Raw genomic sequence first — 54,405 nt, forward strand, 5'->3', positions numbered from 1 at the left:
GGCCGAGGCCAGCATGTTGCGCATGTCGTGGTTGATCTTGGAGACGGCCAGTCCCAGATCGGCCAGCCGCTTCTGTTCGCCCAGCGTTTTCTGAAGCGCCGACTGCATGCGCGCCAGCTCGCGTTCTGCAACGCCGATCTCGTCGCCGCGTTCTTCCGGCGAGATGACGCGACGCGGATCGTCCGGCGTTGCGGCGAAGGAGAGCATGGACTGCGTCATCGCGCGGATCGGGCGGATCATGATCCGGTTGATGGCGTAGAAGACCAGCGTTGCCGTGAAGAGCGAGATGATCAGCGAGAGGAACGCCACATTGCGCGCATAGGTGAGCATGGCGTCGCGCAAGCCCGCATCGGGTATGAGGATCTCGAAGATTTTGCCTGTGTCGCCCACGGTTCCGTAGATGCGGAACACACGGTCACCGCCGAAGAAAAGGGTGGAGAAGGTCTGTGCGATGGCGGCCGTCGGCGTGATGGCGTCAAGGTCGATATGTTCGTCCACCATGGGCGGCATGTCGGTCACGACGAGAATGCGCGAGACATCCGCATCACGCACGGCGATGGCTTTCACGCCGGTGGCCATCAACAGCTCGTCGCGGATGGGCGGGGCGAGTTTTTCATCTTCGCCTTCCATCAGGATGATGCTCACGGAGGCCGCGTTCTCGAGCCGTTGCATCATCCACTGCATTCCGAAATTGGCGACCGAAGGGATGAAGATCAGCACTTCGGCGATCATCACGAAAAGGATGGTGAGAACCAGAAGCTTGGTGGAGAGGCCGCGCGTCAGCGGCACCGTGTCGGTCTCGCGCGGCTTTTCGCCGGTATCGCCCGCCATTTTCTCTGCCATCGCTCAGCGTCTCTCCGGGCCGGATGCGGCTTTGTTGGTCGTGGGCGCTCTCAAGGCTGATCAGCCGAACCGACGCAGAAACCGCACCAGAGCGCGCACCAGAGGCTTGCGTGTCGTCTCCGTGAAATACGTGATCGCCGCGCGTTTGCCAATCTCGGTCATGGTCGGGTAGGGGGCGATGTAGCCTGCCACATCGCGCACGCCGAGCTTTTGCGAGATGGCGAGCGCCCAGAAACTGATCATCTCGCTCGCATTGGCCCCGGCAATCGACGCGCCGAGAATGCGGCCCTTGCGGTCGGTGACAAGCTTGATCAGGCCTTCGGTCTTGCGCTCCGTCTGGGCGCGGTCGTTTTCCGAATAGGGCCAGCGCAAAATGCTGATCCTGCGGTGGTGCTTGCGCGCTTCCTCTTCGCTCAGCCCCACATGGGCGATCTCGGGGTCCGTATAGGTCGCCCAGGGGATGATGGTCCGGTTCTCGCGCGCAGTGAGGCGAAACAGCAGGGCGCGCACCACCAGACCCGCGTGATAGCCGGCCACATGGGTGAATTGCAGCCCGCCCGCCACATCGCCAATGGCGTAGACCCGGCGGTTCTTCGTGCGCAGCTTGTCGGAAACCGTGATGCCGCGCCGGTCATGCGTGATGCCGGCCCTGTCGAGGTCGAGCGCCTCGATGTTGGGCGTGCGTCCGGCGGCGATCAGCAGGTGCGAGCCATCGATGGTGCGCGCGCCATCGGCGTCTTCGATGTGAACGCGTACGCCCGTGCGGCCGCGCTTGCTCACCTGCGTGACCTTCGTGTGTTCCAGCACGGTCACGCCTTCTTCGCGTATCCTGGCGAGCGCGAAGGCCGTGAGCTCCGGGTCGTCCTTGCCGAGGGCGGAAAGCGCTTCCACCACCGTCACCTTGCAGCCCAGACGCCTGTGCGCCTGCGCCAGCTCCATGCCGATGGGGCCGCCGCCAATGATGATCAGGTGCGATGGTTTGCGGGTTTGCGAGAAGATCGTCTCATTGGTGAGGAAGGGCACATCCTCCAGACCGGGGATTGGCGGGACGAGCGGCGACGAGCCCGTCGCGATCACGAAGCGCCGGGCGCGGATCTCGTAATCGCCAGCGGTGACCGTGCGGGCATCCTTGAAGCGCGCCTCTTCCTGGATCACCTGAACGCCAAGCGCGGTGAAGCGCTCGACGGAATCGTTTGGCGCAATGGCGGCGATGGTCGCCTCCACATGCTTCATCACCTGACGGAAATTCACCTCCGCCTCGGCCGGCGCGATGCCAAAGGCAGCGCCATTGCCCATCAGATGGGCCTGCTTTCCCGCGGCGATCAGCGCCTTGGAGGGCACGCAGCCATAGTTGAGACAGTCGCCGCCCATCTTGCCGCGCTCGATCAGCACGACCGGCACGCCGAAGGCGGCAGCGGCTGCCGCAACGCTCAGGCCGCCGGAGCCGGCGCCAATGACGCAGATATCGGGAGTGAGAAGGGTCATTCAGGCAGTCTCTTGCTTGTTCAGGGCAGTCAGGCGTCGGGCGAGCGGCGCAGTTTCTTCACCACGACCGGGATCGCGGCGACCAGCGCCAGTGCGCCAAAGGCGAGGGTTAGCTGCGGCGTTACCAGATCGCCGAGCGTCACTTCCCGCCCGGCCTCAGCTGCGGCGACCAGAACGCTGTCCAGTCCGTGGCCCAGATAGGCATAGGCGAAGGTGCCCGGCAGAATGCCCAGAAACGTTGCCGTTGCATAGGTGCGCAACGAGACGTTGAACAACGCGGGCGCGATATTCACCACCCAGAAGGGAAAAATCGGCGCGAGCCGCAGCACCAGAAGATAATTGAAGGCGTCGTCCTCAAACCCCCTGGCCATGCGCGAGACGCGGCCACCGATCTTTTGTGCAAGAACGCCAGAGAGTGCGCCGCGCGCGGCGAGGAACACGGCGGACGCGCCAATCGTGGCGGCAACCGCAACCAGCGCCCCGCCCAGAAGCCAGCCAAAGAGAAAACCCGCAAAGAGGGTCAGAATGGACGCGGCGGGAAAGGAGAAGGCGACGGCGAGCGCATAGAGAACGGCAAAGCCGAGCGGGGCCAGAACCGGGTTCTGCGCCACGAAACCGCGCAGAACCTCACGGCTCTCCGAAAGGAAGGTGAGCGAGAGATATTCGTGCAGTCCCAGCGCATAGCCGGCCAGAAGACCGCCGGCCACGACAAACAGCGGAGCCAGACGCTTCAGCAGGGAGCGCTTTGGTTTCTCGTTCCTGTCATTCGCTGTCGTCTGCATCACCGTCATCTTTCGATCTCCGCGGGGCTTACGCATTTTGTGCGGCGTATGGCCGTACATGCGTGTTGAGACCGGTCTGTGCAACGCAAGATACACAGTCTCACTGCCTTTTGAGATGATCTCGCGCCGGTCTCACCGAACCGTGAAGAGACCGGGATAACGGCAAAAACAAAAGAGCCCGCTCGAAAGCGGGCTCCCTGAGATGCGGATTGTAGCCGGTTCAGGCCCTGGCGCGTTCCAGCGACAGAGCGCCGGAGCCAAAAGCGGTCAGAAGAAGCAGGCCGCCGGCCATGGAGAGGTTCTTCATGAACATGATGGTCTGCATCTGGTCGGAGAAGTCGAAATGCGCGACCAGGCCGGAAGCAATGGAGAAGACCGCCAGAAGGAGGGCTGCGATGCGGGCCTGAAAGCCGACCAGAATGGCAAGGCCGCCAACGAGTTCGAGAAGGGCGACGAGCCAGGCGGTGACGACGGGCAGCGGCAGGCCTACCGCGCCGAAATAACCGGCAGTGCCGCCGATATCGGTGATCTTGCCGAAGCCGGACATGATGAAGATGACCGAAATCAGGATACGGCCGATGAGGATGATTGCGTTCTGGGACATTGCTGGGGTTCCATGTTTTTCAAACGATGCGTTGACGCTGATATACGCGACGCGATTGTGTAGAAAAACTGCCCCAGTGGTGACGCTGTGTTCTCAAAATAGACGACAATGAGCGCAAGCGCCGTGATCTCATTGCGGATCACCGGCCCGAAAATGCTTTGTTTTCAGGCCGGTGAGAGAGCTTAAGCGATCGGCGGCGATCAGGCCGGCGCGATCATCAGTTCCGGGCGCACGAGACGCTCATAGTCGTCCTCGGAAACGAGGCCACTCTTGAGCGCTTCCTCGCGCAGCGTGGTGCCGTGCTTGTGGGCCGACTTGGCGATGGCCGCCGCATTGTCATAACCGATGGCCGGAGCCAGCGCGGTCACCAGCATGAGCGAACGCTGCATCAGGTCGTCAATGCGGGTCTCGTCGGCCTCGATGCCCTTCACGCAATTGTCTGCGAAGGACTGCATGGCGTCGGTGAGAATGCGGATCGACTGCAGAACGGCGTTGGCCACGACCGGCTTGAACACGTTGAGCTCGAAATGGCCCTGGCTTGCGGCGATGCTGACGGTGGTCTGGTTGCCCATCACCTGCGTGGCGACCATGGTCAGCGCCTCGGCCTGGGTCGGGTTCACCTTACCGGGCATGATGGAGGAGCCCGGTTCGTTTTCCGGCAGCTTCAGTTCGCCAAGGCCCGAACGCGGGCCGGAGCCCAGGAAGCGGATGTCGTTGGCGATCTTGAAGAGATCGGCCGCCAGCGCGTTCAGCATGCCGTGGAAGGCATTCAGTGCGCCATGGCTTGCCAGCGCCTCGAACTTGTTCCCGGCGGTGCGGAAGGGCAGGCCGGTGATCTTGGCAACCTTCTCGGCAAACGCCTTGTCAAAGCCGACGGGCGCGTTGAGGCCGGTGCCGACGGCAGTGCCGCCCTGCGCCAGCGCGTAGACGTCGGCGAGGCTCTCCTCGATCCGGCGTGCGCCGTATTTCAGCGCCGCCACATAGCCCGAGAACTCCTGGCCCAGCGTCAGCGGGGTGGCGTCCTGGGTGTGTGTGCGGCCGATCTTGACGATGCCGTCAAAGGCCTTCGCCTTCTCGTCGAGCGCTTCGGTCAGATACTGCAGCGCCGGCAGAAGCTTCTCCGCTGCCTCGCGTCCCGCAGCAATGTGCATGGCGGTGGGGAAGGTGTCGTTGGAGGACTGACCCATATTGACGTGATCATTGGGGTGGACAGGCTTCTTGGAGCCCATCTCGCCGCCCAGGATCTCGATGGCGCGGTTGGAGATCACCTCATTGGTGTTCATGTTCGACTGGGTGCCGGAACCGGTCTGCCAGACGGACAGCGGGAAATGATCGTCGAGCTTGCCCTCGACCACTTCGCGGGCTGCCTGAACCATGGCTTCGCCCAGCTTGGGGTCGAGCTTGCCGTTTTCGATGTTGGCTTCGGCGGCTGCCTGCTTGACGATGCCGAGCGCATGCACGAGCGGCACCGGCATTTTCTCGGTGCCGATCTTGAAGTTGCCCAGCGACCGCTGCGTCTGCGCGCCCCAATAGCGGTCGGCGGCGACCTCAAGCGGGCCGAATGTATCTGTCTCGGTACGGGTCTTGGACATGCGATCGTGCTCCATTGTCAATTCGCGCGTCGGGAAGGGGGCAGCGGTGCTGATCCGGCTCTGCCCGAAAAGTGCTGCCGTTTAATGGCGCGGGCGAGGGGATTTGGCAATGGGCTGGCGGTCAGGCCGTGCGCTATCGACCGCCATTTTGACAAACTGTCCATTGCTCTTCTTTCCGGCGATGAATTATCACGCGCCATAAGGTCTCGCCCCGCGAGGCGGAATTTCGTTTTGTTTCATAATGAGTTGCTTGGGGACGACGTTTTGAAAGACCAGCATCATTCCCGGTTCTGGCGAACCGCCGGACCTCCCGTGGCTGCCGCCCTTCTGGCGGCTGCGGCACATTTTCACCTGATCGGCGAGAGCGGCTTTTACTTCATCCTTCCGGCAGCCGTTCTGCTGATCGCGACCGTTTTCTCATCCGTCCATTTCGCAGAGATCCTGTCGCTGCGTCTCGGTCAGCCCTTCGGCTCCGTCGTTCTGGCCGTGGCGGTCACGGTCATCGAGGCGTCGCTCATCATTTCGATGATGCTTTCGCCCTCGGAGGGTGACAGCACGGTGGCGCGCGACACGGTGTTCGCCACGGTGATAACCGTGCTCAACGGCGTGGTGGGGCTGTGCCTGCTCATCGGCGGGCTGCGCCATCACGAGCAGTCCTTCCAGAGCCAGGGCGCGGTTGCCGCGTTCAGCGTCGTTGGCACGCTGGCCACGCTGACGCTGATCCTGCCCGATTTCACGCTGGCGGTGAAGGGGCCGTATTACTCGACCGTGCAGCTCGCCTTCGTCACGGTCGTCTCTCTGGTGCTTTACGGCGTCTTCCTGTTCGTGCAGACGGTCCGGCACCGGGGCGACTTTGTCGACATTGCCGTGGTGGACGAGGTGATGCACAGCCGTCCCACGGGGCGGCAGACAGCCGCCGCCGGCATCATGCTCGCGCTTTCCCTGCTGATGGTGATCGTGCTTGCAGAGGCGCTGGCGCACCCGCTGGAGCAGGGCGTGCGGGGGCTCGGTCTGGCAGAGGCGTTTGTCGGCCTGATCATCGCCGTTCTGGTGCTGCTGCCCGAAGGGGTGACGGCGCTGCGCGCGGCAGCCTCAAACCGTCTTCAGACCAGTCTCAATGTCGCCACCGGTTCGGCCATCGCCAGTGTGGGCCTGTCGATCCCCACCATCGCCGTCATGTCGATGTTTCTGGGCAAGCCGATCACGCTGGGGCTTGAGCCCGAGCACATCGTGCTTCTGGTTCTGACGCTGTTCGTCGGAACACTGACGCTCGCCACGGGCCGCACGACGATCATGCAGGGGGCGGTGCATCTGGTGATTTTCGCCTGTTTCGTGCTTCTGGCGGCGGTGCCCTGAGCGCCCCCCCAAAAGACTGTCCCAAACAAAGAAGGGCGCCCCGAAAGGAGCGCCCTCTTTTATCGTAGCGATGTGCGACTGGCTTAGAAGCCCATGCCGCCCATACCGCCCATGCCGCCCATGTCGCCGCCGGGCATTGCCGGAGCGTCCTTCTTGGGCAGCTCGGCAACCATGGCCTCGGTGGTGACGAGCAGGCCGGCAACCGAAGCGGCGTCCTGCAGCGCGGTGCGGACAACCTTCATCGGGTCGACGATGCCCATGGCGATCATGTCGCCATACTCACCGGTCTGGGCGTTGTAGCCGAAGGTAACACCCTCGTTCTCGAGGATCTTGCCGGCAACGATGGAGGACTCGGCACCTGCGTTGGCAGCAATCTGGCGAACCGGAGCCTGAATGGCGCGGCGCACGATGTTGATGCCAGCGTCCTGGTCCGGGTTGTCACCCTTCGCCTTGATCTGAGCGGATGCACGCAGAAGCGCGGTGCCGCCACCGGGGACGATGCCTTCCTCGACTGCAGCGCGGGTCGCGTTGAGCGCGTCGTCGACGCGGTCCTTGCGCTCCTTCACCTCGACCTCGGTCGAGCCGCCGACGCGGATCACGGCAACGCCGCCTGCGAGCTTCGCAAGACGTTCCTGCAGCTTCTCGCGGTCGTAATCGGAAGAGGTCTCTTCGATCTGTGCCTTGATCTGGGCAACGCGGCCTTCGATCTCGGCCTTCTGACCTGCACCGTCAACGATGGTCGTGTTCTCCTTGGAGATCGCAACCTTCTTCGCGCGGCCGAGCATGTCGAGCGTGACGTTCTCAAGCTTGATGCCGAGGTCTTCGGAGATGACCTGGCCGCCGGTGAGGATCGCGATGTCCTCGAGCATGGCCTTGCGGCGGTCGCCGAAGCCCGGAGCCTTCACAGCAGCGATCTTCAGGCCGCCGCGCAGCTTGTTGACGACGAGCGTGGCCAGAGCCTCGCCTTCCACGTCTTCAGCAATGATGATGAGCGGCTTGGACGACTGAACGACCGATTCCAGAACCGGCAGCATGGCCTGCAGGTTGGAGAGCTTCTTCTCGTGGAGCAGGATGTATGCATCCTCGAGCTCGGCAATCATCTTCTCCGGGTTCGTAACGAAGTACGGGGAGAGGTAGCCGCGGTCGAACTGCATGCCCTCGACCACTTCAAGCTCGGTCTCGGCGGTCTTGGCTTCTTCGACGGTGATGACACCCTCGTTGCCGACCTTCTGCATGGCCTCGGCGATCATCTCGCCGATCTCTGCTTCACCGTTTGCGGAGATGGTGCCGACCTGAGCAACTTCACCGGAGGTGTTGATCTTCTTCGTGGAGGAAGAGAGGTACTCGACGACTTCGGCAACGGCCTTGTCGATACCGCGCTTCAGGTCCATCGGGTTCATGCCGGCGGCAACTGCCTTGGCGCCTTCCTGAACGATTGCCTGAGCGAGAACCGTAGCGGTCGTCGTGCCGTCACCAGCGATGTCGTTGGTCTTGGAAGCGACTTCACGCACCATCTGTGCGCCCATGTTCTCGAACTTGTCCTCAAGCTCGATTTCCTTGGCAACCGTCACGCCGTCCTTGGTGATGCGCGGTGCGCCGAAGGACTTGTCGATGACAACGTTGCGGCCTTTCGGGCCGAGGGTCACCTTCACAGCGTCGGCGAGGATGTTCACGCCCTTGAGCATGCGCTCACGCGCGTCGCGGGCGAACTTTACTTCTTTTGCAGCCATATTTCTCTAGCTCCTGAGCTTCTGGAGAAACTCTGTTACCGTTTCGATCTGGTGGCGTGGGTTAGCCGATGATGCCCATGATGTCGGATTCCTTCATGATCAGGAGATCCTCGCCATTGAGCTTCACTTCGGTGCCGGACCACTTGCCGAACAGGACGCGGTCGCCTGCCTTGACGTCCAGCGCGACCAGCTTGCCAGCCTCGTCACGCGCACCGGAACCGACAGCGACGATCTCGCCTTCCTGCGGCTTTTCCTTGGCGGTGTCCGGGATGATGATGCCACCTGCGGTCTTTTCTTCAGACTCTACCCGGCGGACGACCACACGGTCATGAAGCGGGCGAAAGTTCGTGTTGGCCATGTTCTCTGAACCCTTGATTCGGATGATGAATTAGGCTTTTCCTCCGTCCGGCGGGTGCCGGACACGTCATTAGCACTCCCTTTTGGAGAGTGCTAACGCGGATTTGAGATAGTAAGCGCCTGCTGGTGAGTCAAGATTTTCGATCAGGCTCAGCGACACATTTTTTGCGTTCGCCCGTCTTTATCGCAGGCTGGCAGGCAGGGATCACGCTTCAGACGGGCCTGCGGAAAGCCTGCCGCTCCTTTTCCACCTCTGCGCGGCAGGCGCAGCCCTCTATGTGATCGTTGACGAGCCCCATCGCCTGCATGAAGGCGTAGACCGTGGTCGGGCCGACAAAGGACCAGCCTCTTTTCTTCAGATCCTTGGAAATCCGCGTCGAGATCTCTGTTTTGGGATTGGCGATGAGCGTCTTGTAGTCGACGAGGTCGGGGCGTTCATCCGGCTGCGGCTCAAAGCTCCAGAAATAACGGGCGAGCGATCCTTCCTTCTCGCACACTTCAATGGCGCGCTGCGCATTGTTGATGGTGGAGCGGATCTTGCCGCCGTGGCGCACAATGCCGGCATTGCCCAGAAGCCGCTCGACATCCTTTTCCGTAAAACGGGCAACGCGCTCGAAGTCGAACCCGTCGAAGGCTTCACGAAAGTTCTCGCGTTTGCGCAGGATGGTCAGCCAGGACAGGCCGGACTGGAAACCTTCGAGGCAGATCTTTTCGAACAGGCGGTGGTCGTCGCTCACGGGCCGGCCCCATTCGCGGTCGTGATACTCCAGATAGTCGGGCAGTTCGCCTGGCCAGAAGCAGCGGGTCTTGCCGTCGGCGCTCTGGATCAATCCCGTCTTCTCTTCGCTCATCTGCCTCGAAATCCTTTGGTTAATGTGAAATCAGCCCGGTTTAACGCAAAGTTCACCAGAATTCTGAACGCGCCGGTAACCACGCCAAATGGTTTTCACGAAACATGGCATTTTACGGACCTGGATTCACCATTCGGTTGCTGCTTGGAGTCAGCATCCTGACACGAACAAGCGCCTAGGTTGTGCTTGCTCATCGCCGCCACCCGTTTCCTGCAAACGATGTGGATACGTTAGTCAAAGACGAATGGTAGAGAGAAACTTGTCATGAAGTCGATGATGTCTGCGGCAGGCATTGCTGTCGCGCTGCTGTTTTCCTGGGGGGCGCATGCCCAGGACCGTTATGTGGAGCCGCCGCCGGTTCTCGTCAGTCCTGATCTTTCCGCGCCCTGGGTCATGCAGTTGCGTCGCGCACCTGTTCAGACCGCCCAGCGCTCACATCAGGCACAGGAGTATCGGACCTATCAGCGTGCGCGCAACACGCCGCGCCGCTCCAATGCCCGCCGCGATTATCAGGCGAACCGGCAGCGTGTCGTCGTGCCCGCGCCCAGCGTACAGGCGGCTCCCGGGCAGCAGGTCGCCTACACGCCGCGGGCCAGCGAGCGCGCCTGGCGCATGAGCGATCCGAAATGGCTGCCCCAGATCGTCGACTATCGCACCAGTCAGGCGCCGGGCACGATCGTGGTCGATACCAAGCAGCGCTTTCTCTATCTCGTCATGAAGGGCGGGAAGGCGAAGCGCTATGGCGTCGGCGTGGGCAAGGAAGGCTTTGGCTGGACGGGAACGGAAACCGTTTCCCAGAAGCGCCAGTGGCCGGACTGGCGGCCGCCTGCCGAAATGATCGCCCGTGAGCGGGCGAAGGGGCGCATCCTGCCGGCGCATATGAAGGGCGGACCGGCCAACCCGCTGGGCGCGCGCGCGCTCTATCTCGGATCGACGCTTTACCGCATTCACGGCACCAACGCGCCGTGGACCATCGGGCGCGCCGTTTCATCCGGCTGCATCCGCATGCGCAATGAGGATGTGATCGAGCTTTACGAGAGCATTCCGGTCGGTGCCAAAGTGGTGGTTATCTGACCGGCAGAGCATCGGATTGCTCCGATGCTCCAGTAAAAATGTAGATCGTCCTTAGTGCGTCCAGATGGACGCACGGCGATCTAGAGCATCGGACCGAAAAGTGGAAACCGGTTTTCGGGTTAATCCGATGCCCAAGTAAAAGTGTAGATCGTCCTTAGTGCGTCCAGATGGACGCACGGCGATCTAGAGCATCGGACCGAAAAGTGGAAACCGGTTTTCGGGTTAATCCGATGCCCAAGTAAAAGTGTAGATCGTCCTTGGTGCGTCCAGATGGACGCACGGCGATCTAGAACATCGGATTGCTCCGATGCTCCTCAGGAATGGGGGACGCCTGGCAAGGGGACTGCCGGGCTCATGGAGAAGGGCGGTGCTTGGGGGAGCATCGCCCTTTTCTCATTCTGCGGCAGTCATTGCCCCAGTCATTGCCCCAGTCATTGCCCCAGTCTCTGCCGATGTCTCTGTCGCCGGCGCGCTGACATCGCGAATGCCGGCCGGTTTCGGGCCGCCATAGGCCCAGTCCAGAAGCTCCACCGTATGCGTGATGGGCGTGTCGGTGCCGGAGCCGATCTGGGTCATGCAGCCGATATTGCCGGTGGCGATCACGGACGCGCCGGTGGCCTCGATGTTCGAGACCTTGCGGTCGCGCAGTTTCGCGGCGATCTCCGGCTGGAGAATGTTGTAGGTGCCCGCCGAGCCGCAGCACAGATGCCCCTCGCGCGGCTCGCGCACCACAAAGCCGGCATTGCGCAGGAGTTCGCGCGGCTGGCGGGTGATCTTCTGCCCGTGCTGCATGGAGCAGGCGGAATGATAGGCGACCGTGATGCCGGGCGCGATCACCGGCTCCGGCAGGTCGAGCGTTGCAAGATATTCGGTGATGTCCATGGCAAGTGCGGCCACGCGGGCTGCCTTGTCAGCATAGTCCGGATCAAGCCGCAGCATATGGCCGTAATCCTTGACGGTGGTGCCGCAGCCGGACGCGGTGATGACGATCGCATCAAGCCCGCCGCCTTCGATCTCGCGCATCCAGGCATCGACATTGCGCCGCGCTGCTTCAAGCGCTGCGTCTTCCTTGCCCATATGGTGCACCAGCGCGCCGCAGCAGCCTTCGCCTTCGGGGTTCTGCACCGTCTCCACGCCGAGGCGTGCGAGCAGCCGGGCCGTTGCCGCATTGATGCCCGGATCAAGCACGGATTGCGCGCAGCCGGTCAGAAGCGCGATGCGGCCACGCTTCTCTCCCGAAACGGTCACGCGTTCATCTTTTGCCTGCGGCAGGCTTCCCGGAGCCAGGTCGAGCATGGCCGCGACAGGCTTCATGCCCGGAACCCTGCGAAAGAGACCCGCAAAGGGACGCCCGACGCGGGCGAGTTTCAGCGCCGCGCGGAAGCGTGCGGGATAGGGCAGGATCTGCGCCAGAAGGGAGCGGGTCAGCCGGTCGAGCAAAGGCCGGCGATAGGTCTTTTCGATATGCGTCCGGGCGTGATCCACCAGATGCATGTAGTTCACGCCCGAAGGGCAGGTGGTCATGCAGGCAAGGCACGAAAGGCAGCGGTCGACATGGGTGACGATTTCCCGGTCGGCCGCCCGGCCATTTTCCAGCATGTCCTTGATCAGGTAGATGCGCCCGCGCGGACTGTCGAGCTCATTGCCGAGCGTGACATAGGTTGGGCAGGTCGCCGTGCAGAAGCCGCAGTGCACGCATTTGCGCAGGATCGATTCCGCCTCCGCGACATGCGGATCGGAAAGCTGCTCAGGGGTGAAATTGGTCTGCACGGCGTACCTTCTGGAGCATCGGACCGAAAAGCGGAAACCGGTTTTCGGATATTCCGATGCTCTCTCCATGGTTTGGATCGTCCTTTATGCGCCCGGATGGACGCCCGGCGATCTAGTATGCGTCCGGATGGACGCAAGGCGATCTAGATCAGCCAGCTTTGCGGGTTCTTGATCGGTTCGTTGCGGCCCACCGCCTGCAGGCCGATGACGCAGCGCACCACGGCCCAGATTGCGACCGCGATCATCAGCAGGAAGCCGATGCCGATCACCATCAGCAGCGCGGAAACGAAGCCGAAGAGCAGACCGATCCAGAAGGTGCGGATGGCCCAGGTGTAGTGGGTTTCCACCCAGCCGGTTGCCTTGCCGCGGTTCAGATAGGCAAGCACGATGCCCACCAGGGTGGAGATGCCGATCACGAAGCCGACAAGATAGAGAATGTAGATAACCTGCACATTGGTTGGCCCCGGCTCGAGCCAGCCATCTGATTTGCGGCCTTCATTCTGTTGTGGTTGCATATCGCTCATGTTTTTCGCCCTCGTTGCGTTTCGGCGGCAATCTATCACGGGTTCAGGTGAAATCCATGCGACCGGGGTTGAGGATTTTCTGAGGATCGAACTGTTCTTTCAGGCGCGCTGAAAGGGCGGCAAGCGGGGCCGGCTGAGGCTCGAAAACCGGCGTCGCAGCGCGCATCGCAAACGGCGCGCGCACCAGCGTTGCATGGCCCCCACCCAGATGAGCGATCATCTTGCGCAGGATCTCCGCTTCGGGGTCCGCTTCCATGCGCATCCAGATCAGGCCGCCCTGCCAGTCATAATAGACGTTGGCGCCGGCAGCGCGCCGGAAGGCGTCTACCAGTTCATGCCCGCGCGACGGCGTGACCGAAACGCGCCAGACCGGGGCCGGCGAGCCGTCGGCAAAGGGATGGCCGTCGCGGATTTCGCGCCACAGCCTGCGCGAAGCAGCTTCATCGAGCGTCTCGGCGCTTCCATGGTTGCCCAGAAGCCGCGACAGAAGGTCGATGCGATAGGCAACCGAAGGGCCGAACCCTTCCACCCGCAGCACGGTCTGCCCGCCTCCGGAAAACCCGCCATCAATGAAGCGGCCCACCACGCCTTCTGGCAGATGGGCAGCGCCCGAAACCTCGGCGCTCGACCCCATGGCGATGGCCATGGCCTGCGTCGCCGCCGCATCGTCCAGCCCGGCGATGCAGAAGGTCGTTTCCGTTTCGGCAGCCGGCAGAACTTTCATGGTGATGTCGGTAGCCACCGCCAGCGTGCCCCAGGAGCCGGCGAGCCCCTTGGAGAGGTCGTAGCCGGTCACGTTCTTCACCACGCGCCCGCCCGATTTGAAGCCCTCGCCACGGCCCGAAACCGCATGAACGCCAAGCACGTGGTCGCGCGCGGCGCCCGCCTTGAGGCGGCGCGGGCCGGCAAGATTGGCCGCAAGCAGTCCGCCCAGCGTGCCGCGTCCCGGTTCTCCGCCAAAAAGCGGGCCGTAATCCATGGGCTCGAAGGCGAGTTCCTGATTATGCTCGCGAAGCAGCGCCTCGATCTCGGCAACGGGCGTGCCGGCGCGCGCCGAGAGCACCAGCTCTTCCGGCTCGTAAAGCGTGACGCCTGTCAGCTTCGACAGGTCGAGCGTGTGCGCCGTCTGCACCGGCTGGCCGATGCCGCGCTTCGATCCATGGCCGACCACCTCAAGCGGCGCTTCTTCCGAAACGGCCCAGCGCACCGTCTCCAGAACCTCTTCGGCAGTGTTGGGCAGAAAAACGGTCACGGCGACACACTCCCGAAAAGGGCCGGGCAGGGCCGGATGCCGGCGCCTGCGTCAAACAATTCCATGAAGGCCATGCTCAGAACCGCTCCAGTTCCGGAAACGGCATCTGGCCGCGATGAATGTGCATGCGACCAAGCTCGGCGCAGCGATGCAATTGCGGAAACACCTTGCCCGGGTTCAGAAGGTGGCCCGGATCGAACGCGCATTTCACGCGGATCTGCTGGTTCAGATCATCTTCGGTGAACATTTCCGGCATCAGGTCGCGCTTCTCCACGCCGACGCCGTGCTCTCCGGTCAGAACCCCGCCCACCTCGACGCAGAGGCGCAGAATGTCCGCGCCGAAATCCTCGGCCTTCTCTAGTTCGCCCGGCCTGTTGGCGTCATAGAGAATGAGCGGATGAAGATTGCCGTCGCCGGCATGGAACACATTGGCGACGCGCAGCCCGTATTTTTCAGACAGCGCGCGCATGCCTGCCAGAACCCGTGGCAATTGCTTGCGGGGGATCGTGCCGTCCATGCAGTAATAATCAGGCGAGATGCGGCCCACCGCCGGGAAGGCGGCCTTGCGCCCGGCCCAGAACACGGCGCGCTCCTCGTCGGACGTGGAGGCGCGGCTGGTGGTCGCGCCGTTCTGGCGGGCAATCGTTTCCACCCGGTCGATCAGGTGGTCGACTTCTGCCTGCGGTCCATCAAGCTCGACAATCAGAAGCGCTTCAACATCGAGCGGATAACCCGCATGAACAAAGTCCTCGGCGGCGCGGATGGCCGGGCCGTCCATCATTTCCATCCCGCCTGGAATGATGCCCGCGCCGATGATCTCGGCCACGCACTGGCCCGCTTCCTCGCTTGAGGGAAAGCCGATCAGAAGCGCGCGTGCCGTTTCCGGCTTCTGGAGGATGCGCACGGTAACCTCTGTCACCACACCGAGCAGGCCTTCCGAGCCGGTCATCAGGCCGAGCAGGTCATAGCCCTCGGCATCCAGATGCTTGCCGCCGAGCCGGATCACGTCGCCATTCATCAGCACCATCTCGATGCCGAGAACATTGTTGGCGGTCAAACCGTATTTCAGGCAGTGCACGCCGCCGGAATTCTCCGCCACATTGCCGCCGATGGAACAGGCGATCTGCGAGGAGGGGTCCGGCGCATAATAAAAGCCCGCCTGCTCGACCGCGTGGGTGATGCCCAGATTGGTGACGCCCGGCTGCGCAACCACGGCGCGGTTGGCGTAATCGATGTCGAGAATGCGGTTGAAGCGGCTCATCACCAGAAGCACCGCGTCTTCAAGCGGCAGCGCGCCGCCGGAAAGCGAGGTGCCCGAGCCGCGCGGCACGACGCGGATATCGCGCTCATGGCAATATTTCAGGATACGCGACACCTGCGCCGTCGTTTCAGGCAGGACAACGACAAGCGGCATCTGGCGATAGGCGGTCAGCCCGTCGCTCTCGAAGGCGCGCATTTCGTTCTGCGCATCCACCACGCCCTCGCCAGGCACGATGATGCGCATGTCGGCAATGATTTCCGCACGCTTCTTCAGGGTTGCCGCATTCGCCTGCGGCATTTTCAGGCCGGACATCAGAACTCCCTCACTGGTTCATTCAATTTACCAGTGTGTTGGTGGTTCTGTAAATGCTGCTTGGAAAGCGTGCCTGCGTCAATCCGCCTCGGTGCCGATGCTGGCGTCCTCGCGGGCGTGGTGGCGGCGGATGCGCCGCACCAGAAGCCAGATGCACAAAACGGCCACGGGAACGGCGGCGGCGGTGATAACCTCGCTCGAAATGCCGGGGAGTGCGGGCTTTGCGCCCTTGGCCACATAGCCGACCAGCCCCACCACATAATAGGAGATGGCAGCCACGGAGAGGCCTTCCACCGTCTGTTGCAGGCGAAGCTGCAATTGCGCACGGCGGTTCATGGAGGCGAGCAGATCGCGGTTCTGGCGCTCCACTTCCACGTCCACCCAGCTTCTGAGCAGGTTTGCGGCGCGCGTCAGCTTGCGCGAAAGATTGGCCTGGCGCTCTTCCACCGAGCGGCAGGTGCGCATGGCGGGCGCAACGCGGCGCTGCAGAAAGGCGGCCCAGGTTTCGTAGCCGGCCATGGGGGCTTCGCTCAGCGTTTCGAGCCGCTCCTCGACAATGCCGTGATAGGCGCGGCTTGCGCCAAAGCGATAGAGGCTGGCCGCGGCGTCCGCTTCCAGCTCGGCTGCAAGTTCCGTCAGTTCGCCCAGAAGCTCCTGGCTGTCATGCCTGTCGCGCTGGCGCATGCGCGCGGTCAGCGCGGCCAGCTGGTCTTCCATGCGGCGCAGGCGCGGCGAAAGCGATTGCGCCAGTGGCAGGCCAAGCATGGCGAGCGTGCGATAGGTCTCGATGTCGATCAGGCGCTGCGAGAGCGCGCCGATACGGGCCGGTGCCAGATCCTTTTCGAGGACCAGGATGCGGGTCAGCCCGTCGCCATCCTGCCGGAAATCCGTGGCCACGGCAGCGCGTCCGCCTTCCACCACCGAATAGCCAAGGCTTGCCGGATCGAAGGCGCTGACCAGCTTTTCCGTCGCGCCCGTCCATTTGCGGATCTCCACGCGCGTGCCGGAAATGGCCGTGCCGGGCGGGCTGAAGCCGTTGCCGAAGGGGGATTCCTCAAGCGGCTTGCCGGTGCGCGGCGAAATCGGGCAATCCCACTGATAGCTCGAAAATTCCGTATGGCGCTCCCAGCGCAGCGTGCCCTTGCCCCACTTCATGGCGTGGTGGCGCGCATTGGTCTGTGGCGGGGCCACGCCAAGCCGGCGCGACAGATCGGCCAGCACGGCCTGATCCACCGCCGAGCCGCCTTCGGTCATGAAGGAGAGCTGAATGATCAGCCGCGGGGCTTCCAGAAGCGCGTGCGGGCGCGCATGCACTTCGCCCAGTGCGCCAGCGCGCCCGTCATGGGCGGGAAAGCCCAGAACGCTGCCGGTCACCAGTGTTTCGAGAGGCGATTCCCCAGTCCTGTCATTCCCAGTCCTGTCTTTCCCGGTCTTGTCTTTCCTTGTCTTGTCTGCGCCTATCGCGACAAGCTGTTCCCCATTTTTTTGGCTCATTGCGCCTTGCCGTCTGCATCAGGATGGACCTTTCGCAAGTATGCTACCGGCTTTGCACAGGGCGCAATGCGCGAATGCCATTGGCTGATAGTCTAATTATTGGACAAAGAAATTGACCAGTTTGGCGGGCTTGCGTTATTCTCCGTCTCACGAAAGCGTTTGAGCGCCGAGAACGGCAGACGAGAACGGCACACGAGAGCGGCAAGGGCCGGTGGAAGCAGTTTTTTCCAGAATTGAGCATGCCCGCACGGCGGATGGCGTCATCCGGCAGATCGAGACGCTGATCCTCGAAGGCGTTCTGCGCGATGGCGACAGGCTGCCGGGCGAGCGTGATCTTGCGCGTCAGCTCGACGTGTCGCGTCCGATCCTGCGTGAAGCGCTGAAGATGCTTGAAGAGCGCGGCCTGATCCTCACCCGCCATGGCGGCGGCACCTATGTGGCCGACATTATCGGGCAGGTTTTCACCACGCCGGTGCGCGAACTCATCGCCACCCATCGCAAGGCGACCGCCGATTATCTGGAATATCGCCGTGAGATGGAGGCCGTCGCCGCCGAGTTTGCGGCGCGGCGCGCGACGCCGGAGGATCTGGTTCTCCTGCAGGCCATCATGAAGCGCATGGATACGGCGCATGCTTCCGAGGATTTCGAGGCGGAAGCGGCCTGCGATGTGGAGTTTCACAATGCGGTGGGCGAGTGCGCGCACAACATCGTGCTCCTGCACACGCTGCGCGCCTGCTACCGGCTTCTGTCGGATGGCGTGTTTCTGAACCGCGCCCGCATTTACGAACTGCCGGATGCGCGCAACACGCTGCTTGCCCAGCACCGGGCGATCCATGACGCAATTGTCGCGGGAAATCCCGAGGCAGCGCGTGCGGCTGCGGTCGCGCATATCGATTTCGTCGAAAAAGCCACCTTTCAGGCCGAGCGATCGGGCGACTGGCAGCGCATCTCGCGGCTGCGTCTCCATCAGCGCGGCGGAGAGGTTGCGGAACAATGAGCAAGCCAACCGGCCCTGCCGAACAATTCAAGCCAGCGAAAGAAGAACCGTTGAAAGAAGAAAGCACCTCACCGAAGCGCGTCGGCCTGTTCGTCACCTGCCTGGTGGACCTGTTCAGGCCTAGCGTCGGCTTTGCCGCCGTGAAGCTGCTGGAAGACGCCGGCTGCACCGTCGAGGTGCCCATGGCGCAAACCTGCTGCGGCCAGCCGGCCTATAATTCCGGCGACAGGGAAGACGCAGCCGCCATTGCGCGCCAGACCATCGAGGCCTTCGAGGATTTCGATTATGTGGTCGCGCCTTCGGGCTCCTGCGCCGGCATGCTCAAGAAGCATTATCCGGCGCTCCTCAAGGGCACGCCCTTCGAGGCGCGGGCCGAAGCCTTTTCGGGCCGGGTGCATGAGCTGGTGAGCTTTCTGGTCGATGTGCTGGGCGTCGCGTCGGTGCCGGTCAGCCATGAGGGCAGCGTCACCTATCACGATTCCTGTTCGGGTCTGCGCGAGCTTGGCATCCGCACGCAGCCGCGCCAGCTTCTGTCTTCCATCGAGGGGCTGGAACTCAAAGAGATGCAGAACCCGGATGTCTGCTGCGGTTTCGGCGGCACGTTCTGCGTCAAATATCCCGACATCTCCAACAAGATCGTTGAGGAAAAGACGGTCAGCATCGAGGGCGCCGAGGCGGACATGCTGCTCGCGGGCGATCTGGGCTGTCTCATGAACATGGCAGGCAAGCTGCACCGTCAGGGCAGCAAGGTTGAGGTACGTCACGTGGCCGAGGTTCTGGCCGGCATGACCGACAAGCCGGCAATCGGCGGGGGAGGACGCTGATGGAGGTACAGTCTCCGCAGTTCAAGGAAAAAGCGCGCAAGGCAATGGCCGACGAGCAGTTGCAGCGCGCCATGGGCAAGGCCAAGGTCGGCTTTGTCTCCAAGCGCCGGAAGGCGGTCGATGCACTGCCTGAGTTCGACGAGCTGCGCTCCTCGGCGCGCGCGATCAAGGATCACACGCTCGAACATCTCGACCTTTATCTGGAAGCCTATGAGCGCAAGGTGATTGCGTCGGGCGGTCGGGTGCACTGGGCCGAAACGGCCGAGGATGCCCGTCAGGCGGTGCTCAGCATCTGCCGCGCGGCCGGCGCGCGCACGGTTACCAAGGGCAAGTCGATGATCACGGAGGAGATCGCGCTCAACGATTTCCTCGAAAAGGAAGGCGTGCGCCCGGTCGAGACGGATCTGGGCGAATACATCATCCAGCTTCGCGGCGAGCATCCGAGCCACATCATCGGCCCGGCGCTGCATTTGAACAAGGAACAGGTGGAAGAAGATTTCCGGCGCGTTCACACCGAGCTTCCGCCGGAGCGCGACCTGTCGCAGCCCGAATCCCTGCTCGGCGAGGCGCGAAACATCCTGCGGCCGCAGTATTTTCAGGCCGATGTCGGCATCACGGGCGCCAATTTCCTGGTGGCCGAAACCGGCACGTCGATCATTGTCACCAATGAGGGCAATGGCGATCTGACACAGACGCTGCCGCGCATTCACATCGTCGTCGCCTCCATCGAGAAGGTGGTGCCGACGCTGGAAGATGCAAGCCAGATCCTGCGCGTGCTCGCCCGTTCGGCCACCGGTCAGGACATGAGCGTCTACACCACGCTCTCCACCGGGCCGCGCCGCCCGGACGATCCCGACGGGCCGGACGAGTATCACGTCATCCTGCTCGACAATGGGCGCTCCTCCATGCTCGGCACGGAGTTTCATGAGATGCTGCGCTGCATTCGCTGCGGCGCGTGCATGAACCATTGTCCGGTCTATCACGCGGTCGGCGGCCATGCGTATGGCTGGGTCTATCCGGGGCCGATGGGCTCGGTGCTCACGCCCTCGCTTGTGGGCGTCGACAAGGCGGGGCATCTGCCCAACGCTTCCACTTTCTGCGGGCGCTGCGAATCCGTCTGCCCGATGCAGATCCCGCTGCCGCGCATGATGCGCAACTGGCGCGAGCGCGAGTTCGAGCGGGGGCTCAACCCGGCGGCGCAGCGTTTCGGCCTCGGCTTCTGGGCGTTCTTCGCCCGCCGCCCGAAGCTCTATCGTCTGGCTGCGTCGATGGCGATCCCCACGCTTTCCGGGTTTGCCGGACGGCGCGGCTGGTTCCGTTCGCTGCCCTTTGCGGGCGGCTGGACGCGGCACCGCGATCTGCCGGCGCCCGAAAGCCGCACCTTCATGCAGCAATGGCGCGACCGCGAGGCCGGCAAATCTGAAAGGAGCGCGGTATGAGTGCGCGCGAAGCCATTTTGGGCAAGCTGCGTTCGGCAGCGTCTGTTTCCGCCAGCGATCATGCGCGGCGCGAAGCCGTTGAAAAACGCCTCGCCAAGCCGCCCCGCGGGTTGATCCCGGCGCGCGGCCAGCTGGAAGGCGAGGCGCGGATTGCCCTGTTCTGCAGCATGGCCGAGGCCGTGACGGCCACCGTCGAGCGGGTCGGTAGCGCCGATGACGTGCCGAAAGCCGTCACCCATTATCTGCGCTCCAAGAACCTTGCGCCCAGCGTGCGCATGGGCGACGACAAACGCCTCAAACGCATGGACTGGGCGAGCCAGAAGTCGCTTGAGGTGAAGCATGGGCGCGCCGAACCGCAGGATGAAGTGGGCGTCAGCCACGCACTCGCCGGCATTGCGGAAAGCGGCACGCTTGCCCTGCCTTCGGGCAAGGATAATCCCACGACGGTCAATTTTGTGCCCGATCACCATGTCATCGTCGTTGATGCGAAGGACATTGCCGGCGATCTTGAAACGGTGATTTCCCGCGTGCGGCGCAAATACGGCAGAGGTGAAATGCCCAGGGTTCTCAATCTCATCACCGGGCCATCGCGGTCGGGCGATATCGAGCAGACCATGCTGCTTGGCGCGCACGGTCCGCGCGCCCTGCACATCATCGTCGTCGACGGGTGATCCATGGCGGTCGGGGTCTCCTGCAATGAGGCTTCGACGCCGGAGGGCATGCGCCTCTATGCGGTGGGCGACATTCACGGCCGGCATGATCTGCTGGCCGCGATGCATGCGCGGCTCATGGAGGAAATTCTCCATGACAGGCCTGCCGACTGGCGCATCATCTATCTGGGCGATTACGTGGATCGCGGCTCCAATTCGCGCGGGGTGCTCGAATATCTCGCTAATCTGCGCGAGAGCGACCCGCGGGTCATCGCGCTCGCCGGCAATCATGATGTGGGGTTCCTCGACTTCCTGTCGAACCCCGATCCGTTCGGTCTCTTCTCCTGCCATGGCGGGTTCGAGACGGCGCTTTCCTATGGCGTGGAAATCGATCTGACCTCACGCGAAGCGATGGAGCCGGGGCATGCGGCCCTGGTGCGCGCGGTGCCGCAGCGGCACAGGGCCTTGCTCGCGACCCTGCCATATTCCGTTTCGTTCGGTGATTTCTTCTTCTGCCACGCCGGCATTCGTCCGGGCGTACCGCTGGAAGATCAGACGCCCGACGACCTCATCTGGATCAGGCGTGCATTTCACGCGCATGAGGGGCTGCATCCCAAGCTGATTGTACACGGGCACACGCCGGTGCGCGCGCCGGAGATTTGCAGCAACCGGGTCAATCTCGACACGGGCGCATGGCACACCGGCCGGTTGACGGCTCTCAGAATGGAAGGTCGGGAGAAAGTGCTGATCGAGGCCGCCTGTTGAGGAAGGCGGCCTGTGGGATCACGACTGAGCGCGCTGTTTGGCTGCGCTCACGTTGAAGTCTAGTCGACGGCGGTGGAGATGCCGTAGCCATCCACGGGATGGTGGTCGCCGGTGGCGCCTGCCGAAAGGAGTCTTGCTCCAATCAGTGTGAACGCTGAAACGGTAATCAGAAACACGACAGTTGCACGCCCGATTGTCATCCGGCCAAAGTCCCCTTGAAGGTCAACAAAAAGCAGCTCCCCATGCTGCGGAGGCTGCTATAAACGAAAACAGCTTAAGATTGAAACAAATTATACGCCAATACCCACATACTTTATGACAGGTCCCGAAATTGGTGGAAAACCGAATGAGTCTGCAGAATCGCGCTAATCCATTCGGGCAATTGATTGCAACCCATGCGCGCGGCCTCTTCACCGGCAATCGTGGGGTGATTCATGATCCTGACACAAAGACGCTCCTGCGCCGCCGCTGGACAACCAAAGCGTGGATCATCTGTCAGTGCAGTTTCAGGGGGCGGCATCGCGAGGTGATGGGCCGCAACGGACCTTCCGGCGGGGCGGGCTGGACCGAGCTTTTCTTTCTCGATGAGGTCACGGCGCTGGCGGCTGGCCACCGGCCCTGCTTTCATTGCCGCAGGGAGCCCGCCACGCGCTTCATGAACTGCGTGCGCGAGTTCTGCCAGTCTCCGCAGATGAAGGCCCCGGAGGCGGACGCCATCCTGCATGCACAGCGCTATGCCGTCACCGGAAAACCCGTGGAGCTCTCCGCATCGCAGGTCGCAAAGCTGCCCGACGGGGCAATGATCGCCATTGGCGAGGCGGCCTTTGCGCTGCGTTCCGGTGTTCTTCACGAATGGGGCTTCGCCGGGTATGGCGCAGCCCGATCCCTCGAAAGTCTGCCACCCGTCGTCCAGCTGCTGACGCCGCGTTTGAGCATCTCGGCGCTTGAGGCCGGTTACGCGCCGGTCTGGCATGACAGCCTCGCCTCTTGACGCGGCATCGCCGATCCACCATCAGACCGCCATGCGTGCGAATTACAAATTGCAGCGGCTGTTCATCGATGCCGCACTCGCCCCCGGCGCCGAGGTGGAAACCAGCCGGGAACAGGCCCACTATCTCAGCCATGTTCTGCGCCTGCGCGAGGGAGCCGAGGTTCTCGTTTTCAATGGCCGTGACGGCGAATGGCATGCGGAGCTCATTGAAGCCGGCCGCAAGTCGGTGCGCCTGCGCATGACGAAGCAGGCCCGGCCGCAGACCCCGCTGCCCGACCTGCTTTATTGTTTCGCTCCCCTGAAGAAGGGGCGGCTCGATTATCTGGTGCAGAAGGCGGTGGAAATGGGGGCAGGGCGTCTCCAGCCGGTCATCACCCAGCACACCCAGGTGGCCAAGCCCGGCACGCAGCGCCTCGAGGCCAATGTGATGGAGGCTTCCGAGCAGTGCGGCATTTTGGCCGTGCCCGAGGTGCTGGAGCCGGTGAAACTCGACCGGCTTCTTGCCGACTGGGATCCCGAACGGCGTTTCATTTTCTGCGATGAGGATGCGGCGACCAACAATCCCATGCAGGCGCTTTCGGGCGTCACGGAGAAGAAGCTGGCGCTGCTTGTGGGGCCGGAAGGCGGGTTTTCCGACGCGGAACGCGCCCAATTGCGCGCTTTGCCCTTCGTCACATCCATTCCGCTCGGCCCGCGCATTCTGCGCGCCGACACGGCAGCCGTTGCCGCGCTCGCCGTCATTCAGGCGAGCGTCGGCGACTGGGACTAGTAAAGCGCTTGTGAAGAGAGGTTGACGCTCCTGTCAGCACTTTTTACTTGAAGCGGATTGTCAGCATGGTCCATCAGATCGCTGATGGTTTGCCAGGAGAGCAGTTATGGCCCGTGACACCACCGACAATCGGCCGATCGAGCGGGTCGAAGAACTTGCCGACGATCTCGCGAAGGGCTGCAAGCCGCGCGAGAAATGGCGCATCGGCACCGAGCACGAAAAATTCCCCTTCTATGTCGATGGCAATCGCCCCGTTCCCTATGAGGGCGAGCGCGGCATCAAGGCCGTTCTGGAAGGCATGCAGCGCGTTCTCGGATGGGACCCGATCAATGATGACGGGAACATCATCGGCCTTGTCGAGCCGACGGGGCAGGGCGCCATCTCGCTGGAGCCAGGCGGACAGTTCGAATTGTCCGGCGCACCGCTGGAGACGCTCCACCAGACCTGCCGCGAGGGCAATGCCCATCTGGCGCAGCTGCGCGAGATCGCAGAGCCGCTCGGCATTCGCTTCCTCGGTCTCGGCGGCAGTCCCAAATGGACGCTGGCCGAAACGCCGCAGATGCCCAAATCGCGCTACAAGATCATGACCGCCTACATGCCGAAGGTCGGCACACAGGGCCTCGACATGATGTACCGCACCTGCACCATTCAGGTTAACCTCGACTTCGAGACCGAAGCCGACATGCGCCGCAAGATGCAGGTTGCGCAGCGCCTGCAGCCGCTTTCCACGGCGCTGTTCGCCAATTCTCCGTTCACCGAAGGCCGGTTGAACGGCTACCAGTCATGGCGCGGCGAGATCTGGCGCGACACCGACAATCAGCGTTCGGGCCTTCTGCCCTTCGTGTTCTCCGATAATTTCGGGTTTGCCGATTACGTCGAGTGGGCGCTCGACGTGCCGATGTATTTCATCATCCGCGACGGCCGCTATCACGACTGCACGCACATCACCTTCCGCCAGTTCATGAACGGCGCGCTGAAGGATGAGGTGACCGACGGCCTGCCCACCATTGGCGACTGGTCGAACCATCTTTCCACCCTGTTCCCGGATGTGCGCCTCAAGCGCTTCCTGGAAATGCGCGGCGCCGATGGCGGCCCGTGGCGGCGCATCTGCGCGCTGCCGGCCTTCTGGGTCGGTCTGCTCTACGATCAGGCCGCGCTCGACGCTGCCCATGATCTGACCTCGGACTGGTCGTTTGAGGAGATCGAGGTGATGCGCAACGCCGTGCCGACGGAAGGTCTTGCCACGCGTTTCCGCAATCACGACCTGCGCGAGGTCGCGCGCGAGGTTCTGGCCATTTCGCGCAAGGGGCTCTCCGCCCGCAAATGTCTCAATCCGGAAGGCTATGACGAGGCGAGCTTCCTCAGCCCGCTTGATGAGATCGTGGCCCGCGGCACTACGAGCGCGCAGGAGCTCACCAACGCGTTCAACACGCGCTGGGACCGCTCCATCGAACCGGTGTTCCTCGAGCAGGCCTACTAAGCCTGCCCGGTCCGGGCGTTTTTTCGAACAGGCTTTTCGGGTCGGCAAAGACAAAGCGCGCTTGTCGGGTTATCTTCCTGAAACAATGGTTTGCTATCCGCCTGTCACCCTTGGGATGACACTGGCGGGATTACTAAGGAGATGCCCATGCTTCCGCTGTTCGAGATGCTCAACAATGCCGGTCAGGGACAGGGCGTGGGCCAGTTCGCCCGGCAGTTCGGCATTTCGCAGGATCAGGCGCAGCAGGCCATGGAAGCGCTTCTGCCGGCTTTCAGTCAGGGGCTGAAGCGCAACGCCGCCGACCCCTATGGCGCGGGAAATTTCCTTGGCGCGCTGGCGTCGGGCCAGCACGCCAAATATTTCGAGGATGCGGCAAGCGCCTTCAGCGCGCAGGGCATGACCGAGGGCAATGGCATTCTTGGCCATCTCTTCGGCTCCAAGGATGTGAGCCGCGCCGTGGCCAGCCACGCCGCGCAGGCGACCGGGCTTGGCGAAGACATGATCAAACAGATGCTGCCGGTGCTCGCCTCCATGATCATGGGTGGCCTGTTCAAACAGTCGACGGGCCAGATGCCCGGCGCGCAGCCGCGCCAGGCACAGACGCAGGCGCAGGCCGGCGGTGGCGGCATGCTGGGTGACCTGATGGAGCAGATGATGCGCCAGATGGGCCAGCAGCCGGGTTCCACGCAGTCGCGCAGCCGCGCGCCTTCGGGCATGAGCCCTTCAGACAATCCGTTCGGGCAGATCCTTGAGGGCATGTTCGGTGGCGGCGCGGGCGGTTCTTCCGGGCGCAGCGCTCCCTCCGGCGGGCAGGGCAACAACCCGCTTGGCGATATTTTCGATCAGTTCCTGAGGGGCGGTCAGGGCGCATCCCAGACCCGCCGCGAACCGGAACCTGCGCCCAATCCGAGCGGGCGTCCGCGCAATCCCTATGACGATCTGTTCGGCCAGATGTTCGAGACCGGACGCCAGACGCGCGACGATTATGAGCGTGGCGTCGAAAACATCTTCGAGCAGTTCCGGCAGGGCATGGAGCGCCGCCGCTAAAGCAATTCCAGGAAAAGCGGGCACCGGTTTTCCGTCCGGAATTGCGCAAAACAATCCATTAGAGCGTTTACGCCACAGCGGCTTTCCGGTTGTGCAAGGTGGCCGGGGTTCTTTTGCGCGATGGCGAAGCGTTCTATGTCTGGTTCATTCCCGGAGGAGATGAGCCTTGATGTATTGTCCGCCCGCCTTTCGCGTTGAAGAACTCGCGTCGCTTCACGGTCTGATGCGTGCGGCGCGGCTCGCCAATGTCGTAACCTTCGGGGCCAACGGGCTGCATGCCAGCCCTCTTCCCCTGTTCCTTGACGAGAAAGAAGGCCCTTTCGGCACGCTTTACGGCCATTTCGCGCGCGCCAATGCGCAGTGGAAGGACACGCCGTTGAGTGATGCGCTGGCGATTTTCATGGGGCCTGACGCCTATGTCTCGCCCTCCTGGTATGCTTCCAAGAAGGAGCATGGAAAGGTCGTCCCCACCTGGAACTACAGTGCGGTTCACGCGCGCGGCCCGATCGAATTCTTCGATGATGAGGCGCGGCTTCGCGATGTGGTGGAGCGGCTGACCAATCTGCACGAGGCCGAACGACCGGAGGTCTGGTCGGTGTCGGATGCGCCCGCACCCTTCCTCAGGGGGCAGCTGCGCGGGATCATCGGGCTGCGGCTTCCCATCACCGGTCTTGAGGGCAAGAACAAGATGAGCCAGAACCGCAGCGCCGCAGACCGGGCCGGTGTCGCAGAAGGAATGGCCGGCAGTTCTCACGCCTCCGAGAGGGCGGTTGCAGGGAAGATCCAGGTGGAATGAAGCCCCGTCCCGCATTTCACATGGGGACCGTTTGACGCGGTAATGCTTGTGAAGCGCCGTTTTGATTGACTCAACGCATCCATAATCCTATAAGCCCGCCACGCTTGGGCCTTGCGTCTGGCGGCGTGTTGTCACGCCTTCGGACATGCCCGAAAAAGCGAAGCTCCTGTTCAAAGAAACAGAATAAAGAAGGGCCGCACTCCGCGGTATTAAATAAATGAAGCGTACATATCAGCCTTCCAAGATCGTTCGTAAGCGTCGGCACGGATTCCGCGCCCGCATGGCCACAAAGGGCGGTCGCCGCATTATTGCAGCGCGTCGCAGCCGTGGTCGCAAGCGGCTGTCCGCATAAGGTTCGGAGGCAAGGCCGGAAAGATGACGGACCGGCCAGCCGTCCCACCCCCGGCGCGTCTCAAGAAGCGCGCCGAATTTCTGGCTGTCCGTCGCGGTGAAAAACGGCGCGGGCGGCTTTTTTTGCTGGAAGTGCTTGATCGTGGGGATGAAAATCCGCCGCGACTGGGCATCACGGTAACGAAAAAAGTCGGCAACGCGGTTGTTCGAAACCGTGTGCGCCGGCGGCTCAAAGAAGCCTGCCGCCTCCACGCGGTCCACGACATGGCCGCCGGCAAGGATTATGTGATCGTGGCGCGGCGTTCTGTGCTTGATGCACCGTTCGCCTCCCTGAAAGACGAGCTTTCCCGCCGTATCGGAGAGACCGAGAACCGGCGCGGAAAGGGCAAGGACCTTGATGGATAACAATCGCAATTTTCTCATCACGATCGCGCTCTCCGTGGTGATCCTGACGCTCTGGCAGGTGTTCTACATGAACCCGCGCATTGAGTCGGAGCGCGAGATCGCGCAGATCGAAACGCAGCAGGCCGCGGAAGCCACACAGGCCCTTGCGCAATCCAAAGGTGAGAACAGCGATATTCCCACCCCGACCACCGGAGCCGGTGCGGTGCCGGGAACTGCCGGTCAGGCAGCCGTGCCTGCCGACCGCGAGACGGCGATTGCCGGCAGCGAGCGCGTTGAGATCAACACGCCGCGCATTTCGGGCTCCATCAATCTGACCGGCGCACGTCTCGACGACCTGCTCCTCAAGGATTACCGGGTCACGGTCGACAAGGATTCGCCGAACATCCAGCTTCTCAACCCCTCGACCGGTCCTGACGGCTATTATGTCGAGACCGGCTATGTGGGTTCGGAAGCCGCTGGCGCGCTGCCGGGTCCGTCCACCCAGTGGACCATCACCGAGGGCGAGGTTCTCACCCCCGATACGCCTGTCACGGTCTCCTTCACCAACGACAAGGGCCTGACCTTCAATCGTACCTTCTCGGTCGATGGCAATTACATGTTCACCGTGTCGGACGCGGTGGAGAATGCTTCCGGCGCTCCGGTTGCGCTGCGCAATTATGGCCGCACCACCCGCATCGGCACGCCCGCGACCTCCGGCATCTACATTCTGCATGAGGGCCTCATCGGCGTGACCGGCGAGGAAGGCCTGCAGGAAATCGATTATTCCGACGTCGAGGAAGAAAAGCGCATCACGCCCGGCAAGTCGTCCGATGGCTGGCTCGGCATCACCGACAAGTACTGGGCGGTTACGATGATCCCCCGTACCGGTCAGGACTTCCAGCCGCGCTACACCTATTCCGGCGACACCACCCCGCGCTACCAGGCCGACTATCTGACCGACGAGATCGTGGTCGCCGATGGCGCTTCGGTCACCTCTGAGCTGATGGTTTTCGCCGGTGCGAAAGAGGTCAACGTTGTCGACGCCTACGAGACGGCCGATGGCGTGCGCCAGTTCGAGCTTCTGATCGACTGGGGCTGGTTCTACTTCCTCACCAAGCCGATGTTCTTCCTCATCGACTGGCTGTACAAACTGCTTGGCAATTTCGGCCTGGCCATCCTGGCCACCACGGTTGTCGTCAAGCTCATCTTCTTCCCGCTCGCCAACAAATCCTACAAGTCCATGGCGAACATGAAGAAGGTTCAGCCTGCCATGCTCGAAATCCGCGAGAAATATGCGGATGACAAGATGAAGCAGCAGCAGGCGATGATGGAGCTCTACAAGAAAGAGAAGATCAATCCGCTGGCCGGCTGCTGGCCGATCCTGATCCAGATCCCGGTGTTCTTCTCGCTCTACAAGGTGCTCTACGTCACCATCGAAATGCGTCACGCACCGTTCTTCGGCTGGATTCAGGACCTTTCGGCTCCCGATCCCACGTCGATCTTCAATCTGTTCGGTCTGCTGCCTTACGACGTACCGGCCTTCCTGATGATCGGCGTCTGGCCGCTGATCATGGGTGTCACCATGTTCCTGCAGATGCGCATGAACCCGACGCCGCCGGATCCGACGCAGGCCATGATCTTCAACTGGATGCCGGTGATCTTCACCTTCATGCTGGCCACGTTCCCGGCCGGTCTGGTGATCTACTGGGCATGGAACAACTTCCTCTCCATCGTCCAGCAGGGCGTGATCATGAAGCGCCAGGGCGCGAAGATCGAGCTCTGGGACAATTTGGCCGGATTGTTCAAGAAGAAGCCAAAACCTGCCGAATAGGCGGTAATCAAAGAAAAAGCCCCGGTTTGATCGGGGCTTTTTTGTTTTTGGACGATTGCCCGCCGCGCTTCATCGGGCAGTATGCGGATGCTGGCGGTCCGGCGCGTTCAATCGAGCAGTTCGCGCAGCGCCATGCGCTTGTAATCGTCCACCAGACGGCGGCCTTCCGCTTCCGGCATCTGGATCGCCAGACGCATGGTCGCCTCGCCCAGATGGATGATCAGAAGGGCGGTGGAGGCCGTGGCGTCCGGTTCGCGCGCAGGCTTGGCGCGCAGCATCGCAGCAGCCAGTTCCTGCGCATTGGCGCGCGCATCTTCCAGATCCAGATCGCAAAGCGCCTTGTCGGCCTGCGTGCCCGACCAGATGTCCCGCATCACGGGCTCCGAGAGGAACATCGCGTAATACTCGTCGATCAGCTCCGTGAAAGCCTGTTCCAGCTCGCTCGGGCTGGAGACGCCATCAAGCCCCTGACAGATGCAATCCCGGCCCGCCTCGTTGTAGTGCTCGGCCAGCGTGCGGACGATGGCGGCCTTGTCCGGGAAATACTGGTAGAGCGAGCCGATGGAGATGCCCGCCCGCGCGGCCACATCGCTCATCTTAAGCTGATCGCTTCCTGCTTCCGCAATCATCTGTGTCGCCACCGCAAGAATGCGCTCCACGCGCTCCTGAGCGCGTTTCTGCATGGGCCTCTTGCGAATGCTGGCGCCGTGGCCGGTTTCTGTCTCAGACATTGAAATCCTTTTGTGAGGGATGCTCACATTGCTGTTGACATCAATAATATGAGGATTTATCACATTTGCAAATGTGAGAGTTTATCACTTTATGGAGGCCAGCATGACAGACCAGCAGATCGACCCAGCCCGACCCATTCTCGTGACCGGCGGCACGGGCAAAACCGGCCGCCGCGTTGCGGCGCGGCTCAGTGAGGCGGGCATTCCCGTTCGCGCCGTTTCGCGCAACAGCGAGATCCCGTTCGATTGGGAAAAGCCGGAGACATGGGATGCAGCGCTTGATGGCGTGGGCGCCGCCTATGTCAGCTATTATCCGGACCTCGCGGTGCCGGGCGCTGCCGAGACGGTCGATGCGTTTGCGAAGCGCGCGCTGGAGAAAGGTGTGAAGCGGCTGGTGCTTCTGTCGGGCCGGGGCGAAGAAGGAGCCGAGCACGCAGAGCAGCTCCTGATGCAGAGCGGGGCCGACTGGACGATCCTGCGCGCGGACTGGTTCTTCCAGAATTTCAGCGAAGCCTTCTTTCTAGATGCGATCCTGGCCGGCGAACTCGCCTTGCCGGTTGGCGATGTGCGCGAGCCCTTCATCGACGTTGAGGATATCGCCGACGTGGCCTTCGTCACGCTCACGCAGCCGGGTCATGCGGGCAGGGCGTACACGCTCACAGGCCCGCGTTCCATGCGCTTTGACGACATGGTGAGCGAGATCGGGCAGGCGTGCGGGCGTGACATCCGCTTCATTCAGATCCCCGTCGACGTCTTCGTGGAAGGCGCGCGCCAGCAGGGGCTTGAGGAGCCGCTTGTGGCCCTCATGCGCGAATTGTTCACCGAGGTTCTGGACGGGCGCAATGAAAGCGTGAGTGACGATGTCGAGAAATTGCTCGGCCGCCCGCCGCGCGACTTCTCCGATTTTGTCCGCCGCACGGCGCAGACCGGCGTCTGGGATGTCGCCTGATCCACGCTCGACGCAAACCTGATGAGGATGCCGTCATGACCGTCCGCTCTTTGCATTGGCCGTTCTTGCCACGCTGGAGCGGGCGTCATGGCGGCGTCTTCCTGACGTTTTGCCATTGTTGCCCGCGCGCCGTGCCTCCGCTATGAACGGGGCCGCAATCAGGGAGCGCCTTCGATGAACAACTAAGGGGACCGCAACAGACACGCCGCCGTGACTTCAGGTCCGGTCCGTTTTCCGCATGCCGGAGGCGGTGTTTTCTTCCCCTTTGTTGAGATCAAGGAGGTCCTCATGCACGGACCCAATCCCGCCACGCCATATCCCATGGCCGGCTTTCCCCGCACCGTATTCCTGAAAAATTTCATCACCCGTCCCAATATCGAGGTGGGCGACTTCTCCTATTACGACGATCCGCAGGGCGCGGAGCGTTTCGAGGAGAACAATGTCCTCTACCATTTCGACTTTCTGGGCGACCGGCTGGTCATCGGCAAATTCGTGGCCATCGCCCATGGCGCGACGTTCATCATGAACGGCGCAAATCACCTCATGACCGGCTTCTCCACCTTTCCTTTCAACATTTTCGGCAATGGCTGGGAGGAAGGTTTCGACGCCGGGACCTATCTGGAGCACGGGCGCGGCGACACGATTGTCGGAAACGATGTGTGGATCGGCCGGCAGGCGCAGATCATGCCGGGCGTCACCATTGGCGACGGGGCGGTGATCGGCGCGAACGCCGTGGTCGCCTCCGACGTTCCGCCCTATGCGATTGCCGTGGGCAATCCGGCCCGTGTCCTGCGCGTGCGCTTTGCGCCGGAAACCGTGGCGGCGCTTCTCGATATCGCATGGTGGTCCTGGCCCGCCGAGAAGATCAGCCGCAACCTTGCGGCCATTCGCGGTGCGGATCTGGAGGCCCTGAAGGCTGCCCGCTGAGGCGGCCTTCATCCCTTTCTCATTAAACTTGACTTTTTTAGTAAAGTATTGTGTCTGTGGTCGGGTCGCTCCGAACCTTCGGGGCGGAAAGCCGAGAGACAGGCGACATGATACATCTGGATCCGATTGGTGACTTTGCACCTCACCATCCTTGCGAAACGCAGGAGCTGGAACGTCATCGCGGCAAGCTCCTGCGTGTCGAGCGCCTGCGCTCCAAGGTGAAGGCGGCCAAGGCCGCCGCCGCAGAAAGCCTTTCCCGCGCAAACGACGCGCCGGAGCCGCATGACAGCGCAAACACGCTGTTCGTCGCCCTGTTCGACGCGCACTGCCGGGATCGGGAAAAGCTGTTCGAGGCCATGCGCGAGCTCGATGAGGCGTGCCGGGAGCTGCACGCCGCATCGGCGGGCACGAATTTCGTCGCCTCGCTCCCGCACCGGCCAGCCAAGCAATTAGAAGGGACTGCGTTTCACAGATGACTGGATTTGAGCGTCGCCGCGAAGAGGCGGAAATGCATCTGCGCATGCAGTTGATGAAGGAAATGAGCGCGGTCATGCAGCGCACGGGCCTGCCGCCGATGATCGTCATGCGCGAGGCCGTGCGGGCCATTGGCGTGATCTATCGCGAAACGGCCGATGCGCATCAGGGGCCGGGCTCCTGTTCCTGCGGATGGCAGCCGCAGGAAGCCGCCGATCTCGACTATCTGGGCCGCGCTTTGCTTGAGGCAACTCGCCAGCCGCGCCGACGCGACCTCGGCGCGATGCAGGTTCTCGGCACCGCCTGAGCAGTGCGTCCGGTGCGGTTTCCCCAACAGCGCTGTTGACAAAAGCCTCGCCAGTCTTGATGCCGTCATCTGAACGATAATGGAGATGATGGCGTGAACGCATCAGAAGATGGCGCAGCCACCGGCAACGCGCAGACTGAGCAGCAGATCGGCCGGCAAATCGACCGAACGAGTTTCCTGCGGCCGTGGGTGTTCCTGCGCGGCGCGCCTGCAATGAAGTTTCTGCCGCCGGAAGGGCCGCCCGAAGTGGCGTTCGCCGGTCGCTCGAATGTGGGCAAGTCGTCGCTCATCAATGCGCTCATCGCGCAGCGCGGTCTTGCACGCACCTCCAACACGCCGGGCCGCACGCAGGAACTGAACTTCTTCGTCCCCGATGGCTATTCCGGCGCCGATGGCGACATGCCCCCCATGGCGATCATCGACATGCCGGGCTACGGCTTCGCCAAGGCGCCCAAGGCGCAGGTCGACGCCTGGACGGAACTGGTGTTCGATTATTTGAGGGGCCGGGTGACGCTGAAGCGCGTCTTCCTGCTGATCGACGCCCGCCATGGCATCAAGAAGAATGACGAGGAGGTCATGGACCTGCTCGACAAGGCTGCCGTTTCCTATCAGGTGGTGCTCACCAAGATCGACAAGATCAAGCCGCCCGCAGTGGTGCGGCTGCTTGCCGATACCGAAGCGCAGCTGAAGAAGCGCGCCGCAGCCTATCCGGAGATCGTCGCCACCTCTTCGGAGAAGGGGCATGGCATGGACGAACTCCGCAACGCCATCGCGCGCGCCGTCTCGGACGGCTGACGCGCGAAGGCTCGGCTTGGTGCGGATTTAGCTCGGCATTGTCGGGCCGGGCCTGAACTGCATGGCAACGCCATTGATGCAGTGGCGCTTGCCGGTCGGCTGCGGGCCGTCATCGAAAATGTGGCCCAGATGGCCGCCGCAGCGGCGGCAGTGGCACTCGGTGCGGGTCATGAACAGCGAATTGTCCGGCCGCGTGCCGATGGCGTTCGGCAGCGCTTCCCAGAAGCTTGGCCAGCCGGTGCCGGAATCGTATTTCACTTCAGATGAATAGAGCGGCAGGTCGCAGCCTGCGCAATGGAAGAGCCCGGCGCGCTTCTCATTGTTCAGCGGGCTGGTAAAGGCCCTTTCCGTCGCTTCTTCGCGCAGAACCGCAAACTGCTGTTCGGTCAGGATGGCGCGCCATTCGTCTTCGGTCTTCGTGATCTCGAAGGTCTCGGCCATGGCGCTGCCGCCGGGGCGCTTGTGCGCCAGAAATGCGCCTCCGGTCAGGGTCGCGAAAGCGCCCGCCGCGCCATAAAGAAAATTACGCCGTCTCATCGTCAAACTCCTTCGCACATCATGCCGTGCATTGACCGCCGGGAATTCCGGGAGGATTCGAGCTGACCCTAAGCCCGGCGCTCCATCACCTCCAAGTCAAGTCGGTGTGAGATGAGGGGATACTGGAGGGCAGCCGAAGCCGCCCTCCAGATGCGTGAAGCGTTCTGCGATCAGCCCTTCGGCAGAAGCACCGTGTCGATGACGTGGATGACGCCGTTCGACTGATCGACGTCGGCAATGGTCACGGTTGCCACATTGCCGTTCTCATCGGTCAGGGTAATGTTGTCGCCGTCCATCTTGGCTTCCAGCATGCAGCCGCCAACGGTCTCGACCGGGTGGTTGCCGCCATCATCGGAAATCATCTTGCCAATGGCGTCGGACATGGCTTCGGTCGCGACCACATGACAGGTCAGAATGGTGGCGAGCTGGTCCTTGTTTTCCGGCTTCAGCAGCGTTTCGACCGTGCCGTCCGGCAGTTTTTCAAAGGCGGCGTTGACCGGTGCAAACACGGTGAAGGGGCCTTCGCCGGACAGCGTGTCGACCAGGCCTGCAGCCTTCACGGCAGCCACCAGCGTGGTGTGATCTTTCGAGTTGACCGCGTTTTCGACGATGTTCTTGTCGGCATACATGGCTGCGCCGCCAACCATCGGGTTTTCGGCCAGAGCCGATCCCGTGAAAGCGAGAGCGAGCGAGCCGGCGAGAAGGGAAGCAGTGAACTTGCGCATGTCTAAACTCCTCAGGTTCGTTTGCGGGACCGCCTTCATGGTCGGCCCTTTTGGGAACACGAGGAGCTACGGATGCCTTCCGCGGAGAGTTTCAAAAAAAGTTCGTTTTTTTCGAAGGGGGCAGAAATCAGATGTCGCGCAGGTCGCCGAGCGCAACCACCGGACCGGTCGGCGCGCCCGATGGCGATCCGCCCAGCGGCTCCGTGGTGATGGCGAACACCGCACCGGCGTCGATGGCCTCGCCCAGCGCCTGGCTCAGCGCGACGTGAACGCTGGACCCCACCGGAATGATGCCCAGAGAAACCGGCGCATTGTCGCCCTCTATGGCCCAGAGTTCGAAGTCGCGGCCATCAGGACGCGCGCCCGAAACATGCGAGAGCGAGACATCGCGTTTCGTCCCGTCATAGACCGCAAGATAACGCACATCCGTGTCGTCATGGGCGAGGGAGGCGACGAAACGCTGCTCGGCCACTGGCGGCGCGCCGAAGGGCAGGCTGGTATAGGTCAGCGCGACATAGGCGGCGAAGGCCATAAGCGCCGCCACGGCGAAACCGCGCCAGAAGGCAAGGCTCGACCATAACCCCGGTCGGCTGGTCTGCGGGCCCGCACCGAACAGGCTTGCATCGATGGCGGTTTTCACGCGGGCAGGCGCTTCCGCCGGTTCATAGGCTTCCGCCATGGGGGCAAGCTGTGCCTCCCACCGTTCCACGAGACGCGCGAAATCGGCTTCTGTCTCGATGCGGCGCGCGGCCGTTGCGCGCTCGTCGGTTGCGAGAACGCCCAGCACATACTCGGCCGCAACGAGATCGTCCTCGTCGCGTCTGTCCGGTCCGTGTTCGTCTGCTACCGTCATCGTTCCAGGCATTCCCTGAGCTTGAGCAGGCTGCGACGCAGCCAGGTTCGCATCGTGTTGAGCGGCACGTTGAAGCGTGCTGCAAGTTCGGCATAGCTGTCGCCGTTGAGATAGGCTCCCCGCACCGCCGTGGCGCGATCGGCCTCCAGCTCGGCAAGGCAGGCGTCAATGCGCCGCCGTTCGCTGCCGGCTGCAGCCATGGCCTCGGGGTTTGGCGCGGGGTCAGCGACCGCGTTCGCCTCATCCAGTTCGTCAGTCGGAGCCTTGCGCGCGCGCAGCCGGTCAATGGCATGATTGCGCGCCACCGCCACGAGCCAGGTGATCGGACTTAAATCCGACGCGGCAAACCGGTCGGCCTTGGTCCATATCTTCACATAGACTTCCTGCAGCGCCTCTTCGGCCTCCGCCCTGTCTTTCAAGACACGCAGGCAGACGCCAAAGAGTTTCGCGCTCGTATGCCGATAAAGCAGATCGAACGCCGCGCGCTCCCTGAGCGCGGTTCTGAAGATCAGCTTCGTTATCTCATCTGGCGTCATGCGGGGAAGACTAGGCGGAATGTTGGCTTGTGGGAAGGCGGATTGTCGTCCAGTTAGGGCGGGTGGGCGCAAAGGCAAGGGCGCGCTGCCGCGTGGATCAGGCTTTTTATGCGCTCGGTATGCAAGATCATTTCACTTGCCGCGAAAAATGCTTTATGAAACCGCCGTTTTGACTTTGGGGAACAACGCGATGACGGACATGACGGAAACTGCAGAAGCACAGGCGCGCTTTCTTTCGGCGGCGCTGCCTTACATGCAGCGTTATGAGAACAAGACCATCGTCGTAAAGTATGGCGGCCACGCCATGGGCGACAGCGCGCTTGGGCAGGCTTTCGCCCGCGATATCGCGCTCCTCAAACAGTCCGGCGTCAGCCCCATCGTCGTTCATGGCGGCGGCCCGCAGATCGCGGCCATGCTCAAGAAAATGGGCATCGAATCGAAATTCGAGGGCGGCCTGCGCGTGACCGATGAGAAGACCGTCGAGATCGTCGAGATGGTGCTTGCCGGCTCCATCAACAAGGAAATCGTGGCGCTCATCAATGCCGAGGGCGAATGGGCCATCGGCCTGTGCGGCAAGGACGGCAACATGGTGTTTGCCGAAAAGGCGCACAAGACGGTGGTTGATCCCGATTCCAACATCGAGCGCGTGCTCGATCTCGGTTTCGTCGGCGAGCCGGTGGAGGTCGACCGCACTTTACTGGACCTTCTGGCCCATTCTGAAATGATCCCGGTCATCGCTCCGGTCGCGCCCGGCCGCGACGGTCACACCTACAACATCAATGCCGATACGTTCGCCGGCGCCATCGCCGGTGCCGTTCGCGCCACGCGCCTCCTGTTCCTGACCGACGTGCCGGGCGTGCTCGACAAGGACAAGAACCTGATCGACGAGCTGACGGTCGCCGAAGCGCGCGCGCTCATCAAGGACGGCACGATTTCCGGCGGCATGATCCCCAAGGTGGAAACCTGCATCCAGGCCATCGAGCGGGGCGTCGAGGGTGTCGTCATCCTCAACGGCAAGACCGCGCATTCCGTGCTGCTCGAGCTCTTCACCGAGCATGGCGCGGGCACGCTGATCGTTCCGTAAGGGACGGCTGCGGAAAAAAAACGCGAAAACCCGCTTGACCTGGAGTTCACTCCAGCAAGTAGATGCATGTGTGCACACAATGGAGATGCACACATGCAAGAGCAGATCATCATCGAGAATTTCCTTGCGGCGCTGAAGGCAGGCGATGTCGACGGGGCCTGCGCCTTCGTGGCGGAAAATGCCGTCATCATTGGCGTCCGCGCCGAGCCGAAGCCCTCCGTTCCGCCCTATGGCGCGCGCTGCGGGCATGATGGCTTCCGCACCTTCCTTGCCGCACTCGGACGCACCTTCAAAAGCCAGTCGCTTACAGTGGAGCACCTTGGAGCGGGTGAGGGCGTTGCCTTTGCCAGCGGGCAGCTTGACCACATCGTCGCCGCGACCGGAAAGCGCTTCTTCAGCGAATGGGTCCTGCGCTGCCGCGTGCGCGAAGGCAAGATCACACACTATCAGTTCTGTGAGGACAGCGCCCGGCTCGAAGACGCGCTGTCGCCAGTCGGGGAGGCCGCATGAAGATTGGCGAAGTGGCAAGGCGCACCGGCCTGAGCATCGACACGCTGCGCTATTACGAAAAGCTCGGCCTCATTGATCCGCCATGGCGGCGGGGCGGCCAGCGCGCCTATGACGACAACATCGTCAAATGGCTGAACTTCATCAAGCTGTTGAAGGCCACGGGCATGCCGCTTGCCGATGTCGAGACCTATGCGCGTCTGCGCCGTGAGGGCGAAGGAAGCTCCGCCGAGCGCCGCGAGATGCTGGAGCATCAGCGCATGTTGGTTCTGGCGAAGATCGCCGAACTTCAGGAATGCGTCGAACTGCTGGACTACAAGATCATGAACTATGCCGAAATCGAAGCGCGCCACCGCGCCGAAGACGGCCGGAAGGACCAGACCCATGACCATTGAAACCGTCGCTGAAACCGCCCCAAATGCGTCCGCGCTCGAAAAGGGGCGGGCCATCGCCGCAAGGCTCAATCCCGATCTCGAAGATATTTTGTCAGAGCGCTATGATGCGGTCCTGCCGGGGTTTTCAAAAACGCTGATCGAAAGCGCCTATGGGCGTTTCTACGCCCGCGAGGGGCTCGACCTCAAAACGCGCCAGCTCGCCACTGTGGCAGCGCTCACGGCGCTTGGCGGGCAGACAGCGCCCCAGCTCAAGGTGAACATCGAGCATGCGCTGGCGGCGGGTGCGGGCGAACGCGAAATTCTGGAAGTGATCCTGCAGATGGCGGCCTATGGCGGCTGGCCGGCGGCCATCAACGGGCTCAACGCGGCGCTCGAACTCTTTGGCGAACGCGCCCGCTCGCCGGACGCCTCCGCCTGGAACGGCCAGTAGCCTGCCAGAAGTAGCCTACCAGAGCACCAGCAGCAGAATGCCCGCGACGATCAGCAGGCAGCCTGCCACTTCCGTGCGGTTGATGTGTTCGCGGAAGAAGAAGACGGAGGAGGCGAAGGTGAAGATCATCTCGATCTGCGCCAGCGCCTTCACCACCGCCGCCTGTTGCAGGGTCATGGCGGTGAACCAGCCAAGCGATGCCGCAGCGCCGACGAAGCCCACGAAGAGCGAAGGCTTCCAGGCCTGCGCGATCCTGCCCACTTCGGCGCGGTCGCGCCACAGCATCCATGCCAGCATGATGACGGTCTGAAAGCTGATGGTGACGGCGAGCGTCGTCGTCGCCTGCATCAGGTAGTTCGGCCCGCCAAGCGAGAGCGAGGCCGCGCGATAGGCCACCGCCGTCACGCCGAACAGCGTGCCCGAGGCAAGGCCGATCAGCGCCGTGGGGCTGATCAGTGAGCGGAACAGATTGCCCCAGCTCATCGGCACGCGGGCGACCGAAATCAGCATCACGCCGATCACCGTCACCGCGATGGCAACCAGCGCGCCGAAACCGGCGACCTCGCCAAGCAGAACCAGACCGAAGATCGCGGCCTGCGCCGGTTCGGTGCGCGAATAAGCGGTGCCGACGGCGAAATTGCGGAAGGAAAAGAGATAGATCAGCAGAAACTGCGCGGAGATCTGTCCCAGTCCGCCAAGAATGGTCCAGGCAAGAAAGGCGCCGTGAATTTCGGGGATCGCGTATCCGGCGGCAAAATGCAGCGCCAGCCACAGAGCGAGCACAAAGGGCATGCCGAACCCGAAGCGCACGAAGGTCGCGCCGGTCGTTCCCATCACACCCTTGAGGTGCTTTTGACCGACGGAACGCAGGTTCTGCAGAAAGGCGGCGGCGATGGTGATCGGTATCCAGAGTTCCATGCTTCGCCTTCTGTCGTCTTCCGGCTCAATTGCCTTGGGATGTTGTCGCAAACGTGTATAGTCACCGCGGCAGCGAAAGAAAACTGCCACCTACAGGCCTCTGCCCAGACAGGATCGACCCAATCCAAGTGCTGGCCTGCCACCCTCTTGAAGATGAGGAGAGCAGAGGATGAAATACGTTCTGGTCACGATCTATCTGGGCTTCCGGACCGTCGGAATGACGTCTGCGGAGTTCAACAGCGCGGGCGCCTGCGAGAATGCCAAGCAGCGTCTGGACGTTGGAACGCTCTCGCGAACCCAGTCTTTCTGCATCAGGAAAGGACTGAACGTGAGCCGTTCACCTGCCCCGTAAACCGGTTGGCGGGTGTCGTCCGAAAGCCAACGAGACTGCACTGGCACAAGACACGTGCTCACCTGGCAGGTGAAAACCCCCGTAACCGGATTGCCGGTGGCGCGGAAGGTCTGCCATAACGAAGGCATGAGAAACCAGCCCGCTCCCGACCGCTTCACCCACGTCACCGACTGGGTGTTTGACCTCGACAACACGCTCTATCCGCATCACAGCAATCTGTTCTCGCAGATCGATGTGAAGATGACGGCCTATGTGTCCGAGCTTCTACAGCTCGACCGCACCGAGGCAAGAGCGCTGCAAAAGGATCTCTACAGGGAATACGGCACGACGCTCAACGGGCTGATGAAGCGCTACAACATCAACCCGGACGACTTCCTCGAAAAGGTCCACGACATCGACTATTCGTGGCTCGATCCCGATCCGAAGCTTGGTGACGCGATCCGCGCGCTGCCCGGCCGCAAATTCATCTTCACCAATGGCGATCGCGGTCACGCAGAGCGTGCGGCGCGTCAACTCGGCGTGCTCGACCATTTCGACGATATTTTCGACATCGTCGCCGCCGACCTTCTGCCCAAGCCGGCTGCGGCCACCTATGACCGTTTTCTGGCCCTTCACCGGGTGGTGGGCGAAAAAGCCGTGATGTTCGAGGATCTGGCCCGCAATCTGGCCGTTCCGAAGAAACTCGGCATGACCACGGTTCTCGTGGTGCCCAACAATTTCGAACCGGCGTTCGCAGAAATCTGGGAACAGGACCCGGATGAAGAAGACGATGTCGATTTCGTCACCGACAATCTCACCGATTTCCTGAAGAACATCCGGGTCTGATCCCGAACGAAAATCGGGCGGTCGCGATCACGCACCGCCCGATGGCTTCTGCCCCAATGACTTTTGCCCCAAGGGCTTCTAATGGCAGGAGCGTCGTTCCTAGTGGTTATGCCCCGCTTCGGGCATGCCGCCACGCGCCGGCCCAGCCATAAGCTCGAGTTCCACCGTGCCGGCCTTCTCGAATTCCAGCGTCACCGGAACGGTCTCGCCTTCCTGAAAACCCTTCTCCACCTGCATGAACATGATGTGCAGGCCGCCGGGCTCCAGCGTCACGCTCTCACCGGCCGAAATGGTCAGGCCGCCTTCTACCGGGCGCATCACCATCACGTCATTGTTCATTTCCATCGTGTGGATTTCCACCTTGCCGGCGCGCGGCGAGGCGAGGGCCGTGAGCGTGTCGTCTTCCGCGCCGGTGTTCTCGATCACCAGATAGCCGCCGCCTGCGGGCTGGCCGGGCAGCATCGCGCGCACCCACGGATCGCTGATCCTGAGGTCGCCGGCCTGAATGGCATGGCTCATCGTGGCGTCGGCGGTTTCGCTTGTCGCCGCGTCCGCCTTTGGCGTGCTTTCCGCACTGGCGTTGAATGCAAGAAGGGGCAGGGCGGCAGCAGCCGCGAGGAGAATGTTGAAGCGCATTGTCTGTCTTTCTGTCTGATCTTTCAAAGGGCCGAAGCCCGGTTTGGCGGTGTCAGGCAGTCAGGGGCGGTGCGCGGATCGAGGGCGGCGTGTCGCCCCGTGTCGAGAGGCGGGCAGGTTGCCGCCATGCGGTGCGAATGCTGCGTTCGCGCGCCGGTGTCTGAAGCGCGGTCGCGGGAAGCGGCGGCGTTGCCGGTGCAAACTGAAAACTGCAGGAATGCCCTGTCAGGCAAAGCGGGCATTCGGCGTTTCGCGGGTGCTGGCGGTTCCCGTCAGCCGCCTTGCCGACCCCGTAGGTCGTGCAGATGACGAAGCCGTAGGAGGCCGGGGCGGCAGCCGCCACTGCGAGCGGCTGCAACAGGCCCATGACGAGCGAAAGAAGGCCCACGACCGCGAAAAGCTTCGCATCGCGGCGCAGGCTTTCAAACCAGCTCGTGTCGGCAGGGCTTGCCTTCATGCGTTTTGATCAGCCTCTCACAGTTCGTAGAACGCGGAGATCTTTTCCCAGGCTTCCTCCGCCGTGTCGACGAAGGTGATCAGCTCGTCGTCACCGGGGGAGATGGTGCCCTGCTCGGCGAGGAAACCCAGGTCGATCGCGCCTTCCCAGAATTCCTTGCCGAACAGAATGACAGGCACCCGCTCCATGCGGCCGGTCTGGATCAGCGTCAGGGATTCAAACAGCTCGTCCATCGTGCCAAAACCGCCGGGGAACACGGCCACGGCCTTCGCGCGCATCATGAAATGCATCTTGCGGATCGCGAAATAGTGGAAATTGAAGCAGAGTTCCGGCGTCACATAGACGTTCGGCGCCTGCTCATGCGGCAGCACGATGTTGAGACCGATGGAGGGCGCGCCGCAATCGGCAGCACCGCGATTGCCGGCTTCCATCACGCCGGGGCCACCGCCCGTCACCACCACATATTCGCGGTAATAGGATTTTGCCGATTCTTCCGAGCACAGCCGCGCGAATTTGCGCGCCTCTTCATAGTAGCGGCTGTTTTTCTCGAGGTTCTTGCGCTGCGTCTCGTTCTTGGCGGCCCAGGCGTCACCGCCGGGCTCGGGCAGGCGCGCGCCGCCGAACAGGATCACGGTTGAGCGAATGCCACGCTCGGCCAGCACCATTTCGGGCTTCAAGAGCTCCAGCTGCAGGCGCACCGGCCGCAGCTCGCGTCGCGTCATGAAGTCTTCGTCATTCCAGGCGAGGCGATAGGTGTCCGCGCGGGTCTGGGGCGTATCGGGCACCTGGCGGGCGCGGCGCAGATCCTCGTCGGAATGCGGCAGAGGCGTCCAGCCATTCTCGTCTTTGGTTTTCATGTTCCTGTTTCCGTCCTTTGGTGCTTTGGCGCGCTGGCGCGCGATCCCGTGATTGACCGCCACACGCGCTTCGCATAGTTTCCGCGCCGGCCTTGGGTCCTTCTCCCAAACTTATGGCTGAGCCCTTAACAGCTTGTTCAATGGAGCCGCAAGCATGACGAACATCGATGTCGCCGCGCTGGAAAAGACAATCGAAAACGCATTCGAAGAGCGCGACGGCGTTTCGACTGAGACCCGTGGTGAGATCCGCGAGGCCGTCGAAGCCTCTCTCGGTCTGCTCGACAGCGGCAAGGCCCGCGTCGCAGAGCGTCAGGAGGATGGCTCCTGGAAGGTGAACCAGTGGCTCAAGAAGGCGGTGCTTCTTTCCTTCCGCCTCAACCCGATGCAGATCATCAAGGGCGGACCGGGCGATGCGGTCTGGTGGGACAAGGTTGCCTCCAAGTTTGATGGCTGGAGCGCCAATGAGTTCGAGAAGGCCGGTTTCCGCGCCGTGCCCAACGCCGTTGTGCGGCACTCGGCCTTCATCGCGCCCGGCGTCGTCCTGATGCCGTCCTTCGTCAATCTCGGCGCCTATGTGGGCGAGGGCACCATGGTCGACACCTGGGCGACCGTCGGCTCCTGCGCGCAGATCGGCAAGAACGTCCATCTTTCCGGCGGCGTTGGCATTGGCGGCGTGCTTGAGCCCATGCAGGCCGGCCCGACCATCATCGAGGACAACTGCTTCATCGGCGCGCGTTCGGAAGTGGTCGAAGGCTGCATCGTGCGCGAAGGCTCGGTGCTCGGAATGGGTGTCTATATCGGCAAGTCGACCAAGATCGTCGATCGGGCCACGGGCGAGATCTTCTATGGCGAAGTGCCGCCCTATTCGGTGGTTGTCGCCGGCTCCATGCCGGGCAAGCCCATGGGCAATGGCGAGCCGGGTCCCGGCCTTTACTGCGCGGTGATCGTGAAGCGTGTCGACGAGAAGACGCGCTCCAAGACCTCGATCAACGAACTCCTGCGCGACTAACGGGCAGGCGGAGCGGCGCGATGACCAAGAATCAGATCTCATGGCTGTTCCTGGGTTTCTCCGGACGGGTCAGCCGCGCGGCTTTCTTTCTGGCGGGACTGCTTCTGGCGGTCCTGCAGGCCCTAGTGCTTTACCGCTTCACCCTGGCGCCGGAAGGCAGCGGCGCCAGCGGTGTGTGGGCCCTGCTCTTCTGGGGCATGTTCATGCTGTCGGCATTCTCCTCGGTCGCGCTTGGCGTCAAGCGTCTGCACGATTTCGGAAAGTCCGGCATGTTCGCCTTCGCACTTTTCGTTCCGATGGTTTCGATCCTCGCCTTCATCGTCCTGTGTCTCTATCCGGGCGATCCTGGCGCAAACGAATATGGCGAGCGGACCAACGCGCCGAAGCAATAGAGGGCGGTGGCGGCGTCTTGCTGCGTGACAGCCGCGCGCGGTTGGATTATCCCTCTCACCTATGACACTGCCTACCGATCCTGCGGCGAATCTCGCCGAGCTTATCCGCTGTCCTTCCGTCACGCCGGTCGAAGGTCAGGCGCTTTCCGTGCTTCAGGGCATGTTGAAGGCGCTGGACTGCACGGTCGAGCGTCCCGTCTTCTCCGAGGATGGCACCCCCGACATTGAAAATCTCTACGGCAAACTCGCCGGAGACGGCCCGCATCTGATGTTTGCCGGGCACACGGATGTGGTTCCGCCGGGCGATGAAGCTGCCTGGAAGCACCCGCCCTTTGCCGCCGCAATTGCCGATGGCCAGATGTATGGCCGTGGCGCGGTGGACATGAAGGGCGGCATTGCCTGTTTCGTCGCCGCGCTTGCGCGCTATGTGAAAACCCATGGCAAGCCGAAGGGCTCCGTTTCGTTCCTCATCACGGGCGATGAGGAAGGCCCGGCCATCAATGGCACGGTGAAGCTTCTGGAATGGGCCGCAGAACGCGGCGAGAAATGGGATGCCTCCATCGTCGGTGAGCCGACCAATCCCGATGCGCTCGGCGACATGATCAAGATCGGCCGTCGCGGGTCGCTGTCCGGCCGCGTCACCGTCAACGGGCGTCAGGGCCATGTGGCCTATCCGCACCGCGCAGACAATCCGGTGCCGGGGCTTATGCAGCTCCTCGAGGCGTTGCTCGAACAGCCCTTCGATGAAGGCACGAAGGATTTCCAGCCAAGCAATCTGGAAGTGACCACGGTCGATGTCGGCAACAAGGCCACCAATGTGATCCCGGCGCGCGCAAGCGCTGTTTTCAACATTCGCTTCAACGACACGTGGAGCGCGGAAAGCCTGCAGGCCGAAATCCACAACCGGCTGGATCGCGCCGCAGCCGCAAACCGCCTGCGCGGCAATGCGGAAGAGCCGGTGGATTTCGACATCGAATGGCTCGGCCGGCCAAGCCCGGTCTTCCTGACGCGTGATGACAGGCTGGTCGCAACCCTTTCGGCTTCGGTCGAAGCCGTCGTGGGCGCGCGGCCCGAGCTTTCCACGTCCGGCGGCACGTCGGATGCGCGTTTCATCAAGGATTATTGCCCGGTGGTCGAGTTCGGCCTTGTCGGACAGACCATGCACATGGTCGACGAGCGCGTTGCGCTGGCCGATCTGGAAACGCTCACGCAGATTTATCTGCGCTTCCTTGAAGACTGGTTCGCCTGACAATGCCGTCCTTTGCCGAGATCCAGCAGTATTTTGCCGGCGTCTGGCGCATGATGATGGGGCGTTCCGAGGGGCTGCGCCTGCTCGACCTGTCGGCTGACGGGTTCTGGAATTCCTTCTTCGCCATTCTGGTCGCCTTCCCGCCGCTTGTGGTCGGGTGGGTGACCATCTCAAACGAGCTGGCGGGTGGCGAGGTTGTCGCGGCCCGGTTCGCGCTCTTCAACCGCCTGATGGTCACGGATATCGCCACCTGGGTCATACCCTTCGCCATTCTTGCGCTGGTGGCGCGGCCGGCGGGCATTGCGGACCGCTTTGTGCACTATGTGGTGGCGAGCAACTGGGCGTCCGCGCTTTTTTCGTGGATCACGCTGCCGGCCATGCTGATCCGCCTGTTCATCCCGGCTGCGGCGGAATTCGCCAATCTTCTGACCTTCATCATCTTCATCGGCACGCTTGTGCTCTCCTGGCGTCTGACGAATGCGGCCATCGGCAAGGGGCCAGCCGTCGCTTCCGCCGTCTTCGCGGCCATGTTCGCAGCCTCGCTCGGCGTTCTGTTCACCTTTGAGGGGCTTCTGGGGCTGACGCGCGCAGGCTAGGGTCTGAAGCAGCCCGTGAAGCCTTTCTAGGGTCCTGACCCTAGGCAGGGTCGGGCGCGGGTTTCGGCGCTTGTCCGCCATCGCGTCTGGATGTCACCGCTTCGACAATGTCTCCCACATTGCGCAGGCTCACATCGCGTTGCGGGAAGGGTATCTCGATGCCTGCTTCGCTCAGCGCCCTGTAGATCTCGAACAGGAGATCCGATCTGGCCGACAGCACCGAATAGACGTCGTTGACGAAGCAGCGCAGCTCGAAGTCGAGGGAGCTTTCGCCGAGCCCCATGAACAGCACCACCGGTTCCGGATATTTCAGCACCAGCCGGTGCGCCCGCGCTTTCTCCAAAAGGATTTCGCGCGTCTTTTCCAGATCGCTGCCATAGGCGACACCCACCGGCACGATCAGCCGCCCCGTGTGGCTGCTCAGGGTCATGTTGGTCACGGTGCCGGCGATCAGGTCTGCATTGGGCACGATCACCTCATGCCGGTCGAAGGTTTCGATGCGGGTGGAACGCACGGAGATCTTGCGCACGATGCCTGAGTTGCCGGCCACCTCGATCCAGTCGCCTTCCTTGATGGGCCGCTCGATCAGGAGAATGATGCCTGAAATGAAGTTCGACACGATGGCCTGCAGGCCAAAGCCGATGCCCACCGAAAGCGCGCCGGCAACGATGGTGATGCTCGAAAGGTCCAGCCCGGCTGTCGACACCGCGATCAGCGCGGATAGCGTGATGCCCACATAGCCAAGCCCGGTCACCACCGCATTGCGCCCGCCGCTGTCGAGGCGTGTCTTGGGCAGAACGGTCGTGCTCAGCATGCGCTGAAGCCAGCGCGTCAGGATCACGCCGATCACGAAGATGGCGACGAGCATCACCACCACGCCGAATGAAATTCGGGTGCCGCCGAACTCGACACCCTCGGTCAGCAGGATCCAGACATCGGAGATGTCGGCCTCCCGCGCGCCCCAGATCAGGGCGAACAGCGGCAGCGTGGCAAGCGCCACGATGGTGGCGGCAGCAAAAGGCATCAGCGAGGAGACGGCCTTCTCCTCGCGAACCGCGATGTGCGAGGCCGTGACAAGCAGCCGGTAGACGGCAAGCGCCACGCCAAGCAGGCCGAGCGAGCGGATCATGGGACCGAGCGCATCGCGGGCGATTTCCACATAGCCCGCAAGGGAAAAAACGACGGCGGCAATGGCGGCAAGGCGGATCAGATAGGCGATCAGCGCGCGGGGATGAAACGCCGTGGCGTCCTCATGGTCCGCATCTGTGCGCGCGGTGGATTCTTCCGGCGGTTTGTCCGCTCTGGCCAGAAGCGAAGCCAGTCTCCACAGGAGCAGGCTTCCCAGAAGGACCACCGTGGTTGCCAGAACAGAGCGTGTTTCCGGCGCAAAACTGTAGTCCTTCTCCATCTGCTCCAGCATGATTTCCAGCGCCAGCATGCCGCCGAGTCCCAAGCAGATACGGGTCGCGGTCCGGGCCGCCCTGTCGGACATTTCAACAAAGCGAAAACCGGGCAGGGTGGGGGCGAAAAGCGCATGGCCCAGCCAGTATGAGAACACCAGCAACATGGGCAGCGTAAGCGCAATCGTGTTGAGCGAGCGCCCTTCATAGAGCGTCAGCCCGAGGCTGGCGAATGCGCCGAAGAAGAGCAGGCCGGCAATCAGCGGCAGAATGAAGCGGAGCGCCAGTGAAAGGCCGAGCAGCAGGTTGCGTCGGATCGGGCGAATCGCGGCATTCACCCCGGCATCCATCCGGCGCAGAATGAATGGCTGGATCGCCAGCAGCATCACCAGACTGCCGCCGAAAAGCGCCAGCGCGATTGGGATGCGCTGGCGCGAAAGCAGGCCGCGCGTCGGGTCGCGCACTGCGCCGGAAACCTCGCTTGCAACGCCACTCAGATAGTCGCCCAGCTCTGCAAAGGCGGGCAGCCAGCGGGTTGGCACAAGCGGCGAGGGAATGCGCTCGAACAGGTCCGTTCGCTGGCGCGCGCGTATCAGCTTGTCGATCTCGTCGATCAGAACTTCGGCGCGGCTGAAGGCCTGTTTTGCGGCAAGGATCGGCTTATTGGCGGCGTCGAACGCTTCCGTCAGCTCGGCGCGGCGGGCGGTGATGGCGGGTGTTTCCTCCGCGCCGTCCGCCGGCGGCGGGCCGAGCGCATCAAGCTGCGCCTGCAGGGTGAGCGTGAGAATGTCGCCGCGCTCGATAATCTCGAACGCTTCTGTGCGCTGCCCTGCAATTTCGGTCCTCAGCGCCTCAAGCGCATCGGTGGAAGCCCGCCGGTTTCTGAGCGCTTCTTCCGCGCGGGCGGCCGAAGCATCCCACCTTATCATCAGCGTGTCGATGTCCGGCGGCGTGTCGGTCTGCACCTGTGCGGCGGCTGTCCGGATGGGGGTGACGAGCAGAAGAAGGATCAGGAACCCGGTCCAAAATCGATGCATGGCGTACCCCGATTGCGAATGCAGTCAGGGCATAGTGCCCGCAATCGGGACCATGAACAAGGCGCGGCCCCCGGTCAGCGCGCAGCGGCGATGGCCGCAAACAGCATCAGAAGCGCGGCCACTGCCGCCGTCGCTCCAAGCCCGAACCCCGCATAGATCGGCCCGAAAGCGAGCGTCCCGGCAAAGGCGGCGATATAGGTCGTGGCGCTGTTCAGTCCCATGATCGCGCCCCGGCGCGTGGGCGCGATGCCGGTCAACCGGACAATCAGCATGTTGAGGCCCAGATGGTTCGCCAGTCCCCAGACGAAGGCAACGGCGAGCAGGGTCTCGAAACTGTCCGCACCCCAAAGGATCGCCAGATAGACCGCCGCCACAAAGGCGAAGGCGAAAGGCAGGAGATTGCGGACGCCCAGATTCTGCACCGGCCTGTCGAGCAGAACCGCCGCCCCGAAACCGAGCCCGTAGACCAGCGTCAGCAGCCCGTTGGCGCTGACCGGCTTGCCGAGCGCATTGGCCAGATGGTCGCCGACATAGGCGTAGACGCCATAGAAGGAGCCCATGAACGCGCCGCAGGCCAGAAGCAGCGGCACGAGCCCCGGCGTGCGCAGGGCCGCCAGCGGGGCCATGGCGGGCTCCTCGGAAAGCGTGTCCCGGCGTCCGTTGAAGGCGAGCACGAGAAATGCGCCCACTGCCAGAAGGCAGACCAGCGCAAACACCGCGCGCCAGTGCAGCATGTCCGCCAGAACCGCCGAAAGGGAGACGCCCGCCACGAGGCTCAGCGTCCAGCCGGTCAGGACGATGCCGACCGTTTCGGTCTCGCGTCCCGCCGGAGCCACCGTCGCCGCATTGGTGTAGATCGCCGGCAGCGCGATGCCTGCCGCAAGGCCCGCGACGAGCTGCGCCGCCACCAGAACGGCCAGCAGAGGCGCGACGGCGCTCACGCCCAGCGCGAACGCCAGAACGGCAAAAGCCATTCGCAGCATGCGCCACGCGCCCAGCCGGTCGATGTGGCGGGCAAGGAAAAGGGCGCTGCCCGCCGTGCCAAGACCGAACGCCGCCGAGGCGATCATGACGCCCTGAACCGACGCGCCAAGTGAGCGCGACACTTCCGGCGCGATGGGCGAAAGAACAAGCGAATTGCAGCCGATCACCGCCACGCAGCCGGTGAGCAGAAAGACCGTTGGCGGAATGCGCGTGTCCAGCGCAAGCGCCAGGTCGCCATCGACAGGTGTTTGATTGAGCTTCGACATATGCGCATAATGTCCGAACCAAATTAAGCTTCAATCGGAATTTGCCGAACCATGAAAGAAACAGATGATATTCACGCGCTGGCCTCCGCAACCCAGCTTCTCGACCCCATGGACCGAAAAATATTAGCCGTCCTGGTCGAAGACGCGACGGTCAGCTACGCGGAGCTGGGCAAGCGCGTCGGCCTTTCCGCACCCGCCGCGCATGAGCGCGTGAAACGGTTGAAGAAAAGCGGCGCGATCCGCCGGATGGCCGCGCTCATCGATCCCGGCGTGGTGGGCAAGGGGCTGCTGGCCTTCATCCATGTGGACACAAGCGGCTGGGGCAAGACACCGGCGCTGATGGCGATTGCCGAATGTCCCGAGGTGGAGGAAGTGCATTCGGTGGCGGGAGACGCCTGCATGCTCCTGAAGGTGCGGGCCGCTTCCACGCGCGCGCTCGAAGGGCTTCTTGCCCGGCTCTACGACACGCCCGGCGTCAAGGCGACACGCAGCTATGTGGTGCTCTCCACCTATCTGGAGCGCCCGCCGCAACCGGGCATCACGCCATCCTGGCCGGTGCCGAAAGCCGCACGGCCCGCCGAGATTGTCTGACCCTAGTAGTCCACCTGCGTCAGATAGAGCCCGTGCGGCGGCGCCACCGGGCCGCAGGCCTTGCGGTCGCGCGCTTCCAGCGCCCGCGTCACCGCGTCTGCGTCCCAGCCGCCTTCGCCTACACGCTTCAGCGTTCCGGCGAAGGAGCGCACCTGATTGTGCAGGAAGGAGCGGGCCGAGGCGCGGATTTCCACAAACGCGCCGTCACGGGTCACCTCCAGCTTTTCCAGCGTCTTGATCGGGCTCTTCGCCTGGCACTGGGCCGCGCGGAACGTGGTGAAGTCATGCGTGCCGATCAGCCGCTGCGCCGCCTCGTTCATGGCGTCCACATCCAGCGGCGCGGCCACATGCCAGGCATGGGCGCGGTCCACCGTCAGCGGCGGTCGGCGGTTGTGAATGCGATAGAGATAATGGCGCGCCCTGGCGGAAAACCGGGCGTCGAAATCGTCGGCCACCTCGGCGGCCTCGATCACAGCCACGGTTTCCTTGGCCATGGCCAGCCGCGCATTGATGGCGTTCTGCACTGTGCGCGCGGTCCATTCGCGCGTCAGGTTGAAGTGGGCCACCTGCGCCAGCGCATGCACGCCGGTGTCGGTGCGTCCTGCGCCAAACAGCGTAACCGTCTCACCGGAAAAGGCCAGAATGGCGTTCTCCAGCGCGGCCTGCACCGAATGATGCGTCGCCTGACGCTGCCAGCCGAAATAGGGGCCGCCATCATATTCGATGTCGATGCGAAAACGCGCCATGGTCAGAGCCCGCCAAAGGCCGGTGCGTAGACCAGCCGTCCTGTTGTTGGTGTCTCGCCCCAAAGGGCGGCCTGCAGCGCCGCGCACTGGTAGTCGCTGTCGAAGGCGGCTGCATCCTCATGCGTGTAGCCGAAACGTCCGTAATAGGCCGGCTCGCCAAGCACGATGGAAAGCGTCTCGCCGGCAGCTCTGAGACGCCGATGCGCTTCCTCGACAAGCTGTGCGCCAATGCCCTGCCGCTGGTGCTCCGGCAGAACGGCAAGCGGCGCGAGCGCAACTGCCGGAAAGCTGTCGCCGTCACTCTCGACGGTCAAGCGCGAGAAAAGCACATGACCGCAGATCGCGCCGTCATCGGCTTCGGCCACCAGCGCCAGCACGGCGTCACCCGCCTCGTGAAGGGCCGTAACAAGCCCGGCCTCGCCATCGCCGTCAAAGGCGGCGGTCAGCAGGGCATGAACCGCATCGCGGTCGGCCTCAGTCTCCGGGCGGATGGTGATGGCGCTCATGGGAGCACGGTTCCCTTCTCGAGCTTCGCGCCGCGCAGGAAGTCCACCGCCTTCATCGGTTTGCCACCGGCGCGCTGCACTTCGCTCAGCCGCACTGCGCCATCGCCGCAGGCAATCGTCAGCGTGTCGTCCAGCGCCTCACCGGGCGCGCCTTCGCCGCTGGAAAGAACCGTGCGCAAAAGTTTCACGCGTTCCGGCTTGCTGCCGAACTGCATTTCGCACCATGCGCCGGGGAAGGGCGAGAGCCCGCGAATGTGATCGTGCACTTCCTTCGCGGGACGGGACCAGTCCACCCGCGTCTCGTCCTTGAGGATCTTTCTGGCATAGGTCGCGCCGTCTTCGGGCTGCGGCGTGAGTTCAAGCGCGCCTTTCTCAAGCGCATCCATCGCCTTCACCATCAGCGCCGCGCCTGTTTCGCGCATGGCGTCATGCAGTTCGCCGCCGGTCATGTCGGGGGTGATGGCAAGGCGCTCCGTCATGGCGACGGGGCCGGTGTCCAGCCCCTCGTCCATCTTCATCACCATCATGCCGGTTTCTGCATCGCCGGCCATGATCGCACGCTGGATCGGAGCCGCGCCGCGCCAGCGCGGCAGAAGCGACGCATGGCCGTTGAAGCAGCCAAGGCGCGTGCCTTCCAGAATGGCTTTGGGCAGCAGCAGGCCATAGGCAACGACAATCGCCGCATCCGCATTGAGTGCGCTGAATTCTGCCTGTTCTTCCTCGCTCTTCAGCGATTTCGGTGTGCGCGCCTCGATGCCCAGTTCCTCGGCGGCGCGGTGCACGGGCGATTTGGTCAGCTCAAGCCCGCGCCGTCCGGCGGGGCGCGGCGGCTGGGAGTAGACGGCCACGATTTCGTGACCGGCCCCGGCCAGCGCCTGAAGGGTGGCGACCGAGAAATCCGGTGTGCCCATGAAGATGAGACGAAGTGCCATGCCGCGTGTCCGATGCGTCCAGTAAACGAAATGAGCGCATCAGCGCCCATGCGGGTGCTTGAAGCGGATTTACCGGTTGAAGGTCAAGCCCCGCAGGCTGAAATGCCCGTATCGGTCGCGGCAGGAGAGGGGCGGCGTCAGCCGACCATGCGCGCGGGCGGCCGATCCTTGGCGAGTTTCCTGAACTTGCGCACCACCATGTCGCGCTTCAGCTTCGACAGATAGTCGATGAACAGAACGCCGTTCAGGTGGTCGATCTCGTGCTGCAGGCAGGTGGCGAGCAGGCCGTCGGCCTCCACCGTCTGCTCTTTGCCGTCGACATCGAAGTAGTTCACCGTCACACCGGCCGGGCGTTCCACCTCGGCATAGTAATCGGGAATGGAAAGGCAGCCTTCCTCATGCACGTTGCGCGCATCGGTGCTGGCCACGATTTCGGGGTTGATGACCACGAGCGGAGCCGGCTCTTCGTCCTTCTCGGCAACGTCGATCACCAGCATGCGAAGCGGCTCGCCAACCTGAATGGCGGCAAGGCCGATGCCCGGCGCGTCATACATGGTCGCCAGCATGTCGTCGGCGAATGTGCGCAACTGATCGTCAAAGCGCTCCACCGATTTGGAGGTTTCGCGCAGGATCGGGTCCGGAAGAAGAACAAGCGGTTTGATGGTCATGGCTGTCAGGTAAGCCCTGACCGGCGGAACGTCAATACACAATGCCTGTTCACGTTTTGATCTTATAATGCTATCCCGAATCCACCAGATCGCCCTGTGTCCCGTTCGGACGCGCAAAGGATGATCCAAATTATTGAGCGAGCATCGGAATAGCCGAACCCGGTTTTCACCTTTCGGTCCCATGCTTCCAACATGGCGGGATAAAGCAGATGTCCGACATTTTCGCAGCACCGGTGGCGCAGCTCGGCGCGAGCACCTTCACGCTGGGGCAGCTTTTACTGGCTGGCGGCGCTCTGCTCTTCGGTCTGATGGTCCTGCTGATCGCCGGGCTCTGGCGTGCTGCACGGGCGCGCGCGGTCGCAGCCGCGGAAGCGGCGCAACATGCCCGCGAGGCCGAGGCGCGCATGGTCGAGCTCACACGGGCGCAGGCCGAGTTGCAGGGGCGCATGGGGTCGATTGCCGAAGTGTTCGGCAACCGGCAGGCCGAGCTCACCCGCGCCCTGTCGGAGCGGCTTGATGGCATGAGCACGCGCCTTGGCCAGTCCATTAACCAGCAAACCAAGTCGACACATGAGAATCTGGCGAAGCTGCAGGAGCGGCTGGCAGTCATCGATACCGCACAGAACAACATCCAGTCGCTTGCCGGACAGGTGGTGCAGCTCCAGCAGATCCTCTCCAACAAGCAGACGCGCGGGGCGTTCGGCCAGTCGCGTATGGAGGCGATCATTGCCGACGGTCTGCCGCATGGGGCCTATGAGTTTCAGGCCACGCTTTCCAATGGCAGCCGGCCCGACTGCGTGGTGAAGATGCCCAATGACGCGCCTTCGCTGGTGATCGACGCCAAGTTTCCGCTTGAGGCGTGGAACGCCATTCGCGCCGCCTCGGAAGGCGAGGGCGGCAGTCCCGAAGCGCGCAAGGGGGCGGAGGCGGCGTTCCGGCGCGATATCGATGTGCATATCAGGGCGATTTCGGAAAAGTATCTTCTCACTGGCGAAACGCAGGACACGGCGTTCATGTTCGTGCCGTCGGAGTCGATCTTCGCCGAGATCCACGAGAATTTCGAAAACCTCGTTCAGCGCGCCCACCGCGCCCGCGTGGTGATCGTTTCCCCGTCGCTGCTCAT

59 protein-coding genes (2 of these 59 running past the window's edge) are annotated in these 54,405 nt (G+C 62.8%); 31 read left to right on the forward strand and 28 right to left on the reverse strand.

All coding sequences use genetic code 11. The annotated features are described in order from the left end of the window. The 5 genes from DEJ54_RS09045 to fumC all read right to left on the reverse strand — a co-directional run. On the reverse strand, positions 1-843 hold the 5' portion of the coding sequence (locus tag DEJ54_RS09045; RefSeq protein ID WP_113154272.1) for a HAMP domain-containing sensor histidine kinase. It extends 612 nt beyond the left edge of the window; the window shows 843 of its 1,455 coding nt (coding positions 1-843); the start codon lies at positions 841-843; the stop codon falls past the left edge of the window. 60 nt (positions 844-903) lie between these two features. Continuing rightward, positions 904-2,328: an NAD(P)/FAD-dependent oxidoreductase gene (locus DEJ54_RS09050; RefSeq protein ID WP_113154273.1), complete on the reverse strand. Its 1,425-nt coding sequence runs from the start codon at positions 2,326-2,328 to the stop codon at positions 904-906. A 29-nt stretch (positions 2,329-2,357) separates the two neighbouring features. Next, a complete protein-coding gene (locus tag DEJ54_RS09055; protein WP_113154274.1) occupies positions 2,358-3,119 on the reverse strand; it encodes a TVP38/TMEM64 family protein in 762 nt (253 codons plus the stop codon). Between the two features lie 211 nt (positions 3,120-3,330). Further along, on the reverse strand, positions 3,331-3,714 hold the full coding sequence (locus tag DEJ54_RS09060; protein WP_113154275.1) for a DoxX family protein: 384 nt from the start codon (positions 3,712-3,714) through the stop codon (positions 3,331-3,333). Positions 3,715-3,914: 200 nt separating this feature from the next. Then, a complete protein-coding gene (gene fumC / locus DEJ54_RS09065; RefSeq protein ID WP_113156183.1) occupies positions 3,915-5,306 on the reverse strand; it encodes a class II fumarate hydratase in 1,392 nt (463 codons plus the stop codon). Between the two features lie 312 nt (positions 5,307-5,618). Between fumC and DEJ54_RS09070 the strand changes: the two genes are divergently transcribed. Further along, positions 5,619-6,662 carry a calcium:proton antiporter gene (locus DEJ54_RS09070; protein WP_222473814.1) on the forward strand — a complete coding sequence of 348 codons (1,044 nt, stop codon included), beginning with the start codon at positions 5,619-5,621 and terminating at the stop codon, positions 6,660-6,662. 83 nt (positions 6,663-6,745) lie between these two features. On the opposite strand, the gene groL is transcribed toward DEJ54_RS09070, so the two are convergent. The 3 genes from groL to DEJ54_RS09085 all read right to left on the reverse strand — a co-directional run bounded on the left by groL (position 6,746) and on the right by DEJ54_RS09085 (position 9,600). Further along, positions 6,746-8,392: a chaperonin GroEL gene (groL, locus tag DEJ54_RS09075; protein WP_113154277.1), complete on the reverse strand. Its 1,647-nt coding sequence runs from the start codon at positions 8,390-8,392 to the stop codon at positions 6,746-6,748. Between the two features lie 61 nt (positions 8,393-8,453). Beyond that, positions 8,454-8,750, reverse strand: a complete 297-nt coding sequence (groES, locus tag DEJ54_RS09080; protein WP_113154278.1) for a co-chaperone GroES — start codon at positions 8,748-8,750, stop codon at positions 8,454-8,456. 211 nt (positions 8,751-8,961) lie between these two features. After that, positions 8,962-9,600, reverse strand: a complete 639-nt coding sequence (locus DEJ54_RS09085; protein ID WP_113154279.1) for a DNA-3-methyladenine glycosylase I — start codon at positions 9,598-9,600, stop codon at positions 8,962-8,964. A 264-nt stretch (positions 9,601-9,864) separates the two neighbouring features. Between DEJ54_RS09085 and DEJ54_RS09090 the strand changes: the two genes are divergently transcribed. Then, the gene (locus DEJ54_RS09090) at positions 9,865-10,674 is read left to right on the forward strand and encodes a L,D-transpeptidase (protein ID WP_113154280.1); all 810 of its coding nucleotides are present in this window, start codon (positions 9,865-9,867) and stop codon (positions 10,672-10,674) included. Positions 10,675-11,067: 393 nt separating this feature from the next. Here DEJ54_RS09090 and glcF read toward each other — a convergent pair whose 3' ends face one another. From glcF to DEJ54_RS09120, 5 genes are all read right to left on the reverse strand, one after another. After that, entirely contained in the window at positions 11,068-12,444 is a 1,377-nt protein-coding gene (glcF, locus tag DEJ54_RS09095) for a glycolate oxidase subunit GlcF (protein ID WP_113154281.1), read from the reverse strand. Between the two features lie 143 nt (positions 12,445-12,587). Beyond that, entirely contained in the window at positions 12,588-12,968 is a 381-nt protein-coding gene (locus tag DEJ54_RS09105; RefSeq protein WP_113154282.1) for a hypothetical protein, read from the reverse strand. Positions 12,969-13,011: 43 nt separating this feature from the next. Further along, entirely contained in the window at positions 13,012-14,220 is a 1,209-nt protein-coding gene (gene glcE / locus DEJ54_RS09110; protein ID WP_113154283.1) for a glycolate oxidase subunit GlcE, read from the reverse strand. Positions 14,221-14,296: 76 nt separating this feature from the next. Beyond that, positions 14,297-15,793 carry an FAD-linked oxidase C-terminal domain-containing protein gene (locus DEJ54_RS09115; protein WP_113154284.1) on the reverse strand — a complete coding sequence of 499 codons (1,497 nt, stop codon included), beginning with the start codon at positions 15,791-15,793 and terminating at the stop codon, positions 14,297-14,299. A gap of 78 nt (positions 15,794-15,871) precedes the next feature. Then, complete coding sequence (locus DEJ54_RS09120; RefSeq protein ID WP_245447762.1) at positions 15,872-17,287, reverse strand: DUF3422 family protein; 1,416 nt, start codon at positions 17,285-17,287, stop codon at positions 15,872-15,874. Between the two features lie 211 nt (positions 17,288-17,498). On the opposite strand from DEJ54_RS09120, the gene DEJ54_RS09125 reads away from it, so the two are divergent. From DEJ54_RS09125 to yidC, 13 genes are all read left to right on the forward strand, one after another. Then, entirely contained in the window at positions 17,499-18,284 is a 786-nt protein-coding gene (locus DEJ54_RS09125) for an FCD domain-containing protein (protein WP_113154285.1), read from the forward strand. 50 nt (positions 18,285-18,334) lie between these two features. Further along, entirely contained in the window at positions 18,335-19,108 is a 774-nt protein-coding gene (locus DEJ54_RS09130; protein WP_113156185.1) for a (Fe-S)-binding protein, read from the forward strand. Beyond that, positions 19,108-20,547, forward strand: a complete 1,440-nt coding sequence (locus tag DEJ54_RS09135; RefSeq protein ID WP_113154286.1) for a LutB/LldF family L-lactate oxidation iron-sulfur protein — start codon at positions 19,108-19,110, stop codon at positions 20,545-20,547. The genes DEJ54_RS09130 and DEJ54_RS09135 overlap by 1 nt, the downstream gene beginning before the upstream one ends. Then, positions 20,544-21,218, forward strand: coding sequence for a lactate utilization protein (locus DEJ54_RS09140; RefSeq protein ID WP_113154287.1), 675 nt, complete (start codon positions 20,544-20,546; stop codon positions 21,216-21,218). Before DEJ54_RS09135 ends, DEJ54_RS09140 begins: the two co-directional genes overlap by 4 nt. 3 nt (positions 21,219-21,221) lie before the next feature. After that, positions 21,222-21,962: a metallophosphoesterase family protein gene (locus tag DEJ54_RS09145; RefSeq protein ID WP_113154288.1), complete on the forward strand. Its 741-nt coding sequence runs from the start codon at positions 21,222-21,224 to the stop codon at positions 21,960-21,962. 346 nt (positions 21,963-22,308) lie between these two features. Continuing rightward, positions 22,309-22,953, forward strand: a complete 645-nt coding sequence (locus DEJ54_RS09150; RefSeq protein WP_113154289.1) for a hypothetical protein — start codon at positions 22,309-22,311, stop codon at positions 22,951-22,953. Positions 22,954-22,984: 31 nt separating this feature from the next. Further along, positions 22,985-23,722, forward strand: a complete 738-nt coding sequence (locus DEJ54_RS09155; protein ID WP_113156186.1) for a 16S rRNA (uracil(1498)-N(3))-methyltransferase — start codon at positions 22,985-22,987, stop codon at positions 23,720-23,722. A 106-nt stretch (positions 23,723-23,828) separates the two neighbouring features. Continuing rightward, a complete protein-coding gene (locus DEJ54_RS09160; RefSeq protein WP_113154290.1) occupies positions 23,829-25,202 on the forward strand; it encodes a glutamate--cysteine ligase in 1,374 nt (457 codons plus the stop codon). Positions 25,203-25,349: 147 nt separating this feature from the next. Further along, complete coding sequence (locus DEJ54_RS09165; protein WP_113154291.1) at positions 25,350-26,249, forward strand: DUF937 domain-containing protein; 900 nt, start codon at positions 25,350-25,352, stop codon at positions 26,247-26,249. A 169-nt stretch (positions 26,250-26,418) separates the two neighbouring features. Next, positions 26,419-27,045, forward strand: a complete 627-nt coding sequence (locus DEJ54_RS09170; RefSeq protein WP_113154292.1) for an FMN-binding negative transcriptional regulator — start codon at positions 26,419-26,421, stop codon at positions 27,043-27,045. Positions 27,046-27,262: 217 nt separating this feature from the next. After that, positions 27,263-27,397, forward strand: a complete 135-nt coding sequence (gene rpmH / locus DEJ54_RS09175; RefSeq protein ID WP_113154293.1) for a 50S ribosomal protein L34 — start codon at positions 27,263-27,265, stop codon at positions 27,395-27,397. Positions 27,398-27,420: 23 nt separating this feature from the next. Then, complete coding sequence (gene rnpA, locus DEJ54_RS09180) at positions 27,421-27,801, forward strand: ribonuclease P protein component (RefSeq protein ID WP_113154294.1); 381 nt, start codon at positions 27,421-27,423, stop codon at positions 27,799-27,801. Beyond that, on the forward strand, positions 27,794-29,611 hold the full coding sequence (gene yidC / locus DEJ54_RS09185) for a membrane protein insertase YidC (protein WP_113154295.1): 1,818 nt from the start codon (positions 27,794-27,796) through the stop codon (positions 29,609-29,611). Before rnpA ends, yidC begins: the two co-directional genes overlap by 8 nt. A gap of 107 nt (positions 29,612-29,718) precedes the next feature. On the opposite strand, the gene DEJ54_RS09190 is transcribed toward yidC, so the two are convergent. After that, entirely contained in the window at positions 29,719-30,342 is a 624-nt protein-coding gene (locus DEJ54_RS09190; RefSeq protein WP_113154296.1) for a TetR/AcrR family transcriptional regulator, read from the reverse strand. A gap of 103 nt (positions 30,343-30,445) precedes the next feature. On the opposite strand from DEJ54_RS09190, the gene DEJ54_RS09195 reads away from it, so the two are divergent. The 5 genes from DEJ54_RS09195 (at position 30,446) to yihA (ending at position 33,794) form a co-directional block, all read left to right on the forward strand. Next, the gene (locus tag DEJ54_RS09195) at positions 30,446-31,291 is read left to right on the forward strand and encodes an NAD(P)H-binding protein (RefSeq protein ID WP_113156187.1); all 846 of its coding nucleotides are present in this window, start codon (positions 30,446-30,448) and stop codon (positions 31,289-31,291) included. Positions 31,292-31,579: 288 nt separating this feature from the next. Beyond that, complete coding sequence (locus DEJ54_RS09200; protein ID WP_113156188.1) at positions 31,580-32,218, forward strand: CatB-related O-acetyltransferase; 639 nt, start codon at positions 31,580-31,582, stop codon at positions 32,216-32,218. 107 nt (positions 32,219-32,325) lie between these two features. Continuing rightward, the gene (locus DEJ54_RS09205; RefSeq protein ID WP_113154297.1) at positions 32,326-32,694 is read left to right on the forward strand and encodes a hypothetical protein; all 369 of its coding nucleotides are present in this window, start codon (positions 32,326-32,328) and stop codon (positions 32,692-32,694) included. Further along, complete coding sequence (locus DEJ54_RS09210) at positions 32,691-32,999, forward strand: hypothetical protein (protein WP_113154298.1); 309 nt, start codon at positions 32,691-32,693, stop codon at positions 32,997-32,999. Before DEJ54_RS09205 ends, DEJ54_RS09210 begins: the two co-directional genes overlap by 4 nt. A 147-nt stretch (positions 33,000-33,146) precedes the next feature. Further along, the gene (gene yihA, locus DEJ54_RS09215) at positions 33,147-33,794 is read left to right on the forward strand and encodes a ribosome biogenesis GTP-binding protein YihA/YsxC (RefSeq protein WP_113156189.1); all 648 of its coding nucleotides are present in this window, start codon (positions 33,147-33,149) and stop codon (positions 33,792-33,794) included. 27 nt (positions 33,795-33,821) lie between these two features. On the opposite strand, the gene msrB is transcribed toward yihA, so the two are convergent. The 4 genes from msrB to DEJ54_RS09235 form a co-directional block, all read right to left on the reverse strand. Beyond that, a complete protein-coding gene (msrB, locus tag DEJ54_RS09220; RefSeq protein WP_113154299.1) occupies positions 33,822-34,331 on the reverse strand; it encodes a peptide-methionine (R)-S-oxide reductase MsrB in 510 nt (169 codons plus the stop codon). A 170-nt stretch (positions 34,332-34,501) separates the two neighbouring features. After that, positions 34,502-35,056, reverse strand: a complete 555-nt coding sequence (locus DEJ54_RS09225; RefSeq protein WP_113154300.1) for a fasciclin domain-containing protein — start codon at positions 35,054-35,056, stop codon at positions 34,502-34,504. 127 nt (positions 35,057-35,183) lie between these two features. After that, positions 35,184-35,909 carry an anti-sigma factor domain-containing protein gene (locus DEJ54_RS09230; protein ID WP_113154301.1) on the reverse strand — a complete coding sequence of 242 codons (726 nt, stop codon included), beginning with the start codon at positions 35,907-35,909 and terminating at the stop codon, positions 35,184-35,186. Then, complete coding sequence (locus DEJ54_RS09235) at positions 35,906-36,445, reverse strand: sigma-70 family RNA polymerase sigma factor (RefSeq protein WP_113154302.1); 540 nt, start codon at positions 36,443-36,445, stop codon at positions 35,906-35,908. Before DEJ54_RS09235 ends, DEJ54_RS09230 begins: the two co-directional genes overlap by 4 nt. Positions 36,446-36,635: 190 nt before the next feature. Between DEJ54_RS09235 and argB the strand changes: the two genes are divergently transcribed. From argB to DEJ54_RS09255, 4 genes are all read left to right on the forward strand, one after another. Then, positions 36,636-37,529: an acetylglutamate kinase gene (argB, locus tag DEJ54_RS09240; RefSeq protein WP_113154303.1), complete on the forward strand. Its 894-nt coding sequence runs from the start codon at positions 36,636-36,638 to the stop codon at positions 37,527-37,529. A 93-nt stretch (positions 37,530-37,622) separates the two neighbouring features. Then, entirely contained in the window at positions 37,623-38,039 is a 417-nt protein-coding gene (locus DEJ54_RS09245) for a nuclear transport factor 2 family protein (RefSeq protein ID WP_162742248.1), read from the forward strand. Beyond that, positions 38,036-38,431 carry a MerR family transcriptional regulator gene (locus DEJ54_RS09250; RefSeq protein WP_113154305.1) on the forward strand — a complete coding sequence of 132 codons (396 nt, stop codon included), beginning with the start codon at positions 38,036-38,038 and terminating at the stop codon, positions 38,429-38,431. The genes DEJ54_RS09245 and DEJ54_RS09250 overlap by 4 nt, the downstream gene beginning before the upstream one ends. Beyond that, the gene (locus tag DEJ54_RS09255) at positions 38,421-38,861 is read left to right on the forward strand and encodes a carboxymuconolactone decarboxylase family protein (RefSeq protein ID WP_113154306.1); all 441 of its coding nucleotides are present in this window, start codon (positions 38,421-38,423) and stop codon (positions 38,859-38,861) included. The genes DEJ54_RS09250 and DEJ54_RS09255 overlap by 11 nt, the downstream gene beginning before the upstream one ends. Positions 38,862-38,876: 15 nt before the next feature. Here the strand turns inward: DEJ54_RS09255 and DEJ54_RS09260 are convergent, their stop codons facing one another. Next, positions 38,877-39,779 carry a DMT family transporter gene (locus DEJ54_RS09260; RefSeq protein ID WP_113154307.1) on the reverse strand — a complete coding sequence of 301 codons (903 nt, stop codon included), beginning with the start codon at positions 39,777-39,779 and terminating at the stop codon, positions 38,877-38,879. Positions 39,780-40,257: 478 nt separating this feature from the next. Here DEJ54_RS09260 and DEJ54_RS09270 point away from each other — a divergent pair, with 478 nt between their 5' ends. Then, a complete protein-coding gene (locus tag DEJ54_RS09270) occupies positions 40,258-40,956 on the forward strand; it encodes a pyrimidine 5'-nucleotidase (RefSeq protein WP_113156190.1) in 699 nt (232 codons plus the stop codon). Between the two features lie 99 nt (positions 40,957-41,055). Here the strand turns inward: DEJ54_RS09270 and DEJ54_RS09275 are convergent, their stop codons facing one another. From DEJ54_RS09275 to DEJ54_RS09285, 3 genes are read right to left on the reverse strand one after another with little or no spacing between them, the layout of a single operon-like run. Further along, on the reverse strand, positions 41,056-41,592 hold the full coding sequence (locus DEJ54_RS09275) for a copper chaperone PCu(A)C (protein ID WP_113154309.1): 537 nt from the start codon (positions 41,590-41,592) through the stop codon (positions 41,056-41,058). A 52-nt stretch (positions 41,593-41,644) separates the two neighbouring features. Continuing rightward, a complete protein-coding gene (locus DEJ54_RS23350) occupies positions 41,645-42,049 on the reverse strand; it encodes a DUF2946 family protein (protein ID WP_204360875.1) in 405 nt (134 codons plus the stop codon). 17 nt (positions 42,050-42,066) lie between these two features. Beyond that, positions 42,067-42,906: an LOG family protein gene (locus DEJ54_RS09285; RefSeq protein WP_113154310.1), complete on the reverse strand. Its 840-nt coding sequence runs from the start codon at positions 42,904-42,906 to the stop codon at positions 42,067-42,069. 154 nt (positions 42,907-43,060) lie between these two features. On the opposite strand from DEJ54_RS09285, the gene dapD reads away from it, so the two are divergent. The 4 genes from dapD to DEJ54_RS09305 all read left to right on the forward strand — a co-directional run bounded on the left by dapD (position 43,061) and on the right by DEJ54_RS09305 (position 46,152). Further along, on the forward strand, positions 43,061-43,915 hold the full coding sequence (gene dapD, locus DEJ54_RS09290; protein ID WP_113154311.1) for a 2,3,4,5-tetrahydropyridine-2,6-dicarboxylate N-succinyltransferase: 855 nt from the start codon (positions 43,061-43,063) through the stop codon (positions 43,913-43,915). 20 nt (positions 43,916-43,935) lie between these two features. Beyond that, positions 43,936-44,307 (forward strand): DUF805 domain-containing protein, encoded by a 372-nt coding sequence (locus DEJ54_RS09295; protein ID WP_113154312.1) that lies wholly within the window; start codon positions 43,936-43,938, stop codon positions 44,305-44,307. Positions 44,308-44,368: 61 nt separating this feature from the next. Next, positions 44,369-45,556: a succinyl-diaminopimelate desuccinylase gene (gene dapE / locus DEJ54_RS09300; RefSeq protein WP_113154313.1), complete on the forward strand. Its 1,188-nt coding sequence runs from the start codon at positions 44,369-44,371 to the stop codon at positions 45,554-45,556. Positions 45,557-45,558: 2 nt separating this feature from the next. Next, a complete protein-coding gene (locus DEJ54_RS09305; RefSeq protein ID WP_113154314.1) occupies positions 45,559-46,152 on the forward strand; it encodes a transporter in 594 nt (197 codons plus the stop codon). A 40-nt stretch (positions 46,153-46,192) separates the two neighbouring features. Here DEJ54_RS09305 and DEJ54_RS09310 read toward each other — a convergent pair whose 3' ends face one another. Together DEJ54_RS09310 and DEJ54_RS09315 are read right to left on the reverse strand one after the other, a co-directional pair. Then, positions 46,193-48,589, reverse strand: a complete 2,397-nt coding sequence (locus DEJ54_RS09310; protein ID WP_113154315.1) for a DUF3772 domain-containing protein — start codon at positions 48,587-48,589, stop codon at positions 46,193-46,195. Between the two features lie 74 nt (positions 48,590-48,663). After that, positions 48,664-49,839, reverse strand: coding sequence for an MFS transporter (locus DEJ54_RS09315; protein ID WP_113154316.1), 1,176 nt, complete (start codon positions 49,837-49,839; stop codon positions 48,664-48,666). A 51-nt stretch (positions 49,840-49,890) separates the two neighbouring features. On the opposite strand from DEJ54_RS09315, the gene DEJ54_RS09320 reads away from it, so the two are divergent. Further along, positions 49,891-50,430, forward strand: a complete 540-nt coding sequence (locus tag DEJ54_RS09320) for an Lrp/AsnC family transcriptional regulator (RefSeq protein ID WP_113154317.1) — start codon at positions 49,891-49,893, stop codon at positions 50,428-50,430. 2 nt (positions 50,431-50,432) lie between these two features. On the opposite strand, the gene truA is transcribed toward DEJ54_RS09320, so the two are convergent. The 4 genes from truA to def form a co-directional block, all read right to left on the reverse strand. Then, positions 50,433-51,176, reverse strand: a complete 744-nt coding sequence (truA, locus tag DEJ54_RS09325; protein ID WP_113154318.1) for a tRNA pseudouridine(38-40) synthase TruA — start codon at positions 51,174-51,176, stop codon at positions 50,433-50,435. Between the two features lie 2 nt (positions 51,177-51,178). Further along, the gene (locus DEJ54_RS09330) at positions 51,179-51,682 is read right to left on the reverse strand and encodes a GNAT family N-acetyltransferase (RefSeq protein ID WP_113154319.1); all 504 of its coding nucleotides are present in this window, start codon (positions 51,680-51,682) and stop codon (positions 51,179-51,181) included. After that, positions 51,679-52,614 carry a methionyl-tRNA formyltransferase gene (fmt, locus tag DEJ54_RS09335; protein ID WP_113154320.1) on the reverse strand — a complete coding sequence of 312 codons (936 nt, stop codon included), beginning with the start codon at positions 52,612-52,614 and terminating at the stop codon, positions 51,679-51,681. The genes DEJ54_RS09330 and fmt overlap by 4 nt, the downstream gene beginning before the upstream one ends. Positions 52,615-52,751: 137 nt before the next feature. Next, a complete protein-coding gene (def, locus tag DEJ54_RS09340; RefSeq protein WP_113154321.1) occupies positions 52,752-53,282 on the reverse strand; it encodes a peptide deformylase in 531 nt (176 codons plus the stop codon). Between the two features lie 209 nt (positions 53,283-53,491). Here def and DEJ54_RS09345 point away from each other — a divergent pair, with 209 nt between their 5' ends. Further along, positions 53,492-54,405 carry the 5' portion of a DNA recombination protein RmuC gene (locus DEJ54_RS09345; protein ID WP_371685970.1) on the forward strand. It continues 346 nt past the right edge of the window, so only the first 914 of its 1,260 coding nucleotides appear in the window; its start codon is at positions 53,492-53,494; its stop codon lies off the right edge, out of view.

This window comes from Nitratireductor sp. OM-1 (genome assembly GCF_003296175.1).
In the GTDB taxonomy this organism is placed as follows: domain Bacteria; phylum Pseudomonadota; class Alphaproteobacteria; order Rhizobiales; family Rhizobiaceae; genus Nitratireductor; species Nitratireductor aquimarinus.

Excerpts from the sequence above, each read along its gene's own strand:
- DEJ54_RS09230 (WP_113154301.1), bottom strand. The coding sequence starts at position 35,909 with ATGACGGTAGCAGACGAACACGGACCGGACAGACGCGACGAGGACGAT.
- dapE (WP_113154313.1), top strand. The coding sequence starts at position 44,369 with ATGACACTGCCTACCGATCCTGCGGCGAATCTCGCCGAGCTTATCCGC.
- truA (WP_113154318.1), bottom strand. The coding sequence starts at position 51,176 with ATGGCGCGTTTTCGCATCGACATCGAATATGATGGCGGCCCCTATTTC.
- DEJ54_RS09200 (WP_113156188.1), top strand. The coding sequence starts at position 31,580 with ATGCACGGACCCAATCCCGCCACGCCATATCCCATGGCCGGCTTTCCC.
- DEJ54_RS09210 (WP_113154298.1), top strand. The coding sequence starts at position 32,691 with ATGACTGGATTTGAGCGTCGCCGCGAAGAGGCGGAAATGCATCTGCGC.
- groL (WP_113154277.1), bottom strand. The coding sequence starts at position 8,392 with ATGGCTGCAAAAGAAGTAAAGTTCGCCCGCGACGCGCGTGAGCGCATG.
- DEJ54_RS09310 (WP_113154315.1), bottom strand. The coding sequence starts at position 48,589 with ATGCATCGATTTTGGACCGGGTTCCTGATCCTTCTTCTGCTCGTCACC.
- DEJ54_RS09170 (WP_113154292.1), top strand. The coding sequence starts at position 26,419 with ATGTATTGTCCGCCCGCCTTTCGCGTTGAAGAACTCGCGTCGCTTCAC.
- DEJ54_RS09295 (WP_113154312.1), top strand. The coding sequence starts at position 43,936 with ATGACCAAGAATCAGATCTCATGGCTGTTCCTGGGTTTCTCCGGACGG.
- DEJ54_RS09140 (WP_113154287.1), top strand. The coding sequence starts at position 20,544 with ATGAGTGCGCGCGAAGCCATTTTGGGCAAGCTGCGTTCGGCAGCGTCT.
- argB (WP_113154303.1), top strand. The coding sequence starts at position 36,636 with ATGACGGACATGACGGAAACTGCAGAAGCACAGGCGCGCTTTCTTTCG.
- DEJ54_RS09245 (WP_162742248.1), top strand. The coding sequence starts at position 37,623 with ATGCAAGAGCAGATCATCATCGAGAATTTCCTTGCGGCGCTGAAGGCA.
- fumC (WP_113156183.1), bottom strand. The coding sequence starts at position 5,306 with ATGTCCAAGACCCGTACCGAGACAGATACATTCGGCCCGCTTGAGGTC.
- DEJ54_RS09270 (WP_113156190.1), top strand. The coding sequence starts at position 40,258 with ATGAGAAACCAGCCCGCTCCCGACCGCTTCACCCACGTCACCGACTGG.
- DEJ54_RS09155 (WP_113156186.1), top strand. The coding sequence starts at position 22,985 with ATGCGTGCGAATTACAAATTGCAGCGGCTGTTCATCGATGCCGCACTC.
- yidC (WP_113154295.1), top strand. The coding sequence starts at position 27,794 with ATGGATAACAATCGCAATTTTCTCATCACGATCGCGCTCTCCGTGGTG.
- DEJ54_RS09150 (WP_113154289.1), top strand. The coding sequence starts at position 22,309 with ATGAGTCTGCAGAATCGCGCTAATCCATTCGGGCAATTGATTGCAACC.
- DEJ54_RS09235 (WP_113154302.1), bottom strand. The coding sequence starts at position 36,445 with ATGACGCCAGATGAGATAACGAAGCTGATCTTCAGAACCGCGCTCAGG.
- DEJ54_RS09190 (WP_113154296.1), bottom strand. The coding sequence starts at position 30,342 with ATGTCTGAGACAGAAACCGGCCACGGCGCCAGCATTCGCAAGAGGCCC.
- DEJ54_RS09320 (WP_113154317.1), top strand. The coding sequence starts at position 49,891 with ATGAAAGAAACAGATGATATTCACGCGCTGGCCTCCGCAACCCAGCTT.
- DEJ54_RS09055 (WP_113154274.1), bottom strand. The coding sequence starts at position 3,119 with ATGACGGTGATGCAGACGACAGCGAATGACAGGAACGAGAAACCAAAG.
- DEJ54_RS09315 (WP_113154316.1), bottom strand. The coding sequence starts at position 49,839 with ATGTCGAAGCTCAATCAAACACCTGTCGATGGCGACCTGGCGCTTGCG.
- DEJ54_RS09275 (WP_113154309.1), bottom strand. The coding sequence starts at position 41,592 with ATGCGCTTCAACATTCTCCTCGCGGCTGCTGCCGCCCTGCCCCTTCTT.
- DEJ54_RS09115 (WP_113154284.1), bottom strand. The coding sequence starts at position 15,793 with ATGTCCGGCCTGAAAATGCCGCAGGCGAATGCGGCAACCCTGAAGAAG.
- DEJ54_RS09330 (WP_113154319.1), bottom strand. The coding sequence starts at position 51,682 with ATGAGCGCCATCACCATCCGCCCGGAGACTGAGGCCGACCGCGATGCG.
- DEJ54_RS09250 (WP_113154305.1), top strand. The coding sequence starts at position 38,036 with ATGAAGATTGGCGAAGTGGCAAGGCGCACCGGCCTGAGCATCGACACG.
- DEJ54_RS09225 (WP_113154300.1), bottom strand. The coding sequence starts at position 35,056 with ATGCGCAAGTTCACTGCTTCCCTTCTCGCCGGCTCGCTCGCTCTCGCT.
- DEJ54_RS09160 (WP_113154290.1), top strand. The coding sequence starts at position 23,829 with ATGGCCCGTGACACCACCGACAATCGGCCGATCGAGCGGGTCGAAGAA.
- DEJ54_RS09120 (WP_245447762.1), bottom strand. The coding sequence starts at position 17,287 with ATGAGCCAAAAAAATGGGGAACAGCTTGTCGCGATAGGCGCAGACAAG.
- rnpA (WP_113154294.1), top strand. The coding sequence starts at position 27,421 with ATGACGGACCGGCCAGCCGTCCCACCCCCGGCGCGTCTCAAGAAGCGC.
- DEJ54_RS09195 (WP_113156187.1), top strand. The coding sequence starts at position 30,446 with ATGACAGACCAGCAGATCGACCCAGCCCGACCCATTCTCGTGACCGGC.
- DEJ54_RS09165 (WP_113154291.1), top strand. The coding sequence starts at position 25,350 with ATGCTTCCGCTGTTCGAGATGCTCAACAATGCCGGTCAGGGACAGGGC.
- fmt (WP_113154320.1), bottom strand. The coding sequence starts at position 52,614 with ATGGCACTTCGTCTCATCTTCATGGGCACACCGGATTTCTCGGTCGCC.
- DEJ54_RS09305 (WP_113154314.1), top strand. The coding sequence starts at position 45,559 with ATGCCGTCCTTTGCCGAGATCCAGCAGTATTTTGCCGGCGTCTGGCGC.
- DEJ54_RS09085 (WP_113154279.1), bottom strand. The coding sequence starts at position 9,600 with ATGAGCGAAGAGAAGACGGGATTGATCCAGAGCGCCGACGGCAAGACC.
- DEJ54_RS23350 (WP_204360875.1), bottom strand. The coding sequence starts at position 42,049 with ATGAAGGCAAGCCCTGCCGACACGAGCTGGTTTGAAAGCCTGCGCCGC.
- DEJ54_RS09090 (WP_113154280.1), top strand. The coding sequence starts at position 9,865 with ATGAAGTCGATGATGTCTGCGGCAGGCATTGCTGTCGCGCTGCTGTTT.
- rpmH (WP_113154293.1), top strand. The coding sequence starts at position 27,263 with ATGAAGCGTACATATCAGCCTTCCAAGATCGTTCGTAAGCGTCGGCAC.
- DEJ54_RS09135 (WP_113154286.1), top strand. The coding sequence starts at position 19,108 with ATGGAGGTACAGTCTCCGCAGTTCAAGGAAAAAGCGCGCAAGGCAATG.
- DEJ54_RS09285 (WP_113154310.1), bottom strand. The coding sequence starts at position 42,906 with ATGAAAACCAAAGACGAGAATGGCTGGACGCCTCTGCCGCATTCCGAC.
- DEJ54_RS09255 (WP_113154306.1), top strand. The coding sequence starts at position 38,421 with ATGACCATTGAAACCGTCGCTGAAACCGCCCCAAATGCGTCCGCGCTC.
- DEJ54_RS09205 (WP_113154297.1), top strand. The coding sequence starts at position 32,326 with ATGATACATCTGGATCCGATTGGTGACTTTGCACCTCACCATCCTTGC.
- DEJ54_RS09145 (WP_113154288.1), top strand. The coding sequence starts at position 21,222 with ATGGCGGTCGGGGTCTCCTGCAATGAGGCTTCGACGCCGGAGGGCATG.
- msrB (WP_113154299.1), bottom strand. The coding sequence starts at position 34,331 with ATGAGACGGCGTAATTTTCTTTATGGCGCGGCGGGCGCTTTCGCGACC.
- DEJ54_RS09105 (WP_113154282.1), bottom strand. The coding sequence starts at position 12,968 with ATGAGCGATATGCAACCACAACAGAATGAAGGCCGCAAATCAGATGGC.
- groES (WP_113154278.1), bottom strand. The coding sequence starts at position 8,750 with ATGGCCAACACGAACTTTCGCCCGCTTCATGACCGTGTGGTCGTCCGC.
- DEJ54_RS09260 (WP_113154307.1), bottom strand. The coding sequence starts at position 39,779 with ATGGAACTCTGGATACCGATCACCATCGCCGCCGCCTTTCTGCAGAAC.
- DEJ54_RS09050 (WP_113154273.1), bottom strand. The coding sequence starts at position 2,328 with ATGACCCTTCTCACTCCCGATATCTGCGTCATTGGCGCCGGCTCCGGC.
- dapD (WP_113154311.1), top strand. The coding sequence starts at position 43,061 with ATGACGAACATCGATGTCGCCGCGCTGGAAAAGACAATCGAAAACGCA.
- DEJ54_RS09060 (WP_113154275.1), bottom strand. The coding sequence starts at position 3,714 with ATGTCCCAGAACGCAATCATCCTCATCGGCCGTATCCTGATTTCGGTC.
- def (WP_113154321.1), bottom strand. The coding sequence starts at position 53,282 with ATGACCATCAAACCGCTTGTTCTTCTTCCGGACCCGATCCTGCGCGAA.